Source organism: Streptomyces sp. JW3 (genome assembly GCF_052216785.1).
In the GTDB taxonomy this organism is placed as follows: Bacteria; Actinomycetota; Actinomycetes; order Streptomycetales; family Streptomycetaceae; genus Streptomyces.
Genome location: NZ_JBQOUX010000056.1, coordinates 1 through 49,180 on the forward strand (window position 1 = coordinate 1; position 49,180 = coordinate 49,180).

44 protein-coding genes and 2 tRNA genes are annotated in these 49,180 nt (G+C 70.3%); 23 read left to right on the top strand and 23 right to left on the bottom strand.

Annotated features, from left to right (window positions below):
• The 6 genes from ACTT8P_RS22275 to pknB all read left to right on the top strand — a co-directional run.
• A partial coding sequence (locus tag ACTT8P_RS22275; RefSeq protein WP_442833463.1) for an FHA domain-containing protein occupies window positions 1-424 on the top strand: 424 nt, incomplete at its 5' end.
• Between the two features lie 10 nt (window positions 425-434).
• Window positions 435-950 carry an FHA domain-containing protein FhaB/FipA gene (locus ACTT8P_RS22280; RefSeq protein ID WP_442833464.1) on the top strand — a complete coding sequence of 172 codons (516 nt, stop codon included), beginning with the start codon at window positions 435-437 and terminating at the stop codon, window positions 948-950.
• Between the two features lie 141 nt (window positions 951-1,091).
• Entirely contained in the window at window positions 1,092-2,630 is a 1,539-nt protein-coding gene (locus ACTT8P_RS22285) for a Stp1/IreP family PP2C-type Ser/Thr phosphatase (protein WP_442833465.1), read from the top strand.
• Between the two features lie 27 nt (window positions 2,631-2,657).
• A complete protein-coding gene (locus ACTT8P_RS22290; protein ID WP_442833466.1) occupies window positions 2,658-4,091 on the top strand; it encodes an FtsW/RodA/SpoVE family cell cycle protein in 1,434 nt (477 codons plus the stop codon).
• Window positions 4,088-5,560: a peptidoglycan D,D-transpeptidase FtsI family protein gene (locus ACTT8P_RS22295; protein ID WP_442833467.1), complete on the top strand. Its 1,473-nt coding sequence runs from the start codon at window positions 4,088-4,090 to the stop codon at window positions 5,558-5,560. Before ACTT8P_RS22290 ends, ACTT8P_RS22295 begins: the two co-directional genes overlap by 4 nt.
• A 190-nt stretch (window positions 5,561-5,750) precedes the next feature.
• Window positions 5,751-7,754 (top strand): Stk1 family PASTA domain-containing Ser/Thr kinase, encoded by a 2,004-nt coding sequence (pknB, locus tag ACTT8P_RS22300; RefSeq protein ID WP_442833468.1) that lies wholly within the window; start codon window positions 5,751-5,753, stop codon window positions 7,752-7,754.
• A 77-nt stretch (window positions 7,755-7,831) separates the two neighbouring features.
• On the opposite strand, the gene ACTT8P_RS22305 is transcribed toward pknB, so the two are convergent.
• The 6 genes from ACTT8P_RS22305 to ACTT8P_RS22330 are packed head-to-tail and all read right to left on the bottom strand — an operon-like array spanning window position 7,832 to window position 11,961.
• Window positions 7,832-8,593, bottom strand: a complete 762-nt coding sequence (locus ACTT8P_RS22305) for a class E sortase (protein ID WP_442833469.1) — start codon at window positions 8,591-8,593, stop codon at window positions 7,832-7,834.
• A gap of 13 nt (window positions 8,594-8,606) precedes the next feature.
• The gene (locus ACTT8P_RS22310) at window positions 8,607-9,656 is read right to left on the bottom strand and encodes a class E sortase (RefSeq protein ID WP_442833470.1); all 1,050 of its coding nucleotides are present in this window, start codon (window positions 9,654-9,656) and stop codon (window positions 8,607-8,609) included.
• Window positions 9,653-10,291: an aminodeoxychorismate/anthranilate synthase component II gene (locus ACTT8P_RS22315; RefSeq protein ID WP_442833471.1), complete on the bottom strand. Its 639-nt coding sequence runs from the start codon at window positions 10,289-10,291 to the stop codon at window positions 9,653-9,655. Before ACTT8P_RS22315 ends, ACTT8P_RS22310 begins: the two co-directional genes overlap by 4 nt.
• On the bottom strand, window positions 10,288-10,485 hold the full coding sequence (locus ACTT8P_RS22320) for a hypothetical protein (protein WP_442833499.1): 198 nt from the start codon (window positions 10,483-10,485) through the stop codon (window positions 10,288-10,290). Before ACTT8P_RS22320 ends, ACTT8P_RS22315 begins: the two co-directional genes overlap by 4 nt.
• Window positions 10,486-10,501: 16 nt before the next feature.
• Complete coding sequence (locus tag ACTT8P_RS22325) at window positions 10,502-11,164, bottom strand: class E sortase (RefSeq protein ID WP_442833472.1); 663 nt, start codon at window positions 11,162-11,164, stop codon at window positions 10,502-10,504.
• A gap of 17 nt (window positions 11,165-11,181) precedes the next feature.
• The gene (locus ACTT8P_RS22330; RefSeq protein ID WP_442833473.1) at window positions 11,182-11,961 is read right to left on the bottom strand and encodes a DUF881 domain-containing protein; all 780 of its coding nucleotides are present in this window, start codon (window positions 11,959-11,961) and stop codon (window positions 11,182-11,184) included.
• Between the two features lie 101 nt (window positions 11,962-12,062).
• Between ACTT8P_RS22330 and crgA the strand changes: the two genes are divergently transcribed.
• Window positions 12,063-12,317: a cell division protein CrgA gene (gene crgA, locus ACTT8P_RS22335; RefSeq protein WP_442833474.1), complete on the top strand. Its 255-nt coding sequence runs from the start codon at window positions 12,063-12,065 to the stop codon at window positions 12,315-12,317.
• A gap of 256 nt (window positions 12,318-12,573) precedes the next feature.
• On the opposite strand, the gene ACTT8P_RS22340 is transcribed toward crgA, so the two are convergent.
• Window positions 12,574-13,464 carry a rhomboid family intramembrane serine protease gene (locus ACTT8P_RS22340; protein WP_442833475.1) on the bottom strand — a complete coding sequence of 297 codons (891 nt, stop codon included), beginning with the start codon at window positions 13,462-13,464 and terminating at the stop codon, window positions 12,574-12,576.
• A 169-nt stretch (window positions 13,465-13,633) separates the two neighbouring features.
• Window positions 13,634-14,167, bottom strand: a complete 534-nt coding sequence (locus tag ACTT8P_RS22345; protein WP_442833476.1) for a peptidylprolyl isomerase — start codon at window positions 14,165-14,167, stop codon at window positions 13,634-13,636.
• 321 nt (window positions 14,168-14,488) lie between these two features.
• Between ACTT8P_RS22345 and ACTT8P_RS22350 the strand changes: the two genes are divergently transcribed.
• Window positions 14,489-15,187, top strand: a complete 699-nt coding sequence (locus ACTT8P_RS22350) for a DUF5324 family protein (RefSeq protein WP_442833477.1) — start codon at window positions 14,489-14,491, stop codon at window positions 15,185-15,187.
• Window positions 15,188-15,289: 102 nt separating this feature from the next.
• Here the strand turns inward: ACTT8P_RS22350 and ACTT8P_RS22355 are convergent, their stop codons facing one another.
• Together ACTT8P_RS22355 and ACTT8P_RS22360 are read right to left on the bottom strand one after the other, a co-directional pair.
• Entirely contained in the window at window positions 15,290-16,066 is a 777-nt protein-coding gene (locus ACTT8P_RS22355) for an isoprenyl transferase (RefSeq protein WP_361158747.1), read from the bottom strand.
• A 425-nt stretch (window positions 16,067-16,491) separates the two neighbouring features.
• A tRNA-Ala gene (locus ACTT8P_RS22360) sits at window positions 16,492-16,564 on the bottom strand.
• A gap of 183 nt (window positions 16,565-16,747) precedes the next feature.
• On the opposite strand from ACTT8P_RS22360, the gene ACTT8P_RS22365 reads away from it, so the two are divergent.
• Together ACTT8P_RS22365 and ACTT8P_RS22370 are read left to right on the top strand one after the other, a co-directional pair.
• Window positions 16,748-17,296: a helix-turn-helix domain-containing protein gene (locus tag ACTT8P_RS22365; protein ID WP_215170393.1), complete on the top strand. Its 549-nt coding sequence runs from the start codon at window positions 16,748-16,750 to the stop codon at window positions 17,294-17,296.
• Window positions 17,297-17,411: 115 nt separating this feature from the next.
• Entirely contained in the window at window positions 17,412-18,815 is a 1,404-nt protein-coding gene (locus ACTT8P_RS22370; RefSeq protein ID WP_442833478.1) for a serine/threonine-protein kinase, read from the top strand.
• 22 nt (window positions 18,816-18,837) lie between these two features.
• Here ACTT8P_RS22370 and ACTT8P_RS22375 read toward each other — a convergent pair whose 3' ends face one another.
• Both ACTT8P_RS22375 and ACTT8P_RS22380 read right to left on the bottom strand, forming a co-directional pair.
• A complete protein-coding gene (locus ACTT8P_RS22375) occupies window positions 18,838-20,184 on the bottom strand; it encodes a hypothetical protein (protein WP_442833497.1) in 1,347 nt (448 codons plus the stop codon).
• 324 nt (window positions 20,185-20,508) lie between these two features.
• On the bottom strand, window positions 20,509-20,637 hold the full coding sequence (locus ACTT8P_RS22380; RefSeq protein ID WP_003999697.1) for a DLW-39 family protein: 129 nt from the start codon (window positions 20,635-20,637) through the stop codon (window positions 20,509-20,511).
• A gap of 337 nt (window positions 20,638-20,974) precedes the next feature.
• On the opposite strand from ACTT8P_RS22380, the gene ACTT8P_RS22385 reads away from it, so the two are divergent.
• The gene (locus ACTT8P_RS22385; protein WP_442833479.1) at window positions 20,975-21,355 is read left to right on the top strand and encodes a DUF6344 domain-containing protein; all 381 of its coding nucleotides are present in this window, start codon (window positions 20,975-20,977) and stop codon (window positions 21,353-21,355) included.
• A gap of 124 nt (window positions 21,356-21,479) precedes the next feature.
• Here the strand turns inward: ACTT8P_RS22385 and ACTT8P_RS22390 are convergent, their stop codons facing one another.
• Window positions 21,480-21,674, bottom strand: coding sequence for a ferredoxin (locus ACTT8P_RS22390; RefSeq protein WP_442833480.1), 195 nt, complete (start codon window positions 21,672-21,674; stop codon window positions 21,480-21,482).
• Between the two features lie 134 nt (window positions 21,675-21,808).
• Here ACTT8P_RS22390 and ACTT8P_RS22395 point away from each other — a divergent pair, with 134 nt between their 5' ends.
• Window positions 21,809-22,564, top strand: a complete 756-nt coding sequence (locus ACTT8P_RS22395) for a glycosyltransferase family 2 protein (protein WP_442833481.1) — start codon at window positions 21,809-21,811, stop codon at window positions 22,562-22,564.
• Between the two features lie 98 nt (window positions 22,565-22,662).
• Here ACTT8P_RS22395 and ACTT8P_RS22400 read toward each other — a convergent pair whose 3' ends face one another.
• Window positions 22,663-23,538, bottom strand: a complete 876-nt coding sequence (locus tag ACTT8P_RS22400; RefSeq protein ID WP_442833498.1) for an FkbM family methyltransferase — start codon at window positions 23,536-23,538, stop codon at window positions 22,663-22,665.
• A 253-nt stretch (window positions 23,539-23,791) separates the two neighbouring features.
• Here ACTT8P_RS22400 and ACTT8P_RS22405 point away from each other — a divergent pair, with 253 nt between their 5' ends.
• Window positions 23,792-24,379 carry a hypothetical protein gene (locus ACTT8P_RS22405; RefSeq protein WP_442833482.1) on the top strand — a complete coding sequence of 196 codons (588 nt, stop codon included), beginning with the start codon at window positions 23,792-23,794 and terminating at the stop codon, window positions 24,377-24,379.
• Between the two features lie 246 nt (window positions 24,380-24,625).
• Window positions 24,626-28,573, top strand: a complete 3,948-nt coding sequence (locus ACTT8P_RS22410) for an nSTAND1 domain-containing NTPase (protein WP_442833483.1) — start codon at window positions 24,626-24,628, stop codon at window positions 28,571-28,573.
• A 51-nt stretch (window positions 28,574-28,624) separates the two neighbouring features.
• On the opposite strand, the gene ACTT8P_RS22415 is transcribed toward ACTT8P_RS22410, so the two are convergent.
• The 9 genes from ACTT8P_RS22415 to dnaA all read right to left on the bottom strand — a co-directional run bounded on the left by ACTT8P_RS22415 (window position 28,625) and on the right by dnaA (window position 41,625).
• Window positions 28,625-28,701 (bottom strand) — tRNA-Ile (locus ACTT8P_RS22415).
• Between the two features lie 89 nt (window positions 28,702-28,790).
• Window positions 28,791-29,549 carry a DUF3566 domain-containing protein gene (locus ACTT8P_RS22420; protein WP_442833484.1) on the bottom strand — a complete coding sequence of 253 codons (759 nt, stop codon included), beginning with the start codon at window positions 29,547-29,549 and terminating at the stop codon, window positions 28,791-28,793.
• An 18-nt stretch (window positions 29,550-29,567) separates the two neighbouring features.
• Window positions 29,568-32,162, bottom strand: coding sequence for a DNA gyrase subunit A (gene gyrA, locus ACTT8P_RS22425; protein ID WP_442833485.1), 2,595 nt, complete (start codon window positions 32,160-32,162; stop codon window positions 29,568-29,570).
• A gap of 42 nt (window positions 32,163-32,204) precedes the next feature.
• Window positions 32,205-34,265, bottom strand: coding sequence for a DNA topoisomerase (ATP-hydrolyzing) subunit B (gene gyrB / locus ACTT8P_RS22430; protein ID WP_442833486.1), 2,061 nt, complete (start codon window positions 34,263-34,265; stop codon window positions 32,205-32,207).
• 501 nt (window positions 34,266-34,766) lie between these two features.
• Entirely contained in the window at window positions 34,767-35,318 is a 552-nt protein-coding gene (locus ACTT8P_RS22435) for a DUF721 domain-containing protein (protein WP_442833487.1), read from the bottom strand.
• A complete protein-coding gene (gene recF / locus ACTT8P_RS22440) occupies window positions 35,315-36,436 on the bottom strand; it encodes a DNA replication/repair protein RecF (RefSeq protein WP_442833488.1) in 1,122 nt (373 codons plus the stop codon). The genes ACTT8P_RS22435 and recF overlap by 4 nt, the downstream gene beginning before the upstream one ends.
• A gap of 33 nt (window positions 36,437-36,469) precedes the next feature.
• Window positions 36,470-37,345, bottom strand: a complete 876-nt coding sequence (gene gnd / locus ACTT8P_RS22445) for a phosphogluconate dehydrogenase (NAD(+)-dependent, decarboxylating) (protein WP_442833489.1) — start codon at window positions 37,343-37,345, stop codon at window positions 36,470-36,472.
• A 201-nt stretch (window positions 37,346-37,546) separates the two neighbouring features.
• Window positions 37,547-38,677: a DNA polymerase III subunit beta gene (gene dnaN, locus ACTT8P_RS22450; RefSeq protein ID WP_361158795.1), complete on the bottom strand. Its 1,131-nt coding sequence runs from the start codon at window positions 38,675-38,677 to the stop codon at window positions 37,547-37,549.
• An 881-nt stretch (window positions 38,678-39,558) separates the two neighbouring features.
• Window positions 39,559-41,625 (bottom strand): chromosomal replication initiator protein DnaA, encoded by a 2,067-nt coding sequence (gene dnaA, locus ACTT8P_RS22455; protein WP_442833490.1) that lies wholly within the window; start codon window positions 41,623-41,625, stop codon window positions 39,559-39,561.
• Window positions 41,626-42,030: 405 nt separating this feature from the next.
• Between dnaA and rpmH the strand changes: the two genes are divergently transcribed.
• The 9 genes from rpmH to ACTT8P_RS22500 all read left to right on the top strand — a co-directional run bounded on the left by rpmH (window position 42,031) and on the right by ACTT8P_RS22500 (window position 49,047).
• Window positions 42,031-42,168 (top strand): 50S ribosomal protein L34, encoded by a 138-nt coding sequence (gene rpmH, locus ACTT8P_RS22460; RefSeq protein WP_003949374.1) that lies wholly within the window; start codon window positions 42,031-42,033, stop codon window positions 42,166-42,168.
• 21 nt (window positions 42,169-42,189) lie between these two features.
• Entirely contained in the window at window positions 42,190-42,561 is a 372-nt protein-coding gene (gene rnpA, locus ACTT8P_RS22465) for a ribonuclease P protein component (protein WP_215170428.1), read from the top strand.
• Window positions 42,558-42,932: a membrane protein insertion efficiency factor YidD gene (yidD, locus tag ACTT8P_RS22470; RefSeq protein ID WP_442833491.1), complete on the top strand. Its 375-nt coding sequence runs from the start codon at window positions 42,558-42,560 to the stop codon at window positions 42,930-42,932. Before rnpA ends, yidD begins: the two co-directional genes overlap by 4 nt.
• Window positions 42,933-42,935: 3 nt before the next feature.
• Complete coding sequence (gene yidC, locus ACTT8P_RS22475; protein ID WP_442833492.1) at window positions 42,936-44,273, top strand: membrane protein insertase YidC; 1,338 nt, start codon at window positions 42,936-42,938, stop codon at window positions 44,271-44,273.
• Window positions 44,274-44,288: 15 nt separating this feature from the next.
• Window positions 44,289-44,801, top strand: a complete 513-nt coding sequence (locus tag ACTT8P_RS22480; protein ID WP_442833493.1) for a Jag family protein — start codon at window positions 44,289-44,291, stop codon at window positions 44,799-44,801.
• Between the two features lie 128 nt (window positions 44,802-44,929).
• A complete protein-coding gene (gene rsmG / locus ACTT8P_RS22485) occupies window positions 44,930-45,649 on the top strand; it encodes a 16S rRNA (guanine(527)-N(7))-methyltransferase RsmG (protein ID WP_442833494.1) in 720 nt (239 codons plus the stop codon).
• Between the two features lie 257 nt (window positions 45,650-45,906).
• Window positions 45,907-46,980 carry a ParA family protein gene (locus tag ACTT8P_RS22490; RefSeq protein ID WP_361159092.1) on the top strand — a complete coding sequence of 358 codons (1,074 nt, stop codon included), beginning with the start codon at window positions 45,907-45,909 and terminating at the stop codon, window positions 46,978-46,980.
• Window positions 46,977-48,089, top strand: coding sequence for a ParB/RepB/Spo0J family partition protein (locus tag ACTT8P_RS22495; RefSeq protein ID WP_442833495.1), 1,113 nt, complete (start codon window positions 46,977-46,979; stop codon window positions 48,087-48,089). Before ACTT8P_RS22490 ends, ACTT8P_RS22495 begins: the two co-directional genes overlap by 4 nt.
• A gap of 340 nt (window positions 48,090-48,429) precedes the next feature.
• The gene (locus ACTT8P_RS22500) at window positions 48,430-49,047 is read left to right on the top strand and encodes a GNAT family N-acetyltransferase (RefSeq protein ID WP_442833496.1); all 618 of its coding nucleotides are present in this window, start codon (window positions 48,430-48,432) and stop codon (window positions 49,045-49,047) included.
• Window positions 49,048-49,180 lie beyond the last annotated feature (133 nt).

Consider the following 49,180-nt stretch of genomic DNA (forward strand, 5'->3'; position numbering starts at 1 on the left):
CGACGCGGCCCCCGCGGCCCCGCCGATGCCCGCCGCGCCGCCACCCGGCGCCCGCGGCGCCGGCGGTGCCTACGGCTACCCGCAGCCCGCGAGCGCCCCGCGGCCACCGGCCGCACCGGCGCCCGCCCCCGCACCCGGCGGACCCACCCGCCACTGGATCGAGATCAACGGTGCCCGCCACCAGATCTCCCGCGCGACGCTGGTGCTGGGCCGCAGCACCGAGGCCGACGTGCGGATCGACGACCCCGGCGTCAGCCGGCGGCACTGCGAGATCCGGACCGGAACGCCCTCGGTGATCCAGGATCTCGGCTCCACCAACGGCATCGTGGTGGACGGGCAGCACACCACCCGCGCTACGCTCCGCGACGGCTCGCGGATCACCGTGGGCAGTACCACCGTTATCTACAGGCAAGCCGAAGGGTGATCCGGGGGCAATGTCAGAGCTGACCCTCACGGTCATGCGGCTGGGTTTTCTCGCCGTACTGTGGCTGTTCGTGATCGTGGCCGTGCAGGTCATCCGCAGCGACCTGTTCGGTACGCGCGTCACCCAGCGCGGACAGCGCCGGGACGCCGGGCGAGCCCAGCAGCAGGCCGCACGTCAGGCGCCTGCCCAGCAGCAGCGCCAACAGCCGAGCGGCGGCCGCGGCCGTCGCAACGCTCCCACCAAACTGGTGGTGACCGAGGGCACCCTCACGGGCACCACCGTGGCCCTCCAGGGCCAGACCATCACGCTCGGCCGGGCACACGACTCGACGATCGTGCTGGACGACGACTACGCCTCCAGCCGCCATGCCAGGATCTACCCGGACCAGAACGGTCAGTGGATCGTCGAGGACCTCGGCTCCACCAACGGCACGTATCTGGACAGATCCCGGCTGACGACGCCCACGCCCATCGCACCGGGCGCGCCGATCCGCATCGGCAAGACCGTCATCGAGCTGCGGAAGTAGTGCTACACCAATGAATGAGCGCGAGCGGAGCGAGCACGCGGCGGCGGCCGGCACCCCGGGCCCCGGCGCGCTCCCGACCGGAGGGTGGGCAGTGTGGCTCGACACGACCGGCTGTACCCGGAGCCGACGGGCGAGGTGCGCATGAGTCTGTCACTGCGCTTCGCCGCCGGATCGCACAAGGGCATGATCCGGGAGGGCAACGAGGACTCCGGTTACGCCGGTCCGCGCCTGCTCGCCATCGCCGACGGCATGGGCGGCCAGGCGGCCGGCGAGGTCGCCTCCTCCGAGGTGATCTCCACCATCGTCGCCCTCGACGACGACGTGCCCGGCTCCGACATCCTCACCTCGCTGGGCACCGCCGTGCAGCGCGCCAACGACCAGCTGCGGCAGATGGTCGAGGAGGACCCCAGCCTCGAGGGCATGGGCACCACCCTCACCGCCCTGCTGTGGACCGGCCAGCGGCTCGGCATGGTGCACGTCGGCGACTCCCGCGCCTACCTGCTGCGGGACGGCGTACTCACCCAGATCACCCAGGACCACACCTGGGTGCAGCGCCTCGTCGACGAGGGCCGGATCACCGAGGAGGAGGCGGGCACCCACCCGCAGCGCTCTCTGCTGATGCGGGCGCTCGGCTCCGGCGACCATGTCGAACCCGACCTGTCGATCCGCGAGGTCCGGGCCGGCGACCGCTATCTGATCTGCTCCGACGGGCTCTCCGGCGTCGTCTCCCACCAGACCCTGGAGGAGACCCTCGCCAGCTACCAGGGCCCCCAGGAGACCGTCCAGGAGCTGATCCAGCTCGCCCTGCGCGGCGGCGGCCCGGACAACATCACCGTGATCATCGCCGACGTCCTCGACCTGGACACCGGCGACACCCTGGCCGGACAGCTCTCCGACACCCCGGTCGTGGTCGGCGCCGTCGCCGAGAACCAGGCCCAGTTCGGCGACAACGGCATCATGCAGACCCCGGCGGGCCGCGCCTCCGGACTCGGCCGGCAAGGCGGCGGCGGGGGCGGCGAGTTCGGCCCGCCCGGCAGCGGCGACACCACCGGCTACATCCCCGCCGACGGCCTCGACTACGGCGACGACGACTTCACCAAGCCGCGCAAGAACCGCCGCTGGCTGAAGAGATCCTTCTACTCCGTGCTCGCCCTCGCCGTCATCGGCGGCGGCCTGTACGGCGGCTGGCGCTGGACCCAGACCCAGTACTACGTCGGCACCAAGGACGACCACGTCGCCCTGTACCGCGGCATCAGCCAGGACCTGGCCTGGGTGTCGCTGTCGAAGGTCGAGAAGGACCACCCCGAGATCGAACTCAAGTACCTCCCGCCCTACCAGCGCAACTCGGTCGAGGAGACGATCGCCGAGGGCGACCTCAGCGACGCCCGCTCCAAGATCGACGAACTGGCCGTACAGGCCTCCGCCTGCGAGAAGCAGGCCGAACGGCGCACCACGCAGAACGAGAGCAACGCGAAGACGGGCGAGGGCGAGACCACGGGCACCGGAACCGACCCGGTCTCCCTCACGTCCAAAGCGTCCCCGACGCCCACCGCGTCGGGCACGCCCGGGACATCCGAGTCGCCCGATCCGTCCCCGTCCACGACCGCACCCACCCCCGACGCCGGCCCCACCCTCTCGGAGGAAGAGCAGAAGGTCGTCTCACGGTGCGGTGAGCAGTAGGCAAGCCGTGAGAGGCCCTGTCACACGATGAGCAGTACTCCCAACCCGCCGACGCACCACACGTCCACGATCGGCGCCATCGGAGCGCCGAGCCGGCGCAACACCGAGCTGGCGCTGCTGGTCTTCGCCGTCGCGATCCCGGTCTTCGCCTACGCCAACGTGGGCCTCGCCATCAACGACGAGGTCCCGGCCGGCCTGCTGAGCTACGGCCTGGGCCTCGGCCTGCTGGCCGCCGTCGGCCACCTCGTGGTGCGCAAGTTCGCCCCGTACGCGGACCCGCTGCTGCTGCCCCTGGCCACGCTCCTCAACGGCCTCGGACTCGTCGCCATCTGGCGCCTGGACCAGTCCGAACTGCTCCAGTCCATCGAGCAGGCCGGCACCGCCGCGCCCCGCCAGCTGATGTACACCGCGATGGGCATCGCCCTCTTCCTCGCGGTCCTGATCTTCCTCAAGGACCACCGGGTCCTCCAGCGCTACACCTACATCTCCATGGTCGGCGCGCTGATCCTGCTGCTGCTGCCGCTGGTCCCGGGGCTCGGCCAGAACATCTACGGCGCCAAGATCTGGATCAAGGTCGGCAGCTTCTCCATCCAGCCCGGCGAGTTCGCCAAGATCGTCCTCGCCATCTTCTTCGCCGGCTACCTGATGGTGAAGCGCGACGCGCTGGCCCTGGCCAGCCGCCGCATCATGGGCCTCTACCTGCCCCGCGGCCGCGACCTCGGCCCGATCCTGGTGGTCTGGATCGTCTCGATCCTCATCCTGGTCTTCGAGACCGACCTCGGCACCTCGCTGCTGTTCTTCGGCATGTTCGTGATCATGCTGTACGTGGCCACCGAGCGGACCAGCTGGATCGTCTTCGGTCTGCTGATGTCCGCGGTCGGCGCGGTCGGCGTGGCCAGCTTCGAGCCGCACATCCAGCAGCGCGTCGACGCCTGGCTCGACCCGATGCGCGAGTACTCGCTCTCCCAGAAGGGCGTCGTCGGCCACTCCGAGCAGGCCATGCAGGCCCTGTGGGCGTTCGGCTCCGGCGGCACGCTGGGCACCGGCTGGGGCCAGGGCCACTCCGACCTGATCCGGTTCGCCGCCAACTCCGACTTCATCCTCGCCACCTTCGGCGAGGAACTCGGCCTGGCCGGCCTGATGGCGCTGCTGCTCCTTTACGCGCTCATCGTGGAGCGCGGCGTGCGCACCGCCCTCGCCGCCCGCGACCCGTTCGGCAAGCTGCTCGCCATCGGCCTGTCCGGCGCCTTCGCGCTCCAGGTCTTCATCGTCGCCGGCGGTGTGATGGGCCTCATCCCGCTCACCGGTATGACCATGCCGTTCCTGGCCTACGGAGGCTCCTCCGTGATCGCCAACTGGGCGCTGATCGGCGTCCTGCTGAGAATCAGCGACACCGCGCGCCGCCCGGCCCCCGCCCCCGCCAACCCCGACGCCGAGATGACCCAGGTGGTCCGACCGTGAACAAACCCCTGCGCCGCATCGCGCTCTTCTGCGGCCTCCTGGTCCTCACCCTCCTGCTGCGGGACAACTGGCTCCAGTACGTCAAGGCCGACGAGCTGAAGACCGACGACGCCAACCGCCGGGTGCTCATCGAGCGGTACGCCTCCCCGCGCGGCGACATCATCGTCGATGGCAAGGCGATCACCGGACACGCCACCACCGACGGCGACTTCAAGTACAAGCGCACCTACAAGGACGGCGCCATGTGGGCGCCGGTCACCGGCTTCGTCTCGCAGGCGTACGGCGCCACCCAGCTGGAGTCCATCGACGACGGCATCCTCACCGGCAACGACGACCGGCTCTTCTTCCGCAACACCCTCGACATGCTCACCGGCAAGAAGAAAGAGGGCGGCAACGTCGTCACCACCCTCAACGCCGACGCCCAGAAGGCCGCCTACGACGGTCTGAAGGCCCAGGGCGGCAAGGGCGCGGTGGTCGCCATCGAACCGTCCACCGGCAAGATCCTGTCGATGGCCTCCTACCCGTCGTACGACCCCTCCACGATCGCCGGCGGCAGCGACAGCGACGCCAAGGCGTGGAAGTCGCTGCTGAAGGAGAACAACGAGGACGACCCGACGCTGAACCGGGCGCTGCGCGAGGTCTACCCGCCGGGCTCCACCTTCAAGGTGCTCACGGCGGCGGCGGCCCTGGAGAACGGTCTGTACGACAGCGCCGACGAGAAGACCGACTCGCCGCTGCCCTGGACCATGCCGGGCACCACGCAGGAGCTGCCCAACGAGGGCGACCTGCCCTGCAAGAACGCCACCCTGCGCGAGGCGCTGCGGGTCTCCTGCAACACCGTCTTCGGCAAGATCGGCTCGGACCTCGGCAACGAGAAGATGCTGGCGGAGGCCAAGAAGTTCGGCTTCACCGAGGAGCAGTTCGTGCCGGTCCGCTCCAGCGCCTCGGTCTTCTCCGACGACATGGAGCCCTCGCAGGTCGCGCTCTCCTCCATCGGCCAGTTCAACACCGCCGCGACCCCGCTGCAGATGGCCATGGTCACCTCGGCGATCGCCAACAACGGCACCCTGATGCAGCCGTACATGGTCGACGAGCTCCAGGCCCCCAACCTGGACACCATCGAGAAGACCGACCCCGAGGAGATGAGCAAGCCGCTGTCCGCGGACAACGCCCAGATCCTCCAGTCGATGATGGAGACGGTCGTCAAGGACGGCACGGGAACCAACGCGCAGATCGACGGCGTCACCGTCGGTGGCAAGACCGGTACCGCCCAGCACGGTGTCGACAACAGTGAGAACCCGTACGCCTGGTTCATCTCCTACGCCAAGCAGAGCGACGGCAGCTCACCGGTGGCCGTCGCCGTGGTGGTCGAGGACGAGAACGCCAGCCGCGACGACATCTCCGGCGGCGGCCTCGCGGCGCCGATCGCGAAGAACGTCATGAAGGCCGTCATCGACAGCAAGAAGTGACCGGGAGCTGAACGGGACGTGACTCCTGTCACGTCCTCTTCACATCGGCGCACGTTGCGATACCGGTCGTGTATCGGGTACCGGGCTTGGCCAGGTCACACGGAGCGGGCCGGGTACGGTAGGCCGGACGGCAGCCTCCGACCGTACAAGCATGCCGGTCGGGACCGACGGAGAGGGCTGGTAGGTAGCTATGGAAGAGCCGCGTCGCCTAGGCGGCCGGTACGAGCTGGGCCCGGTGCTCGGCCGTGGTGGCATGGCGGAGGTATACCACGCGCATGACACCCGGCTCGGACGCCAGGTGGCGGTGAAGACGCTCCGCGCGGACATGGCGCGCGACCCGTCCTTCCAGGCCCGGTTCCGCCGGGAGGCCCAGTCGGCCGCCTCGCTCAACCATCCCGCGATCGTGGCGGTCTACGACACGGGCGAGGACTACATCGACGGGGTCTCGATCCCGTACATCGTCATGGAGTACGTCGACGGCTCCACCCTGCGTGAACTGCTGCACAGCGGCCGCAAGCTGCTGCCGGAGCGCACGCTGGAGATGACCATCGGTATCCTCCAGGCCCTGGAGTACTCGCACCGGGCCGGCATCGTGCACCGCGACATCAAGCCGGCCAACGTCATGCTGACCCGCAACGGCCAGGTCAAGGTCATGGACTTCGGCATCGCCCGCGCGATGGGCGACTCCGGCATGACCATGACGCAGACGTCGGCCGTCATCGGCACCGCCCAGTACCTCTCCCCGGAGCAGGCCAAGGGCGAGCAGGTCGACGCCCGCTCCGACCTGTACTCCACCGGCTGTCTGCTCTACGAGCTGCTGACCGTCCGGCCGCCGTTCGTCGGCGACTCCCCGGTCGCGGTCGCCTACCAGCACGTCCGGGAGGAGCCGCAGCCGCCCAGCGTCTTCGACCCCGAGATCACGCCCGAGATGGACGCCATCGTCCTGAAGGCGCTGACCAAGGACCCGGACTACCGCTACCAGTCGGCCGACGAGATGCGGCTGGACATCGAGGCGTGCCTCGACGGCCAGCCGGTCGCCGCGACCGCCGCGATGGGCGCCGTCGGCTACGGCGGCTACCCCGACGACCAGCCGACCACCGCCCTGCGCGCCGACTCCGGCGCCGGCGCCACCTCGATGCTGCCGCCGATGAACCCGGACGACGGCGGCTACGGCTACGACGAGCGCCCCGACCGGCGCCGCCAGCAGCCGCGCAAGTCGCACACCTCCACCATCGTGCTGGCGGTCGCGGGCGTCCTGGTCCTGATCGGCGCGATCCTCATCGGCCAGCAGCTGTTCAGCGGCGACTCGGGCGACGACGGCAAGATCAGCGCCCCGAACTTCGTCGGCCAGACCAAGGCGGAGGCCAAGCAGCAGGCCGTCAACGCGGACCTGAAGGTCGCCTTCACCGAGGACTCCTGCGAGGACGAGGCCAAGGGCAAGATCTGCTCCCAGGACCCGGGCAGCGGCGACACGATGGACAAGGACACGACCATCAACCTGGTCGTCTCCACCGGCGCCCCCAAGGTCGAGGTCCCCGACGTGGAGGGCAAGAGCTACTCCGACGCGGAGGCCGCGCTGAAGGAGGCGGGCTTCGAGGTCGAGCAGAAGACCGAGGAGTCCAGCGAGGAGCCGGACACGGTCCTCTCGCAGAACCCCGAGGCCGGCACCTCGAAGACGAAGGGCTCCACGGTCACCCTGACGGTGGCCAAGGAGACGTCCCAGGTGACGGTGCCCGACGTCACGGGCAAGACACCGGACGAGGCGAAGTCGCTCCTGGAGGCGCAGGGCCTGAGCCTCGGCTCCCAGAGCACCGAGGAGTCCTCCGCCCAGGACGAGGGCAAGATCTTCGAGCAGAGCCTGTCGCCGGGCAGCTCCGCCGACCGCGGCTCCACCGTCGACGTGAAGATCGCCAAGAAGCCGGCCGAGGAGACGAAGTTCGCGATGCCGAAGGTGACCGGCATGACGGTCGCCGACGCCAAGAACGTCCTGTCCCAGGCAGGTCTCGAACTCCAGGGGATCTCGGGCTCCCAGGAGGACAACGCCAACGTCGTCGCGAGCAACCCGACCGAGGGCACGGAGGTCAAGAAGGGCGACCAGGTCACCCTGATCGCCACGCCGGCCACCGACAACAACAACGGGAACGGCAACGGCAACGGCGACAACAGCAACTGGTGGGACAGCCTCGGCGGCTGACGCCCAGCACCGCATGACCTGGGCCCCGGCCTCTCCCGCGAACGCGAGAGGCCGGGGCCCAGGTCATGACCGCACGCTCAGCGCAGCTCCTCGGGCACCGTCCGCTCGCCGTCCACCTTCTCGGTGCGCACCAGCTCGCCCCAGACGACGTACCGGTACCGGCTGGTGAACACCGGCGTGCAGGTGGTCAGCGTGATGTAGTGCCCGGCCTGCTTCCGGCCGGACTCCTTCGGGATCTTCCCGAGGACGTCGACGTTGTACTTCGAGGTCTCCGGGAGGATGCCGTAGACCTTGTAGACGTACCAGGTGTCCTTCGTCTCGAAGACGATCGGATCACCCTTCTCGATCTTGTCGATGTTGTGGAACTTGGCGCCGTGCCCGTCCCGGTGCGCGGCCAGCGAGAAGTTGCCCTTGTCCCCGGACATCGGCAGCGTCGCCTTGACGGGATCGGTGTAGTAGCCCGCGACCCCGTCGTTGAGCACCTTCATCGAGGTGCCCTTCTCGACCAGGACCTCGCCGCTGCCCATCGCCGGCACGTGCAGGAAGCCGATGCCGGCCTTGGTGTCGAGTGCCCCCGGGCCGCTCGAACCCTCCGCGCCCTGCGCCCAGTTGTCGCGGACCTTGTCCCCCTGCTTGTCGGCCTCCCGGTCGGCCATGACGTTCGTCCACCACAGCGAGTAGACGACGAACAGGCCCATCACCAGGCCCGCCGTGATGAGGAGTTCACCGAAGACGCTGACCGCCAGCGCGATCCGGCCGCGACCGCGCGGGCGCGGAGCCGGCCCGGGAACGGGCGCGTCGGTGTGGTCTTCGTGATCGGTGTCGGTGGTCGCTGCCACTGGTCATCTGCCCTTAATTGACGAGCGCATCCGGCTTGCCCTTGCTGCGCGGCCGTTCCTCGACCATCTTGCCCCACACGATCATCCGGTACTTGCTGGTGAACTCGGGGGTGCAGGTGGTCAGCGTGATGTAGCGGCCGGGCTCCTTGAAGCCCGACTGTTGCGGGACCGGATCGAGCACGGTGGTGTTGCTCGGCGACGTCACCGGCAGGATCGACGCCATCTTGTAGACGAAGTACTCGTCCTGGGTCTCCACGACGATCGGGTCGCCCGGCTTCAGCTTGTTGATGTACCGGAACGGCTCGCCGTGCGTGTTGCGGTGCCCGGCGAGCCCGAAGTTGCCGGTCTTGGCGTCCGGCATCGCCGTCTTCAGCGCGCCCTCGCCGTAGTGCCCGACCATGCCCCGGTCCAGCACCTTGTCGTTGCTGACGCCCTCGGCGATCGGCACCACGACGTCCAGCTTGGGGATGTGCAGCAGCGCGAAGCCCTGGCCCGGCTCGAAGCTGCCCGGATTGCGCTTTCCGTCGGCCCAGTCGTCCTGGAGGCTGCTCGCCTCCTTGTCCGCCTGCGCGTGCGCCCGCACGTTCGTCCACCACAGCTGGTAGGAGACGAACAGCAGCATCAGCACGCCGGTGGTGATGAACAGCTCACCGATCACCCGGCTGGCGACCGTGGCCGGACTGGGCCGGCGGGCCCGGGCCAGCCGCCGGGCCTCCACCCGGGTGAGTGGCGCTCTCGGGCCCTCGTCGCCGTCCTGCGGCTCCGCCGCGCCCGACTGCGACTCGGCGGTGCCCGGCGCCCTGCGTGCGCCTCCACGGCCGCCCTGCCGCCGTTTGGCGGCCTTGCGCCGGGCCGCCCGGCCGCCGGTGGCCGGTCCGGAGACCGGTCCGGAAGCCGGGGTACTGCCTCGATCGCTTATTCGCGCCGCCGGGTCCACCACCCGCAGCGCCACCGTCTCGTCGTCGTGGGGGCCGCCCCCGAGCGCATCCGGATCCCCGTACGGCTCCTGCCCGTACGGGGTCCCAGCGGCGTCGGCGTCGCGCTCGGGGCGCAGCGCGGTCACGCCGTGGCCCTGCCCACCACCGGGGCGAGCCCCGCCGACCTCGCCACAGCCCCCTGGTCGCCGCACTCCGCCAGCCAGTTGGCCAGCATCAGGTGCCCGTGCTCGGTCAGCACCGACTCCGGATGGAACTGCACGCCCTCCACCGGCAGTTCCCGGTGCCGCAGGCCCATCACGATCCCGTCCGCCGTGCGCGCCGTCACCTCCAGCTCGGCCGGCACCGTGCCCGGCTCGGCCGCCAGCGAGTGGTACCGCGTCGCCGTGAACGGCGAGGGCAGCCCCGCGAAGACCCCCTTGCCGGTGTGCTCGACCGGCGAGGTCTTGCCGTGCAGCAGCTCCGGCGCCCGGTCCACCACACCGCCGTACGCCACCTGCATCGACTGCATGCCGAGACAGACCCCGAAGACCGGCACCCCGGTCGCCGCGCAGTGCCGCACCATGTCGATGCAGACCCCGGCCTGCTCGGGCGCGCCCGGCCCCGGCGACAGCAGCACGCCGTCGAACCCGTCCTGCGCGTGCGAGGTGGCCACCTCGTCGTTGCGCAGCACCTCGCACTCGGCGCCCAGCTGGTACAGGTACTGGACCAGGTTGAAGACGAAGCTGTCGTAGTTGTCGACGACGAGAATCCGCGCACTCACTGGTTGTCCACCGTCACATCGTTGAAGGGAAGCAGCGGCTCGGCCCACGGGAACACGTACTGGAACAGGACGTAGACCACGGCCACGACGAGCACGAGCGAGAGCAGCGCCTTCGCCCACACGTTTCCCGGCAGATGCCGCCAGATCCAGCCGTACATGCCGTCCCTTCCGTCGCACCACGGCACCAGACTCACGCCGTACGCCAACAGACTAACGGCGCAACGCCTCCGGTTTCCCGGCCTCCACGGGCCGCGTGGAGTCCAGCCGGGCCCAGACGATCAGCCGGTGGCTGTGCCCCCACTCGGGATCACAGGTCGTCAGCGTCAGATAACGCCCCGGCCGCGCGTACCCGGACGTCCGCGGGACAGGATCGACCACCGCCACGTCACTCGGCACGGTTTTGTACGGCCCTTTGTCGATCCGATACGTGAACCAGGTGGTCCCGTCGGTCAGCACCACCGCGTCCCCCCGCCGCAGCTCGGGAAAGTCCTTGAACGGATCGCCGTACGTACGCCGGTGCCCGGCCACCGCGAAGTTCCCCACCTGACCGAGCCGCCCGCTTCCCGGGTAGTGGCCCAGGCCCTTCTTCAGCGTGCCGGTGGCGGTGCCCTCCAGCACCGGTTTGTTCCACGTGAAACCGAGCCGGGGGACGTACATGATCGCGAAGGGCTTGCCGGGCGGGTACGGCGCCGGCTCGGCGGGCGGCGCGGGCGGCTGCTGCGTCCGCCATCGCTGGTGCAGGACGTCCACCTGGTGCTCCATGGCCTCGTCCGCCCGGACGCCGGTCCAGAACAGCGTGTAGACGGCGAACAGCACGAGGACGGTGCCGACCGTGAGGAAGACTTCGCTGACGGACCTGACGACGACGCGCACCGGCAGCTCCCCCAGGGCTACTCGACGGGCTCGGCGTAGTGCAGGTCCACTGTGCCCGAGTAACCGGGCAGCGTCACCGACCCGTCCTCCTCGACCTTCCAGCCGAGCCCGTAGACGTTGACGTACACCATGTAGTTCTGGATCGCCGAGGAGGCGGAGAGCGCCTTCTTCAGCTTCTCCGGGTCACCGACCGCCGTGATCTTGTACGGCGGTGAGTAGACCCGGCCCTGGAGGATCAGGGTGTTGCCGACGCAGCGCACGGCGCTGGTGGATATCAGCCGCTGGTCCATGACCTTGATGCCCTCGGCGCCGCCCTGCCACAGCGCGTTCACCACCGCCTGGAGGTCCTGCTGGTGGATCACCAGGTAGTCGGGTTCCGGCTCCGGATAGCCCGGCAGCTTGGCGGTGGCGTTCGGCGGGGCGTCGTCGAGGGTGACCGAGACCGCCGCGCCCTTCAGTTTCTGGGTGCCCGCGCGCCGCTCCAGCGCGGCGAGCTTGTCGTCCTCCGCCGCGGTGCTGCCGTCGTCGCGCTCGGCGAGGGACTCGATGTCCTGGCGCAGCGCGCCGTTGGTCTCGTCCAGCGCGCCGTTGTCCCGGCTGCGCTCCTGGATCAGGTCGGACAGCTTCAGCAGGGAGGTGTCCGTGCGGATGTTGGTGCCCTTGGCGGTGTTGAAACTGGTGAAGAAGATGAGCCCGGCGAGGGCGAAGACGGCCGCGGTCAGGACCCGTACCGGCCGCAGCCGGCGCCGGCGGACCGGCTGGTGACCGGCCTGGGGGGAGTCGGCAGAATTGCTCAACGTACCCTTATCTCCTTCGGCGCCACGGAAGCACTACGCTAACGGACGCCCGGACCCAGTATCCTGCGCGGCCACGCAGCGCATCGACAGGAGAGACCCTCGTGCCGAAGTCACGTATCCGCAAGAAGGCAGATTTCACGCCGCCGCCGGCCAAGCAGTCGACGGCCATCAAGCTGAACAGCCGTGCCTGGGTCGCCCCCGTCATGCTGGCCATGTTCCTCATCGGCCTCGCCTGGATCGTGGTGTTCTACGTCACCGACGGCTCGCTGCCCATCGAGGCGCTGGGCAACTGGAACATCGTGGTGGGCTTCGGTTTCATCGCCGCCGGATTCGGCGTCTCCACGCAGTGGAAGTAGCGCCGACCTGCTGGTGAACGCAGCTCTGCCCACGGTTGTTCACCGAGTTATCCACAGAGCTTGTCCACACGCTGGGGAAAAGAAAGACGATCTGTGGATAACTCACCGGCCGTTGACGCCGGTGTGACAGAATCACCGGCACCCGAAAATACGTTCGCCCCCGGCTGACCTGCGGAAACACGGGTCGGTGACAGGGGGCACACGTGTTCCCGCACGCTGTGCACAAGATCTGCCACCCGCTGTGGACAACAGCCGCTCAGGTGAGCTGGCCGGTCCTCAACAGGGTCAGGGCGAGGGAGACCATCAGCACCAGCGCACAGATCCCGTACTGGACGAGCGCCCGCCGCTCGCGCGGGGCGTGCACCATGCCGTACCCGATCACGACCCCGGCCACGAGCCCGCCGACGTGGGCCTGCCAGGCGATATTGGTCCCGGGGCTGAAGGTGAAGATCAGGTTGATCACCAGCAGGGCGATGACCGGCCGCATGTCCTGGTTGAGGCGGCGCATCAGCACGGCCGTCGCGCCGAACAGGCCGTAGACCGCCCCGGAGGCACCGAGGGTGGCGGTCGTGGGTGAGGCCAGCAGATAGGTGAGGGCGCTGCCCGCGAGGCCGGAGACGAGGTAGAGGGCCAGATAGCGGGCCCGGCCCAGGGCTGCCTCCAGCGGGCCGCCCAGCCACCAGAGGCTGAGCATGTTGAAGGCGATGTGCCAGATCTCCTCGTGGGTGAAGACACTGGTGACCATGCGGTACCACTCGCCCTGGGCGACGCCCTCGGTCGGGGCGAAGGGCGCCGGCGGCCAGCGGCCGATGAGCACCATGTCGTTCAGCAACGAGGGCCAGGCGTGGACCGCGATGAACACCGCCACGTTGATCCCGAGGAGGATCTTGGTGAGCAGTCGGGGATCGGCGACGACACTGCCGCCCGCGAGCGTGCGGGGGCGGTTGGCGGCCGGCGGGTGGCCCGTGCCGGAACCTCCGCGGACGCACTCGGGGCACTGGAATCCCACCGAGGCGTCGATCATGCAGTCCGGGCAGATGGGGCGTTCGCAGCGGGTGCAGCGGACGCCCGCGGCGCGGTCCGGGTGGCGGTAGCAGGTCGGCGGGGTCCCGGCGTCCTGTGGGCTGCCTCCCGCTGCCTGGTCCATGAGGTCCCCTGGATCGTCGTGGGCGATGAGTCGTCGTGGGCAATGCGTCGTCGTGGGCAATGCGTCGTCGTGGGCAATGCGCCCGCCCCGCCCATCCCTACGGATGAGCGGGGCGTTTGGTTCCCGAGATGATTCCCGAGGTGGTTCCCGACGTGGCTCCCGGCGGGGATCAGCCCTCGCGGGTCTCCACGACGACCGACTCGATGACGACGTCCTGGACCGGACGGTCGGTGCGCGGGTTGGTCTTCGTGCCGGCGATGACGTCCACGACCTTCTGGCTGGCCGCGTCGGTGACCTCGCCGAAGATGGTGTGCTTGCGGTTCAGCCACGTCGTCGGGGCGACGGTGATGAAGAACTGCGAGCCGTTGGTGCCCGGACCGGCGTTGGCCATGGCCAGCAGGTAGGGCTTGTCGAAGGAGAGGTCCGGGTGGAACTCGTCCTCGAACTGGTAGCCGGGACCGCCGGTGCCGTTGCCCAGCGGGTCACCGCCCTGGAGCATGAAACCACTGATCACCCGGTGGAAGACCGTCCCGTCATAGAGCTTGTCGGTGGACTTCTGGCCGGTGGCCGGATGGGTCCACTCGCGCTCGCCGGTGGCGAGCTCGACGAAGTTCTTGACCGTCTTGGGGGCGTGGTTCGGCAGGAGCCGGACGCTGATGTCGCCGTGGTTGGTCTTCAGGGTGGCGTAAAGCTGCTCAGCCACGATCTGCCTTCCGTTGTCTTCCTTGTGACTCCCTGATCCTCGCACGGTCCGCCGCGCACGTCGCCCAGCGGTCGATCGCCGTCCCTCTTCGGTGCCCCTTCGGCCCGTGCCGCTTGCGTAAATCCGGCCGAGTCCTTTCGGGACGGGGGCGCTGCCCGTCGATCCGTGGCATTGTCGACGACAAGCTCCCGTTGCCCTGGATTCACCCGCTATCGCATGACCCGGATGCCCGCTCTCACATGCCTGGCGGTGCGTCGGCAGGCATGATCCGTAAAAGGGTGGAAAGTCGAATTACCGTACGCCACCGAGGAGGAGGAACCCGTGACCCGCATCGACAGCGTGCGCGCCGCGACCGGTTCGGCGAAGGACAGCGTGCTGCACGCCGCGGAAGTGGTGGCGCCCTACGCCGACACGGCCAAGGACAGGGCCGCGCACTACGCACAGGAGGCGCGCGTACGGCTGGCGCCCAAGGTGTCCCTGGCCGCCGACCAGGCCCGGCAGCAGTACGGCGCGTATGTGGCGCCGCGTCTTGAGCAGGCCCGTTCGCATGTGCCACCGAAGGTGGACCTGGCCGCGCACGAGGCGGCCCTGCGGACCCGTATCGCCGCCCGGCAGGCGGCCGACTATTCGCGGCCCCGGCTGGAGCAGGCGATGGCCGCGGCCGGTCCGGTCCGTGACGAGGCGGCGCTGCGTGGTGCGGCCGCACTGGCGGCGCTGCGCGGTCAGGTGTCGGCCAAGGAGATCCAGAAGCTGGCGCGCAAGAACGAGCGGCGGGCGAAGGCCGGCCGGGTCGTCAAGGTGCTGGCGGTCCTGGGTGTCGTGGCGGGCGGCGCGTTCGCGGCGTGGAAGTGGTGGGACAAGCAGGCCAACCCGGACTGGCTGGTCGAGCCGCCGGAGGCGACGGAGGCCCCGGAGCCGGGCCGGCTGACGTCGGTGGACGGCAGCGGGGCCACGCTCGACCCGGAGGTGGAGGCCAAGCAGGCCGAGGACGAGGCCACCAAGGGCGACGACCAGCGCTGAGACACAGCACAGAACAGGCACAGCACAACGCCGCGGGGCGGGAGAGTACGGTTCTCCCGCCCCGCGGCGTTGTTTCACGTGAAACGGCGCGCTTCGGCGCGGTCACCGTCCGTAGCGGCGTTCCCGTAGCGAGTAGGAGCGCAGGGCGCGCAGGAAGTCGATCTCGCGGAAGTCCGGCCAGTAGGTCTCGCAGAAGTACATCTCGGCGTACGCGGACTGCCAGAGCAGGAATCCGGACAGCCGCTGTTCGCCGGAGGTGCGGATGATGAGGTCGGATTCGGAGCGGGCCTTGGAGTATAGGTGCTTGGAGATGTGCTCCATGGTGAAGGTCTCGATGAACTCGTCGATGTCCCCGCCCTGGGCGCTGTGCTCGGTGAGGGCGGAGCGGACGGCGTCGACGATCTCGCGGCGGCCGCCGTAGCCGACGGCGACATCGACCTTGGTGCCGCCCCGGCGGTCCTGGGTGGCCTCGGTGGCGGTCTTGAGGCGGGCGGCGGAGTCGGCGGGCAGCAGGTCCTGGGCTCCGACGACGGCGACCGGCCAGGGGTTGCCGGGGGCGGCCAGCCGTTCCACGACTTCGGCGATGATGTCGATGAGCGGGGTCAGCTCTTCTTCCGGCCGGTGCAGGTTGTCGTCGGAGAGCATGTAGAGGGTGACGTGCTCGATCTCGGCCGAGTCGCACCAGCGCAGGAAGTCCAGCACCTTCGCGCCGCCCGCGCGGTAGCCCTCGCGCGGGTCGTTTATGCCGGACATCTTGGCCCAGCGGCGGTTGCCGTCCAGCATGATGCCGATGTGCTGAGGGCGTGGACGTCCCTCCAGCTCCCTGACGAGTCGCTTCATGTAGAGCGCGTCGAGAGCGGCCCGTACCTTCGCCCGCATGGTCTGCCCCTTCCACCTCGCCGCCGGCGGCCGAGGGCCCACGGCGGCGATGAGTCACGTGGCACCGCCCCGCAGGGGTGGGGGTACTGGTGCCTTGTGGAGTGACGATATCAAGAGCGGACATGCCGGCTTCCGCTCGAACCGGGCCGCTTCCGGCACGGCTGAAGATCACCAATTACCGCGTCCGGCCGGGAAGTTGGCGCCTTCCTCGCGGCCGTACGCCGGACCGCAGCGCCCCGGGCCGCACGGCCCGGCCTCACCTGCGGCGACCGTATGACACCGGCGGGTCCGGCACCACCGCCGGGCAGGGGATCCCGGTGCCACCGCCGCCCAGGGGATGTGGACACCCGGTGGACACCGATCACCGGACTCCGCTCACGAGAACGCCCTCCGAGAGCGAGTCTCGGAGGGCGTCTGACCTGCGGTGGAGCCTAGGGGAGTCGAACCCCTGACATCTGCCATGCAAAGACAGCGCTCTACCAACTGAGCTAAGGCCCCGCAGCCGTGGCGTCCGGCCGGCCGGAACACCGTCCCGGCCAGCGCCGCTGCCAAGAGTACCGGGTGGTCCCCCGTATCTCCCAAACAGATTGGGGGTCCCGGTGAACGACCACTCTCCGTAAGATGCTCGGCGTGGTTCGCTGGAGCGAACTGCGGTTTTTGGGGAAGCGATGGGGAGACGCAATGGACGCCGCACAGCAGGAAGCCACCGCGAGAGCGCGGGAGCTTCAGCGGAACTGGTACGGGGAGCCACTGGGGGCGCTCTTCCGTAGGCTGATCGACGATCTCGGGCTCAACCAGGCGCGGCTCGCGGGCGTCCTGGGGCTGTCCGCGCCGATGCTGTCCCAGTTGATGAGCGGTCAGCGGGCGAAGATCGGCAATCCGGCGGTGGTGCAGCGGGTGCAGTTGCTCCAGGACCTGGCGGGGCAGGTCGCGGACGGCAGTGTCAGCGCGGCCGAGGCCACCGAGCGCATGGACGAGATCAAGAAGTCGCAGGGGGGCTCGGTGCTGAGCAACACGACGCAGACCACGAGCAGTTCGGGGGCGCCCACGGTCAAGCGGGTGGTCCGCGAGATCCAGTCCCTGCTGCGCTCGGTGGCGGCGGCCGGCGACATCATAGAAGCGGCGGACACTCTCGCCCCGACCCACCCGGAGCTGGCAGAGTTCCTCCGGGTCTACGGCGCCGGCCGCACCTCGGACGCGGTCGCGCACTACCAGTCCCACCAGAGCTGACCCCGCCCGGGCCCGACCGCCGGAGGGGGTACGGCGGCCGGGTCCGCGCGGGAGCCGGGCACGGAAGGACGCGGGAGCCGGGCACGGAAGGACAGGGGGAGGGGCGCGCAGGGCGATGGGTGAGGTCTTCGCCGGACGGTACGAACTGGTCGACCCGATCGGGCGCGGGGGAGTCGGCGCGGTATGGCGCGCCTGGGACCACCGGCGCGGCCGGTACGTGGCCGCCAAGGTGCTCCAGCAGCGCGACGCCCACTCCCTGCTGCGGTTCGTGCGGGAGCAGGCGCTGCGCATCGACCATCCCCATGTGCTGGCCCCCGCCAGCTGGGCGGCCGACGACGACAAGGTCCTGTTCACCATGGACCTGGTCACCGGCGGCTCGCTGGTCCACGTGGTCAACGACTACGGTCCGCTGCCGCCGCTCTACGTCTGCACCCTGCTCGACCAGCTGCTGTCCGGGCTGGCCGCGGTGCACGCCGAGGGCGTCGTCCACCGGGACGTCAAACCAGCCAACATCCTGCTCGAAGCCACCGGCACGGCCCGTCCCCGGCTGCGGCTGGGGGACTTCGGCATCGCCATGCGGCTGGGCGAACCGCGGCTGACGGAGGCCGACCTGGTGGTCGGGACGCCCGGTTACCTGGCGCCCGAGTCGATGATGGGCGCGGAGCCGGACTTCGCCGCCGACCTGTTCGCCGTAGGGCTGGTCGCGCTGTATCTGCTGGAGGGCGCCAAGCCGGACACCAAGGCGCTGGTGCAGTACTTCGCCGAGCACGGGACGCCGCCGGCGCCCGCGGGGATTCCGGAGCCGCTGTGGCAGGTCGTCTCGACGCTGCTGCAACCGGATCCGGTGGCCCGGTTCCGTACGGCGACGGGGGCGCGCAAGGCGCTGGCCGGGGCCATGGAACTGCTGCCGGAGCCCGGTCCGGACGACGAGCTGATCGAGATCTTCGACCAAGTGGGGCCGCTGCCGGCCGGGTTCGGGCCCGCGGGGCCGACCGCTGCGCCGTCCACGCCGTCCACGTCCTCCGCATCGTCGCGGACGCCGTCGTCGCGGACGCCGTCATCACCGTCGGCCCCGGCATCCGCACCGGAGCGGGGACCCGGCACCTCGCCCCCCGCCGCCGTCGAGACCACCGGCTCCGAGGAGCGTCCGCTCCGGCTGCCGGGCATGTCGGACACCGGCAGCTTCCACCTCCCGCCGCCGCACCCCACCGTCTCCACCGTCGCCCTGCTCGGTCAGCCGGGGACCCCTCACCCGCCCACGCCGCCGGCCCCCGCCGACACCCCGTCGTACCCCACACCGCTCCCGCCGCCCCCACCACGCGCCCCCAGCCCCACCCCCGGCCCCACCCCCACCGCCGCGTACACCGCGCAGAACCCTCAGCCCTCCCAGAGCCCCGTCGCCCAGCACCGCGCCCCCCGCCGCCGGCGCCCCGGTCCCCCGGCGGCGGTCGCGCTGCCGCTGCTGTTCCTGGCGCTGGCCTGCTACGCGGTCGGTTTCTGGGCCCTGACCCGGATCTGAGGTCCGGCGGCCGCACCCCTCGTTACGCGCTCCTGCGCCGCGCCACCACGGTCCACACGCCGAGTCCGGTCAGCAGCACGCTCCCGGTGCCGATCCCGCCGACCGCCACCGCCCGCATCGCCGGGTCCCCGCCCCCGGCCGGGTCGTCGGCCAGGTCCCCTTCCGGGCCCCCGGTCCCCGCCGCCCGGAAGGGTTCCGCGGCCTCGAGGACACCGCGCGGCACCGGCTCCCCCGCGTAGTCGGGTCCGTCCCCCGCCTGCCCCGTCAGCCGCACCCGCAGGACGACGTCGAACGGTCCGTCGCCGAAGCGGTCGGCGACCTGTTCCGCAAGGTGCACGACCAGGTAGTACGACCCGGCGAACCGCATCGCGTTCTGCTGTCCGGCGACGGCGTACCGGTTGCCGTACGCCACCGGCGGCACCGGTCCCAGGTCGACCGCGGCCGGCCGCCCGGTGTAGCCGGTGCCGGCGCTGTCGACCCGGCCGCGGACGGGGTTGTGCAGGGACAGCGACAGGGCGCCGGTGGCGTAGCCGGAGCGGCCTTCGGTGCTGCCGAGTTCCGCGGTGGCGTAGAGCTGCCGGCCCCAGTCGAGGGGCACCTTGTAGTAGAGGGTCTGGCCGGGCTCGATGCCGGCGCGCCAGGCGCCCTGGCCGAGGGATGCCGCCCCGGTGAAGCCGGCGCCGCCCGGACGGTTCGCGGGATCGCCGGTGGGCGGGGCGGGAGAGGCCGAGTCCCAGGCGTCCGGGGCGGTGGTGGCCGCCGTCCGCTTCAGGCCCGGCTCGGAGACGGTGGTCAGCTCCAGGTCCCAGGCGTCCGGCGGGGAGTCCTGCGGCCGGACCCGTTCGACGACCACGTAGTAGCGGCCCGCTTCCTGGCACCGGGTTCCGGTGCGGGTGATCTCGCGGGCCGCCGAGGCGGTGACCGGGTGCGGGCTGCGGGCGGCGCCGAAGGTGGCACTGTCCAGCGAGCAGGAACCGCCGTCGGCGTCCCGCACGGAGACCCGGACGCCGTCGACGGCGACGACCTCGCCGCCGGGGCGGGGTACGGCGGTGACGGAGACGTACGCGTCCGAGGCGGCGTCGAGTTCGAGGGCGTAGTAGACCTCGGCGTCGCGGGCCAGGGAGCTGCGGTAGGTGACGCCGGGCTCCAGACGCGCGGCGTCGGCCGCGCCGTCGGCGCCGTCGACGCGCCGGGCGTCCGGCGCGAAGGCGTAACCGCCGCCGTCGCCGTCCTCCTCGTCGGCGCGGTGGTCGCTCACCGCCGTGCCCGCCGTGCCCGCCGTACCGGCCGCGAGGGCCACGCCGCCCGGCACGGCGGCCGTCACACCGAGGACACCGAGGACACCGAGGACGCCGAGCACAGCGGCCACCACGCGCACGGCGGGCAGGGCAGCCGAGTACGGCACGGAGGCCGGCCGCCCGCCCCGGGCCCTCGGCCTCGACGTACGCCGCCACCTCATCGCCCGCCACCCCTCATACCGCCACCGCCACCGCCACCATCACCGCCACCGCCACCGCCACCGCCACCGAACCGAACCGGCCCGGCCGTGCCCCATCCTGCCCCGCCGCCCCGCCCGCCATCCGCCGGTTCCGTACGCGCGTCCGAAACATCCCGCCGGACCGGTCCCGGGCAACACAAAACCCCGACCGTGATACGGCCGGGGTCTGTTCTCAGGACCGGTTTCTGGTCGTCCTCACGAACCCGTGGGCACGGAGTCAGTCGCCTCCGTCCACAGATCCTGCTCGGCGCGATCCGCCTGGATCTGGCGGTACACGAGGAGCCCGCCGATGGCGGCCAGTGCGACCAGGAGAAGCTTCTTCACCGCGCGACCTCGTCTTTCCTTGACGTAGGGGACCTCTGCCGCCCGACTATACACACCGGCCGATATCGATCGGTGACCTGCGTCCGGCGTCAACTCAGCTCCGCCGGGACCCAGTAGAGGCGGGCCGGACCGTTCCGATCGGAGGGTGATCACACCCCCACGGACGGTGAGATTTGATCCCACTCCTCCCTGAACGCCACTTTTCTGCCCTCTTGCACCCATCCGTGTGGTGTTGATCTGAAGAACGCCGCGCCGCGGGCGTCGGTCCACCACTTCGCGGCGCTCATACACATCATGAGGAAAGTACGCAAATCGCCCAACCCGAAAGTGAGAGATCATGGCCCGGAACAAGGTCCTCAGCGTGTGGACCGCCTTCGTCACCGCCTTCCTGGCGCTGTGCACGGCGCTCGGCCTCATCACGACGACCGCCTCGGCGGCGGTACCGCCCACCGAGACCGCGCGCAACAGCGAGACCGGTGCCGGCGGCACCGAAGCGTCGGCTCCGGCGGCGTCCCCGAGGTCCTGGCCCCGGGCCGGTTCCCTGCCGCCCACCATGAAGCAGCGCATCCGGGCCGAGGCCCACGGCAAGTCCCCGAGCTGCCGGCACCGTCCCACCACCGACGCGGCCGCCGCGGCCCGGTCCGCCGCCCTGTGCGACACGGCCGAGCAGCCGGAGGCGGAACCCCTCGCCCCGGCCGACCCACCACTGCAACGCTGAGCGTTCCGGCGGGTCCAGCGGATCCCAGCGACTCCCGGCAAAGGCCCGGCGCTCCCCGAGCGCCGGGCCTTCCGCATGCCGCCCGCCCGTACCCCCTCCGCTCTCCTTGCTCCCCCTGCTGCCCCTACTCCCCGTCCGTGATGCTGATCGCCTGCGACGGGCACTGCTCGGCCGCCTCCCGTACCCGCGGGTCGTCGCCGGTGTCCTCGCGCCCCGGGATGACCGCGCCGAACCCGTCCACCGTGGTGAAGACGGACCCCACCCGGTGCACACAGTCCGCGGAGCCGTAGCAGAGGTTCTGATCGACGGAGACCCTCATAGGTGCGTTCATACGCGCGTCCCCCCGGCAGCGGTGCGGTCCAAGTCCTCCGGCCGACCAGGCTAGTGCGGCCCGTCGTATCTTGGGCGGGCACGACGAACCGGAACGGATGAGCCACGAAAGGTGGTGAGCGTATGAGCCGCCGCATCACCGTTGTCACGGCCATCCACGCACCGTCCGCCCCCTACCTCCAGGACGCCTACGCGTCCCTGCGGCAACAGGAGTTGCCGGCCGGCTGGGACTGGCGGTGGCTGGTCCAGGAGGACGGCTGGACGGACGACGTACGCCCCCATGTGCCGGCCGACCCCCGGGTGGTGTTCCGGCAGGGGCGGCCCGGCGGCCCCGGAGTGGCCCGCACCATCGCGCTCGCCCACGCCGAGGGCGAGTACGTGAAGATCCTCGACGCCGACGACCAGCTCCCCGCCGGCGCGCTGGCCCGCGACCTGGCGGCGCTGGAGGCCGACCCGACGATCGGCTGGACGACGTCGCGCGTACTGGACCTGCTGCCCGACGGTTCGACGGCCGGCTTCCCGGGCGACCCGGCGAACGGGCCGATCGAGCGGGGCGTCGTCCTCGACTTCTGGAAGGCCAACGGCTTCCGTGCCCCGGTCCACCCGGCCACCCTCTGCGTCCGCCGCGACCTGCTGCTCGCGCTCGGCGGCTGGATGGCCCTGCCCGCCTCGGAGGACACCGGACTGCTGCTCGCCCTGAACGCGGTCGCCCGCGGCTGGTTCTCCGAGCAGGTCGGCCTGCTCTACCGCAAGTGGGAGGGGCAGGCCACCGGGCAGGCGGCGCACGTGGACCCGGCGGAGCGGGACGCGCGCATGATGGTCGTCGAGGCCCGCGCCCGGGCCCTGGCCGGCCTCGGGTGGCGCTACCCCCTCGCGTGACACCCCGGGCCGTTACCGCAACGCCTCCCCCTCGCACAACACCCCGGGGAACACCCCGGTGAACACCCCGGTGAACACCCCGGTGACACCCCGGGCCGCTACGGCAACGCCGCCGCGTCCACCCGGGAGAACACCAGCTCCGTCTCCCCGACCAGCGGCTCCCGCCACCGCACCGGCGCGGCGGGCCCGTCGCGCAGCGCCCGCAGACAGTCGGCGGGCGCGTAGCCGCCCGCCATCCGGTAGGCGTGGAACCCGGCCGCGGCGAACGTGTCCAGCAGTTCGTCGGCCGAGTCGCCGAGCCGGGCCATGCGCTCCGGCGTCACCTCGACACAGACCTCGGCGTCCGGCCGCAACGCGCCGAGCAGCGGCGCCAGTCCACGCACCACGCTGCCCTCGGCGCCCTCCACGTCGATCTTGAGCACGCGCGCGGTGGCCACCTCGGCGGCGGTCAGCACCTCCGTCAGCGGCACGGCCTCGGTCTCGAAGACCGACTCGGCTGCTCCGTCGTACGGAACGATGCTGTTGGCGCCCATGTTGTGGGAGCTGGCCAGCACGAAGGTGAGCGTCTCGCGCCGGTCGGCGACCGCCGTGTTCACCGCGCGGACGTTGGCGCAGCCGTTGAGCCGGAGGTTGCGCAGCAGCCGCCCGTGGAAGGCGGGCGACGCCTCCACCGCCACCACCCGGCCCGCGGCGCCGACCAGCCGGGAGGCGAGCACGGTGAAGACGCCGATGTTGGCTCCGACGTCGACGAACGTGTCGCCCGGCCCGAGCCGGCGCCGCAGCCAGCCGGTCATGTGCGGTTCCCAGACCCCGAAGAGGTAGAGGTAGCGCTGGATCAGGTCGGTGGTGTCCACCGCGAACCGGCCTCCGCAGCGGTCCTCGACCACCCGCCGCCGGGGGTGGTCGCGCAGGTACGGGTTGAGGAGGCGGCCGGCCAGCGCGGTCTTGCCGAGGAAGCCCGGGGCGTGCCGCACGTACCGGCTGCCCAGGGTCGCCAGGGGCTCCGTGAGGCCGCTGCGCGTCGGCGCGGCCCGGCTCGCGTCGGGGGTCACACCGGACACGGTGCCACCTCGGCCCCGGGGACCGGAACGACGGCCCGGGACCGGCCGCGCAACCCGCGCGTTTCAGCCATCTTCTGCCACCACCACCCGCCGGAATCGCAGGCTCCGCCCGCCGAACTCGTAAGATCCGCCGGTCGACTTGAGAACATCCGGCGGGGGGGGCGGCATGGGAACCGGCGAACAGCTCGTGACCGTGGGAGGCGTGTTGCTCGGCGCGCTGACCACGCAGGTGGCCGCCTATCTGCTGGAGCGGTCCAGGAACCGCTACCAGCTGCTCACCCGGTGGGACGACAAGAAGATCGACGCCTACAGCGAGTACGTCGACGCGGTCAAGACGCGCATCGCCGCGTGCGTCCGGCTGTACGAGGTCCGGGAGGGCATCCGCGAGGACCACCGGCCGCTGGCCGAACTCCGTGAGGACGTGGCCGAGGCCGGCCGGCGGTGGGGCTCGGCCTTCGAACGCGTGATGCTGCTCGGCGGCGACGACGCCATCGAGGCCGGGCACGAACTCAACAGCACGGTCTCGGAGATCGTCTGGCAGGCCACCGGCCAGATCACCGGCACCCTCGGAGAATGGCGCGAACGGCACCGCACCGCGTTCCGGCAGATCAACCTGTTCCACGAGGCGGCCCGCGCGGACCTCGGCATCCAGGGCAACGTCACCGGCGAGAAGCACCCGGAGCGGGATCTGCTGCTGCCGCCGCCCCGGCAACCGCCCCGGCAACCGTCCCGGCGACCCTCCGGGGAGGGGTGAGCGCGCGCGCGGACCGGTCGGTCGCGTCGCGCCGTCCGGTACCGGTCCCTCCCCTCGTGCGGACCGGTACCGAACGGTGCGAACGGACTCGGCCCGTCCTCACTGCCGTTGTCGGCGATCCTGCCAGCGATCCCGTCCACCGAGGAGGGGCCGCGTCCGGATCGCCCCCTTCACCGCAGGTCAGACGTATAGAGTGAGTTTTCCGGTCCGGACGTGACGACGGCGGGGGAGGTAAGGGGTGGGACCTTGAGTTCCGACTCAGGGACACGTACAGCCTTCGCCGAGCGACTCGCCCTGCTGTACACGGAGGCCGGCAATCCGCCCCTCAAGCGGGTGGCCGAGGCGGTCGACCGGCTCCAGCGGGTCGACGAACGGGGCCGGCCGGTACGGGTGTCCGCGCAGCGGATCAGCGACTGGCGGCGGGCCCGGAACGTACCCGCGCAGTTCACCGCGCTCGCCGCGGTGCTGCACGTGCTGATCCCGGCGGCCCGGCGGGCCCGGCCCGTCCCGGTGTCCAAGGGCCTGTACGACCTGGCCCAGTGGCAGCGCCTGTGGGAACAGGCGCTGGCCGATCCGGCGGGCGACCGCGGCGAGGCACCGGACGAGACCGCCGACGGCCGCGGCGCCGACTCCCCGGGGGTGGCCGGCGTGTGCCCCTACCGGGGGCTGGCCGCCTACCGGCAGCAGGACGCCCGCTGGTTCTTCGGCCGGGAGCGCAGCCGGGACGACCTCATCGCCCAGGTCCGCGCCGCCGAGCGGACCGGCGGCCTGGTCGCGCTGGTCGGCGCGTCGGGCGCGGGCAAGTCCTCCCTGCTGAACGCGGGCCTGATGCCCGCCCTGCGGACCGGCCGCGAGGTGCGGTACCTGGTGCCCGGACCGGCCCCGCTCGCGGAGCTGGCCCGAGCGGTCCCGGACCTGGCACCGGTCCTCGCCGAACCCGGCGCGACCGCGGCCCCCGGTTTCACCGAGGCCGTTCGAGCGGCCGTCACCGCGTGGGCCGCGCGCCAGGCGCCGCCGGCCGGCCCGCCGCCGGTGCTGATCGTCGACCAGTTCGAGGAGACCTTCGCGCTCTGCCCCGACGACACGGTCCGGCGTACGTTCATCCAGACCCTGCACGCGATGTGCGCGCCCGCCGGCTCCGGCGGCCCGCCCCCCGTCTGCGTCCTCGTCGGGGTCCGCGCGGACTTCTACGAGCAGTGCCTGGGCCACCCCGAACTCGCCGACGCCCTCCAGCACCGGCACATGGTGCTCGGGCCGCTGACCACGGCCGAGCTGCGCGAGGCGGTGGCCGGCCCGGCCAAGGCGGTGGGCCTGGAGATCGAACCGGGCCTGGTGGAGCTGATCATGCGGGAGGTGAGCGCCGACGGCCCGCACGGGGTGCACGACGCCGGTGTGCTGCCGCTGCTGTCCCACGCGCTGCTCGCCACCTGGCAGCGGCGCAAGTCGGGCCGGCTGACGCTGGCCGGGTACCGGGCGGCCGGCGGCATCCAGACGGCGGTGGCGACGACGGCGGAGCACGCCTGGTCCGGCCTCGACCCGGCCGCCCGCGCCGCCGCCCGGCAACTGCTGCTCAGGCTGGTGCGGCTGAGCGAGGACACCCAGACCACCCGCCGGCGCGGCACCCGGCGCGGCCTGGCGGAGGAGTCCAAGGACCCCGGCAAGACCGAGGAGTCCCTCGAAGCACTGGTCCGGGCCCGGCTGGTGACGCTGGACGCGGAGACGGTGGAGATCACCCACGAGGCGCTGCTGCACGCCTGGCCGCGGCTGCGCGGCTGGATCGACGAGGACCGGAGCGGCCATCTGCTGCGCCAGCGGCTGGAGGAGGACGGCCGGGCCTGGGAGGACTCCGGCCGCGACGCGGCCCTGCTCTACCGGGGTTCGCGGCTGGAGCAGGCGCACGGCTGGACCAGGTCGGCCGGCACCGTGCTGACCCGCAGCGCGGCGGAGTTCCTGGCCGCCTCGGTCCGGCTGCGGCGCCGCACCGTGTGGCTCAGCCGGGGCGCGGTGGCGGCCGTGCTGGTGCTGGCGATCGTGGCGGCGGCGTCGGCGGTGACCGCGTTCCGACAGCGGGACGACGCGGTGTTCGCGCAGGTCTCCGCCGAGGCCGACCGCTTCCAGTACTCGGACCCGTCCCTCTCCGCCCAGCTCGACCTGGTGGCACACGACCTGCGCCCCGACGACGAGGGCACCCGCAACCGGCTCATATCCATCGTCAACGCCCCCTTGGCGACCCCCCTCAGCGGCCACACCGGCGCCGTCTACCTCACCTCCTTCAGCCCGGACGGCCGCCTGCTGGCCACCGCCTCCTACGACCGCACGGTCCGCCTGTGGAACGTCGCGGACCCGGCCCGCCCCAGACCCCTGGGCAAGCCCCTGACCGGCCACCGGAGCTGGGTGAGCACCGCGGTCTTCAGCCCGGACGGGCATACGCTGGCCAGCGCCTCGGACGACGGCACGATCCGCCTGTGGGACGTGACGGACCCGGCCCGCCCGCGCCCCCTCGGCGCCCCCCTGACCGGCCACCACGGCACCGTCTACCTGCTCGCCTTCCGACCCGACGGCCGCACCCTCGCCTCCGTCGGCAACGACCGCACCGTCCGGCTGTGGAACGTGGCCGACCCCGGCCACGCGACCGCGCTGACCACCCTGACCGGCCACACCGACGCCGTACGGTCACTGGCCTTCAGCCCGGACGGCCGCACCCTCGCGACCGGCGGCGACGACACCACGGTCCGGCTCTGGGACACGGCCGACCCGCGCCACCCGCACCGCACGGGCGAGCCGCTGACCGGCCACACCGGCACCGTGCACTCGGTGGCCTTCAGCCCGGACGGCCGCACCCTGGCCAGCGGCAGCTCCGACGACACCATCCGGCTGTGGAACGTGAGCGACACCGACCGCCCCCGCTCCCTCGGCACCCCGCTCACCGGCCACACCGGCCCGGTCTGGTCGGTGGCCTTCAACTCCGCCGGCACCATGCTCGCCGCGGGCAGCGCCGACTCCACGGCGACCCTGTGGAACGTCGGCAACCCGGCCTACCCGTCCCAGGTCGGCGAGCCGCTCGCGGGCAGCAGCGGCGAGATGTACGCGGTCGGCTTCAGCCCGGACGGCCGCACCCTGGCCACCGGCAGCGGCGACAGCACCGTTCGCCTGTGGTCGATCCCGACCTCGGACATGGTCGGCCGGATAGGGGCCTTCCGCCCGGACGGACGGGTACTGGCCACCGCGGCCCGGGACGGCAGGGTCCGGCTGTGGAACGTCACGGACACCGACCGCCCCCGCCCGCTGAGCGGCCCGTTCACCCCCGGCGAGGGCGACATCCGCTCCCTGGTCTTCTCCCCCGACGGCCGCACCCTGGCCGTCCTCACCGGCAGCCACGCCGTCCAGCTCTGGAACGTCGCCGACACCGCGCACCCCGCCGCCCACGCCCCGCCCGTCGAACTGCGGACCCGCTTCGCCGGCCCCCGCGCGCTGGCCTTCAGCCCGGACGGCCACACCCTGGCCACCGCCCAGAGCGACCGCACCGTCCAGCTGTGGGACGCGACCGACCCCGCCCGCCTGCGCCCCCTGGGCACCCCACTGACCGGCCCCACCGGCTACGTCAACGCCCTCGTCTTCTCCCCGGACGGCCGCACCGTCGCGGCCGGCAGCGCCGACGGCACCATCCGGCTGTGGCCCGTCGCCGCCGCCGCGCGCGCCGGACGCGTCCTCGGGGAGCACATCGGGCCGGTGAACGCCCTCGCGTTCAGCCCCGACGGCCGCACCCTGGCCAGCGGCAGCGACGACAACACGGTCCGGCTCTGGGACCCCGCCGGCGACGACCGGCAGCCGGTCGCCGAACTCACCGGCCACACCGAGGCGGTCGTCTCCCTGACCTTCAGCCCCAGCAGCCACACGCTGGCCAGCGGCGGCAACGACAACACGGTCCGCCTCTGGGACGTCACCGACCCGTCCGCCGCGTCACCCATCGGCCAGTCACTGAGCCCCAACGCCAAGACCGGCAACTTCCTGGCCTTCAACCCCCGCACCCGCATGCTCGGGGTCTCCAGCGGCGTCGACACCGTACGCCTGTGGAACCTGGACACCGACGCGGCGGTCCGCCGCATCTGCTCCGCCACCCGCAACGTCCTGACCCCGGCCCGCTGGCACGAATACCTGCCCCGCCTGCCCTATGACCCGCCGTGCGGCACCTGACACAAGACACGCGAAAGGCCCCCGACCGTGACCGGTCGGGGGCCTTTTCGCTGGTGGGGCTAACAGGATTTGAACCTGTGGCCTCATCCTTATCAGGGATGCGCTCTAACCAACTGAGCTATAGCCCCGCCGCGCTCTGCGGTGTATGTCCCGCGCGCTGACTCCTGAAGATTAGCGCACGAGGTGGGCAGGCCCAAAATCGGTTACTCGCGCCCGCTCACTCGTCCTCGGCGAGGGTCAGCTCCACGCCGCCGACGAAGCCGGCGGAGAGGTTGTAGATGAACGCGCCGAGTGTCGCCAGGGCGGTGGCCAGGACGACGTCGATGACCGCGATGATCGTCGTGAACAGCAGGACGTTGGGCAGCGACAGGAACGACTGGAGGTCGAAGCCGTTCGACTCGTTGGAGCCGGTGGCCTCGGAGATCGTGCCGCCGACCGTCGAGAAGACGCCCATCGCGTCCATGACCATCCACAGCACGGTGGCCGCGACGATCGTGCACACGCCCAGCGCGATGGAGAGCAGGAAGCTCACCTTCATCACCGACCACGGATCGGCCTTCGCCACCCGCAGCCGGGCCTTGCGGACCCGGGGCGTGGTGCGGCCCGCGCCGGTGCGCGGCCGGCGGACCGCACCGGCCGCACCGCCCGCGGTACCCGCCGGGGTCTGGTACGCCTGCGGCGGGTGGTAGGGCCCGCCGGGCTGTTGCTGCTGCCGCTCGCCCGGCAGCGGGGAGGCCCCCTGCTGGGGCGTGGGCTGGGCGCCGGATGCGGCCGGGCCCGCGCCAGCGGCGTACTGCTGGGTCTGCGGACCTCGGGTGTCCGTCACAGTTCCCCCCTGGGATCCATGAGTCTCGTACGAGGATGAGGACGCGTTCCCGTGCGGGTCCGTTCCCTGCGCGGCGGAGCCACGGCCGCCGCCGTCCGTTTCGGTACCCGTCGAGGTACCGGCCGATCCGGCGCCCGTGGCTCCGCTCACGATGACTCTCTCCTCGTGCTACTCGGCCGAGGGCGCCTCGCCCTCGTCCGTGCCGGCGGTCGCGGCATCCTCGGCGGTCTCCTCGTCGGCCACGTCGCCGTCGACTTCCTCCGCCTCGCGACCCGCCTCGGCGTTGCGTGCGATGCCGACCACGGCATCGCGCTTGCCAAGATTGATCAGTTGGACGCCCATGGTGTCACGGCCCGTCTCCCTGACCTCGCTGACGCGCGTGCGAATCACACCGCCGGAGAGGGTGATGGCGAGGATTTCGTCGGTCTCCTCGGTCACCAGCGCTCCGACGAGCTCTCCACGGTCCTCGACGATCTTGGCGGCCTTGATGCCGAGGCCGCCGCGACCCTGGACGCGGTACTCGTCGACGGAGGTGCGCTTCGCGTACCCGCCGTCGGTGGCAGTGAACACGAACGTACCGGTTCGAACAACATTCATCGAGAGCAGCTCGTCGCCGTCACGGAAACTCATGCCCTTGACGCCCGAGGTGGCCCGGCCCATCGGCCGCAGCGTGTCGTCCGAGGCGGTGAACCTGATCGACTGCGCCTTCTTGCTGATCAACAGCAGATCGTCATCGGCCGAGACGAGTTCGGCACCGATCAGTTCGTCGTCGGTTCCGTCCTCCATCTCCCGTAGGTTGATGGCGATGACACCGCCCGAGCGCGGGGAGTCGTAGTCCTTCAGCGAGGTCTTCTTGACCAGGCCGCCCTTGGTGGCCAGCACCAGGTAGGGCGCCGCCTCGTAGTCGCGGATGGCGAAGATCTCGGCGATCGACTCGTCCGGCTGGAAGGCCAGCAGGTTGGCCACGTGCTGGCCGCGCGCGTCCCGGCCGGCGTCGGGCAGCTCGTAGCCCTTGACCCGGTAGACCCGGCCCTTGTTGGTGAAGAACAGCAGCCAGTGGTGGGTGGTGGAGACGAAGAAGTGGTCGACGATGTCGTCTTCCTTCAGCTTCGTGCCCCGGACGCCCTTGCCGCCGCGCTTCTGCGCCCGGTAGTCGTCGGTCTTGGTGCGCTTGATGTAGCCGCCCCGGGTGACCGTGACGACGATGTCCTCCTCGGCGATCAGGTCCTCGATGGACATGTCGCCCTCGTAGGGGATCAGCTTCGTCTTGCGGTCGTCGCCGAACTTGTCGACGATCGCGGCCAGCTCCTCGCTGACGATCCCTCGCTGGCGGACCGGCGAGGCCAGGATCGCGTTGTACTCCGTGATCTTCGCCTGGAGCTCGTCGTGCTCCTGGACGATCTTCTGCCGCTCCAGCGCGGCCAGCCGGCGCAGCTGCATCTCCAGGATGGCGTTGGCCTGGATCTCGTCGATGTCGAGGAGGTCCATCAGGCCGCCGCGCGCGATCTCGACCGTCTGGCTGCCCCGGATCAGCGCGATGACCTCGTCGATCGCGTCCAGCGCCTTGAGCAGACCGCGCAGGATGTGGGCACGGTCCTCGGCCTTGCGCAGCCGGAACCTGGTCCGGCGGACGATGACCTCGATCTGGTGGTTCACCCAGTGCCGGATGAACGCGTCCAGCGAGAGGGTGCGCGGCACGCCGTCGACCAGGGCCAGCATGTTGGCGCCGAAGTTGTTCTGGAGATCGGTGTGCTTGTACAGGTTGTTCAGCACGACCTTGGCGACCGCGTCCCGCTTCAGCACGATCACCAGGCGCTGGCCGGTGCGGGAGGACGTCTCGTCGCGGACGTCGGCGATGCCGCCGATCTTGCCGTCCTTCACCAGGTCGGCGATCTTCTGCGCTAGGTTGTCCGGGTTGGTCTGGTACGGCAGCTCGGTGACCACCAGGCACTGGCGGTTCTGGATCTCCTCGACCGCGACGACCGCGCGCATGGTGATCGAGCCGCGCCCGGTGCGGTACGCCTCCTCGATGCCGTTGCGGCCGACCACCAGGGCGCCGGTCGGGAAGTCCGGGCCCTTGATGCGCTCGATGAGGGCGTCCAGCAGCTCCTCGTGGCTGGCCTCGTAGTTCTCCAGGTACCACTGGGCGCCGGCCGCGACCTCGCGCAGGTTGTGCGGCGGGATGTTGGTCGCCATGCCGACCGCGATGCCCGCCGAGCCGTTGATCAGCAGGTTCGGGAAGCGGGCGGGCAGGACGGTCGGCTCCTTGGAGCGGCCGTCGTAGTTGTCCGTGAAGTCGACGGTCTCCTCGTCGATGTCGCGGACCATCTCCATCGACAGCGGCGCCATCTTGCACTCGGTGTACCGCATGGCCGCCGCCGGGTCGTTGCCCGGCGAGCCGAAGTTGCCGTTGGAGTCGACCAGCGGCATCCGCATCGACCACGGCTGGGCGAGGCGGACCAGCGCGTCGTAGATGGAGGAGTCGCCGTGCGGGTGGTAGTTGCCCATGACGTCGCCGACGACGCGGGCGCACTTGTAGAAGCCTCGCTCGGGGCGGTATCCGCCGTCGTACATCGCGTACAGCACGCGGCGGTGGACGGGCTTGAGTCCGTCCCGCACGTCCGGCAGCGCGCGCGAGACGATGACGGACATCGCGTAGTCGAGGTAGGAGCGCTGCATCTCCGTCTCGAGCCCGACAGGCTCGACGCGCTGGGCGATGACGCCGCCCTCTTCGGAGGTGACGGGCGTGTTCTCGTCGGTCATTGCTGGTGAAGGTCCTTCCTGGTGCGGTCAGCGGCGACCGACTCAGATGTCGAGGAAGCGGACGTCCTTGGCGTTGCGCTGGATGAACTGGCGCCGGGCCTCGACGTCCTCGCCCATCAGCACCGAGAAGAGGTCGTCGGCCTGGGCGGCGTCGTCCAGGGTGACCTGGCCGAGCACCCGGTGCTCCTGGTCCATCGTGGTGATGCGCAGCTCCTCGGCGTTCATCTCGCCCAGACCCTTGAAGCGCTGCACCGAGTCCTCCCGGACCCGCTTGCCGGCCTGCCGGCCCAGCTCGATCAGCGCGTCGCGCTCGCGGTCGGAGTACGCGTACTCGAAGTCGTCCCGGCCCCACTTGATCTTGTAGAGCGGGGGGCGGGACAGGAAGACGTGCCCGGCCTCGACCAGCGGCCGCATGAAGCGGAACAGGAAGGTCAGCAGCAGGGTGTTGATGTGCTGGCCGTCGACGTCGGCGTCCGCCATCAGGATGATCTTGTGGTAGCGGAGCTTCTCGATGTCGAAGTCCTCGTGCACACCGGTACCGAACGCGGAGATCATCGCCTGGATCTCCTGGTTCTGGAGAATCCGGTCGATGCGCGCCTTCTCGACGTTGAGGATCTTGCCGCGGATCGGGAGGATCGCCTGGTACTGCGGGTTGCGGCCGGACTTGGCCGAACCGCCGGCCGAATCGCCCTCGACGATGAAGATCTCGCACTTGGTCGGGTCGTTGGACTGGCAGTCGGACAGCTTGCCCGGCAGCGACGCCGACTCCAGCAGCCCCTTGCGGCGGGTCAGGTCGCGCGCCTTGCGGGCCGCCACCCGCGCGGTGGCCGCCTGGATGCCCTTGCGGATGATGTCCGCGGCCTCGTTGGGGTTGCGGTCCAGCCAGTCGGCCAGGTGCTCGTAGACCACCTTCTGGACGAAGGTCTTCACCTCGGTGTTGCCCAGCTTGGTCTTGGTCTGGCCCTCGAACTGCGGCTCCGCCAGCTTCACCGAGATGATCGCGGTCAGACCCTCGCGGATGTCGTCGCCCGTGAGGTTGTCATCCTTGTCGCGCAGCAGCTTCTTGTCGCGCGCGTACTTGTTGATCAGCGAGGTCAGCGCGGCCCGGAAGCCCTCTTCGTGCGTACCGCCCTCATGGGTGTGGATGATGTTGGCGAACGAGTACACGCCCTCGGTGTAGCCGCCGTTCCACTGCATGGCGACCTCAAGGGACAGGAACTTGTCCTTGTCCTCGGCCTCCAGGTCGATCACCGTGGGGTGGACGACCTCTCCCTTGCGGGAGTTGAGGTACTTCACGAAGTCGACGATGCCGCCCTCGTAGTGGTACGAGACGCTCTTGACCTCTTGCTTCTCGTCCTCGCCCGCCTCGTCCGCGCCGGCGGTGGCCTTCGCCGACTCGCGCTCGTCGGTGAGGTTGATCTTCAGACCCTTGTTGAGGAACGCCATCTCCTGGAACCGCCGCGACAGCGTCTCGAAGGAGTAGTCGGTGGTCTCGAAGATGTCGCCGTCGGCCCAGAAGGTGACCGTCGTACCGGTCTCCTCGGTCGCCTCGTGCTTGGCCAGCGGGGCCGTCGGCACGCCCAGCTTGTAGTCCTGCGTCCAGCGGTGGCCGTCGGTGCGGACCTCGACGGCGACCTTCGACGACAGCGCGTTGACGACGGAGACACCCACGCCGTGCAGACCACCGGAGACCGCGTAGCCGCCGCCGCCGAACTTGCCGCCCGCGTGCAGCACGGTCAGCACGACCTCGACGGCGGGCTTGCCCTCCGAGGGGACGATGCCGACCGGGATGCCGCGACCGTTGTCCACGACGCGCACGCCGCCGTCGGCCAGGATCGTGACGTCGATGGTGTCCGCGTGACCGGCCAGCGCCTCGTCGACGGAGTTGTCGACGACCTCCTGCACCAGGTGGTGCAGTCCCCGCTCGCCGGTCGAACCGATGTACATACCGGGTCGCTTACGGACCGCGTCCAGGCCCTCGAGCACGGTGATGGCACTGGCGTCGTACGAGGCGGCGGCCGCCTCGTGCGAGGGGCTCGCCGCGTCGTTCACGCCGGTGTCGGTGGACGGGATGTTCTCGTTGGGGTTGCCGGAATCGGCCACGAAGCGCCCTTTCTGGCACAGCACGAGCCGGGCTCGGCGGCGTTTGCCGGAGCGGCTGCGGCATGTTGCGTTGGTAAGCCTTGATTCAGCGTTGCTCAGCTTTTCCCGGGCTCCCCACGACCGGGGCGGGATTGTCTTCCAGTCTACCGGTACCACTGACACTGATGGGGGTTTGCCGGTACCTGAGTCCGCATGTGCCGCCCTGAGACGTCCTCTCCCGACTCCCGATATACGGAAGGGGGCTCCAAGAGGCTCACGGAGGCACTCAGCGCTTCCGGCCGTCAACCCTTGGCTACTTCGGAGTCAGGTCGCGATTCGCATCCGTGTGCGGTGCTACGACAAGAGGGCCACCGGCGACCCGAACCGACGATTGACAAGCCCTTATGTGATGTCAGTCACTCTTGGGACGCCGGAGGCGAGACCGGCGCCGGACTGGGGCGAAACAGGCACAAACAGGGCGCACTCGCCCGTACGTCCCACCCCTGCGTCCGCCCGTGCGCCTCACCCGTACGTATCGCCCGGACCCGTGCTGCCGGGGGCCCGCAGCGGCCCGTAGCGGCGCGGCGAGCCACCCGGACCCTGCACCTTGATCATCCTTACCGAACCGTGCCCGAGGTCCTGATTGATGCGCGCGAGCAGTCCTGGGGCCTGGTACCTGATCTCGGTGGCCCACGTCGTCGAGTCGCAACGAACCGTCAGTTCCCTCGCGTCCTCGTCGAATCTCTCCGGCGTGCAGTGCAGGGCGATCTTCTCGCCGACGATCTGCGGCCAGCGGCCCATCACCCCGCCCACCGCGGCCGGCGTCTCCCAGCCGCGCTCGGTGATCAGCCGGTTGATCGCCGGCCCCAGCGCCATCGGGTCCCGCCCGTCGGCCCGCGCCCCCGAACGCAGCCCGCCGCGCCGGGCCTGCTTCTTCTGCTGCACCGCCTCGCCACGCGCGCGTGCCGCCTCCTTCGCCGCCCGCAGCGCCACCCGCGCGAGATCGACACCGGACGGCTCGGGGACCTTTTTCGGCACCGCGTCCTTGTGGGGACCGGGCTCGGACGCGCTCATACGCGGCCCACCGTCCCGTCCGCCACCGCGAACCGGGCCCCCGCAAGGACCTGCGGAACGTCGTCGTCCACCGCGGCGGTCACCAGCACCTGCTCGCCGGGCGCCACCAGCTCGGCCAGCCGCTCCCGGCGCCGCGCGTCCAGCTCGGCGAAGACGTCGTCCAGGACCAGCACCGGCTCATTGCCCTCCGCGCGGAGGAGATCGTAGGAGGCCAGCCGCAGCGCCAGCGCGTACGACCAGGACTCGCCGTGCGAGGCGTACCCCTTGGCGGGCAGCTCCCCGAGCTTGAGCAGCAGGTCGTCGCGGTGCGGCCCGACCAGCGTGACCCCCCGCTCGATCTCCTGCTTGCGCGCCTCGGCGAGCGCGGCGATCAGCTGCTCGAACAGGTCCTCGCGGGTGTGCCCCGCACCGGGCGCCGACGGCTTGTACTCCAACGCCACCGGACCGCCGCCCGGGGCCAGCTGCTCGTACGCCTTGTCGGCCAGCGGCTGGAGCGCGGCGATCAGATCCAGTCGCTGGGCGAGCAATTCCGCACCGGCGCGCGCCAGATGCTGGTCCCAGACGTCCAGCGTCGACAGGTCCAGCGTCCGGCCGCCGTGCCGCCGGGCCAGCGCCGCCGACTTCAGCAGGGTGTTGCGCTGCTTGAGCACCCGGTCGTAGTCGGAGCGCACCCCGGCCATCCGCGGCGACCGCGCGGTGATCAGCTCGTCCAGGAACCGCCGCCGCTCACCCGGATCGCCCTTGACCAGCGCGAGATCCTCGGGCGCGAACAGCACGGTCCGTACGATGCCCAGCACATCGCGGGGTCTGACCTGCGAGGACCGGTTGACGCGGGCGCGGTTGGCGCGGCCCGGGTTCAGCTCCAGCTCGATCAGCTGCTGCCGCTCGCCCTGCCGGACCTGGGCCCGGATCACCGCGCGGTCGGCGCCCATGCGGACCAGCGGGGCGTCGGAGGAGACGCGGTGGCTGCCGAGGGTGGCGAGATAGCCGACGGCCTCGACCAGGTTGGTCTTGCCCTGCCCGTTGGGGCCGACGAAGGCGGTGACGCCCGGGTCCAGCGGGACCTCGACCCGGGCGTAGGAGCGGAAGTCGGCCAGCGACAGATGCGTGACGTGCATGGTCGTGCGCCGACCTCCCTCGGAACCTGCTGCTTACTTCTTCTCGACCGCGTGGCCGCCGAACTGGTTGCGCAGCGCCGCGATCATCTTCATCTGCGGCGAGTCCTCCTGCCGCGAGGAGAACCGCGCGAACAGCGACGCGGTGATCGCCGGCAGCGGCACCGCGTTGTCGATCGCGGCCTCCACCGTCCAGCGTCCCTCACCGGAGTCCGCGGCGAAACCGCGGAGCTTGTCCAGGTGCTCGTCGCCGTCCAGGGCGTTCACCGCCAGGTCGAGCAGCCAGGACCGGATGACCGTGCCCTCCTGCCAGGAGCGGAACACCTCCCGGACGTCGGTCACGGAGTCGACCTTCTCCAGCAGCTCCCAGCCCTCGGCGTAGGCCTGCATCATCGCGTACTCGATGCCGTTGTGGACCATCTTCGCGAAGTGGCCCGCGCCGACCTTGCCCGCGTGCACCGAGCCGAAGTCGCCCTCGGGCTTGAGCGCGTCGAATATCGGCTGCACCTTGGCGACGTGGTCGGCGTCGCCGCCGTACATCAGCGCGTAGCCGTTCTCCAGGCCCCAGACGCCGCCGGAGACACCGCAGTCGACGAAGCCGATGCCCTTGGCCGCCAGCTCCTCGGCGTGCTTCTCGTCGTCCGTCCAGCGGCTGTTGCCGCCGTCCACGAGGACGTCGCCGGGCTCCAGCAGCTCGGCCAGCTCGTCGACGGTCGACTGGGTGGCCGAGCCGGCCGGGACCATCACCCACACCACTCGCGGGCCGCTGAGCTTGCCCACCAGCTCTTCCAGGCTGTGGACGTCGGCGAGGTCCGGGTTGCGGTCGTATCCGACGACGGTGTGGCCCGCGCGGCGGATCCGCTCGCGCATGTTGCCGCCCATCTTGCCGAGGCCGACGAGACCGAGCTCCATCAGTTGCGTTCCTTAGGGTCGCTGTGGCGTATGAGGCGCGTTCGCCGTGTGAGGCGCGTTCGCACCGGCGCCGAGCCTAGACCCGGCACCCCCGCGCACAGCTGTGGGCATACGCGCTCATTCGTATGCCCACCTGGGACTTCGTCCACCGGCCGTCCACTGGCCGTCCACCGGCTGTGGACAAGCGAGCCGCTCAGCCGCTCAGCCGCTCAGCCGCACCGGCATGATCAGGTACTTGTACGCCTCGTCCGCCTCGGCGTCCAGCGCCGGCCTGCCGCTGAGCAGGGCCGGCTTGGTGGACGTCGTGAAGGACAGCTGGGCCACCGGGGAGCCGATGGCGCTCAGGCCCTCCAGCAGGAAGGTCGGGTTGAAGGCGATCGAGATGTCGTCGCCGTCCAGCTGGGCGTCGACCCGCTCCACAGCCTGTGCGTCGTCGCTGGAGCCGGCCTCCAGGATCAGCACGCCCTGCTCGAAGCTGAGCCGCACCGGGGTGTTGCGCTCGGCGACCAGGGCGACGCGCTTGACGGCTTCCACGAAGGGGGCGGTCTCGATCACGGCGACGCTGTTGAACTCGGTCGGGAAGAGCGTCTTGTACTTCGGGAGGTCGCCCTCCAGGAGCCGCGTCGTGGTCCGGCGGCCGGCCCCCTCGAAACCGATCAGGCCCTCGCCCGCGCCGGAGCCGGACAGCGCCAGGATCACCTGGTCGCCGCTGGTGAGCGCCTTGGCGGTGTCCTGGAGCGTCTTGGCGGGCACCAGGGCGACCGCGGAGACCTCCGGGTTCTCCGGCTTCCACAGGAACTCGCGGACCGCGAAGCGGTAGCGGTCGGTGGAGGCCAGCGTCACCGTGTCGCCCTCGATCTCGATGCGCACACCGGTGAGGACGGGCAGCGTGTCGTCGCGGCCGGCCGCGATGGCGACCTGCTGCACGGCGGAGGCGAAGACCTCGCCGGGGACGGTGCCCGTCGCGTTCGGCATCTGCGGCAGCGCCGGGTACTCCTCCACCGGCAGGGTGTGGAGGGTGAACCGCGAGGAGCCGCAGACCACCGTCGCCCGTACACCGTCTGTGGAAATCTCCACCGGCCGGTTGGGCAGGGCGCGGGAGATGTCGGCGAGCAGGCGGCCGGAGACCAGCACCGTGCCCTCCTCCTCGACCTCCGCCTCGACCGACACCCGCGCGGAGACCTCGTAGTCGAAGCTGGACAGGCTCAGCTGCCCTTCCTCCGCTTTCAGCAGCAGGCCCGCGAGGACCGGCGCCGGCGGACGGGCCGGGAGGCTGCGGGCCGCCCAGGCCACTGCCTCCGCGAGTACGTCGCGTTCCACCCGGATCTTCACCGTTGCCGCCTCCTGCTGTTGCCGGCGCTTGTCGCCCTGCTTCGCCTCAGTCGTCTGTCTCGGTGTCGTCGCCCTTGGTCCGGGGCAGTACACCGGGGACCAGTCTGACGCACCGCACTGACACTAGGTGCCCATCGGGGTCAAGTCGTGACGAGGGACGGTCGGACACGACAGAGCGAGTTGTGCACAGGGCCCGCTTCGAAACGAGTTCCCAGCTCTCTCTAGTCGTCAGTAGTAGTAGGGCCTGTGGATACCGTGGATAACCTCGTTTGCCCAGGTCAGGCCAGGAATTTTGTCCACGGGGCCTGTGGGCGGGACCGGTGGACAACTCGGGTCCGCTGTGGAGAACGGAAAGTTCTGCACACCCCGTGCACAGGGAGAGGCGACTTCTCCCCAGCGGCGTCCCCAGGTTTACCCGTCTTTCCCACAGCCCACTCCGGCACCTTGATGTGACGCCTTTCACTCGCAGCGGTGACGGGCCGCGTCGGGTTGCCGAACAGTGGACAGCGGTGTGGAGAAGCCGGTGATCGCTGGGGACAACCGGCCGCAGCTTGTGGGTTGCCCGTGGACAACTTTGTGCACAGGGTGTGGACCGATCCGTTGTCCACAGCCTGTGGAGATCCTTCGTCCACGAATCCACAACCGACTGACCTGGCCTGATGATCTCTCACCACCCTGGCCTGTGGACGGCTTCGGGACAACTTGGCGATCCCCATGGTGTGGACGGAAAAAAGTGGCCGGATCTGTGGACGACGGCCGTAACCTGGCGCGGAATCGAACACCGGCCGCGTCCGACACGGGCCGGACATGCCGAAGGGCGCCCACCGGAACTCCTCCGGAGGGCGCCCAGAACGTCGTACAGGGGCGTACCGCGGCGTGTGTCAGCCGTTCTTGATGCGGTTGGTCAGCTCGGTCACCTGGTTGTAGATGGAGCGCCGCTCGGCCATCAGATTGCGGATCTTGCGGTCCGCGTGCATGACGGTGGTGTGGTCCCGGCCGCCGAACAGCGCGCCGATCTTCGGCAGGGAGAGGTCCGTCAGCTCCCGGCACAGATACATGGCGATCTGCCGGGCCGTCACCAGCGCCCGGCCGCGCGAGGTGCCGCACAGGTCCTCGACGGTGAGCCCGAAGTAGTCGGCGGTGGCGCTCATGATGGCCGTGGAGGTGATCTCGGGGGCCGAGTCCTCGCCGCCCGGGATCAGGTCCTTGAGGACGATCTCGGTCAGGCCCAGGTCCACCGGCTGCCGGTTGAGCGACGCGAACGCCGTCACCCGGATCAGCGCCCCCTCCAGCTCGCGGATGTTGCGCGAGATCCGGGAGGCGATGAACTCCAGCACCTCCGGCGGGGCGTTGAGCTGCTCCTGCACCGCCTTCTTGCGCAGGATCGCGATCCGGGTCTCCAGCTCGGGCGGCTGGACGTCGGTGATCAGGCCCCACTCGAACCGGTTGCGCAGCCGGTCCTCCAGCGTGACCAGCTGCTTGGGCGGCCGGTCGGAGGAGAGCACGATCTGCTTGTTGGCGTTGTGCAGCGTGTTGAAGGTGTGGAAGAACTCCTCCTGCGTCGACTCCTTGTCCGCCAGGAACTGGATGTCGTCGACGAGCAGGATGTCCATCTCGCGGTAGCGCTTGCGGAAGCTGTCGCCCTTGCCGTCGCGGATGGAGTTGATGAACTCGTTGGTGAACTCCTCCGAGCTCACGTACCGCACCCGCGTGCCCGGGTAGAGGCTGCGGGCGTAGTGCCCGATGGCGTGCAGCAGGTGGGTCTTGCCGAGCCCGGACTCCCCGTAGATGAAGAGCGGGTTGTACGCCTTGGCCGGCGCCTCGGCGACGGCGACCGCGGCGGCGTGCGCGAAGCGGTTGGAGGCGCCGATGACGAAGGTGTCGAAGAGGTACTTGGGGTTGAGGCGCGCGGTCGGCTCGCCGGGGCCGGTGGCCGGGGCCGGCTGCGCGGCCAGCGGGCCGGGGGCGCCGGTGGCGGGGCCGGGTCCGACCGGGCCGCCGCGGTGGACGTGCCCGGATCCGGCGGGCGGCTCGGGCGGCTCGCGCCGGCCGCCGCGCTGGTCGTAGTCGCCGCGCGACTGCTCGTAGTCGGGGCGCTGGGACTCGTACGGCGGGCGCTCGGAGTCGTAGGAGGGGCGCTCGGAGTCGTACCGGTCCGTGTCGTACGGCGCGCGGTCGGGCGCCTTCGGGCGGTAGTCCTGGGAGTAACCGTCCTGGTAGGGGTTCTTCTGGTACGAGTCCGGGCCGTGCTGGCCGTACGACGGCTCCGGCGGGGAGGCGTACGGGTCGCGGTCGGGGAAGCCGAGGCGCTGCTGCTGCCAGCCGTAGTCGTCCTGCTGGGAGGGGCGCGGCCAGGCGCCGGGTTCGGGGCGCTGGTACTCGGACGGGTAGGCGGGGCGGGCCGTGGGGAGCGGGTCGGCGCGGTGGCGGCCGTAGCTCTCGTAGTCGTCACGGGTGTCACGGGTGTCACGGGTGTCACGGAGGTCCCGGGCATCTCGTGTGTCCCGGGCGTCACGGGCATCTCGTGTGTCCCGTGAGTCCCTTGGGTCTCGACCGTCACGCGAGTCACGAGCGTCCCGGGAGTCACGGCCGTCCCGGGGCTCTCGGCCGTCGGGTTCGTCGTAGCGGTGCTGGGGGCGCGCGGGCGGGGCCGGAGGCGCGGAGGGCTCGCCGGCCGAGTCGTCGACGGTGATCGCGATGCGGATCGGGCGCCCGCACTCCCTGCTCAGCGTCTCGGAGACGACGGGCGCCAGCCGGCCCTCCAGGACACCCTTCGCGAACTCGTTCGGTACGGCGAGCAGGGCGGTGTCGGCGACCAGGGCGAGGGGCTGGCAGCGCCGGATCCAGTGCTCGTCCTTCGACTCGACACCCTGGACCCGGCCCTCCCCGAGGAGCTGCTCCAGTACGCGTGGCCACACTGCGGCAAGATCGGCAGGTACGTCAGCCACAGGGCACGCTCTCTCATGTGTCCCTCGAAGGTGTGATCCGAGGGAGGGACGGTCGGAACCGGGGGGCGGGTCGGAACGAATCAGATGGGCCGGGATGGGCCGGTGGGAAGGGAACGAATCGGAGTCCGGCCACGGTAGTCAGCGTGGCCGGTAGCATTCAAGTTGTTGTCCCCAGCCTGTGGACAAGTGTCTCCCGGCCGCCGCTGGTTTGACCGAATGGCGCAACCGCGCGTACCGTAACGAGGTCGAGTTGTCGATGGCTGCTGCCGCCTGCCTCCGATGGGCACAGATCGCTTCAGGTGATCGGAAAGCGGTGCACACGGGCGTGACGCGAGCTACTCGTGGGCGCACGGTGACAGCCAGGACGGCACCCCGCCACCACCGATTCTTTTCTGGAGCCCCCGAGTGAGCAAGCGCACCTTCCAGCCGAACAACCGTCGTCGCGCGAAGACCCACGGCTTCCGGCTGCGGATGCGCACCCGTGCCGGCCGCGCGATTCTCGCGTCCCGCCGTGGCAAGGGTCGCGCCCGTCTGTCCGCCTGATTCCGATCAGGTCATGACGTCGTGCTGCCCACCGAGAACCGGCTGAGGCGGCGCGAGGATTTCGCGACCGCGGTACGACGAGGTCGCCGGGCAGGTCGTCCGTCCCTCGTCGTCCATTTTCGTAGCGGTGCAACGGACCCGCACGCGCCTGGGGAGAGCGCTCCCCCGACGCGTGCGGGTTTCGTCGTCAGCAAAGCCGTCGGCGGTGCGGTCGTGCGCAACAAGGTGAAGCGCAGGCTTCGCCATCTGATGCGCGACCGAGTCGGTCTGTTTCCTCCCGGTAGCCTGGTAGTCGTACGAGCGCTACCCGGAGCGGGTGACGCCGACCATGCACAGCTGGCCCAAGACCTGGACGCCGCCCTTCAGCGGCTACTGGGAGGGGGCGCGCGATGAAGTACCCGCTGCTGGCTCTGATCAAGCTGTACCAGTGGACGATCAGTCCACTGCTGGGGCCGGTCTGCAAGTACTACCCGTCGTGCTCCCACTACGGCTTCACGGCCATCGACCGGCACGGCGCCGTCAAGGGCACGGCACTCACCGCCTGGCGAATCCTGCGGTGCAATCCGTGGTCGCTGGGCGGAGTGGACCACGTTCCGCCGCGTAAGCGTCCGCGGTGGCACGAGATGCTGCGGAACGCCTGGCGCGCACGCAAGGGCGGGCCCTCCGCCGCCGAACCGGCCACCGAAGGACAGGCTGCTCACCCGAGCCCGCCCGGTCCTTCGAGCCCGGCCGCAGAGACCCAGTCCCATGCCCAAGGAGCATGATTAGTGGACACGATTGCCAGCTTCTTCACCTTCATCACGACACCTGTCTCCTGGGTCATCGTCCAGTTCCACACCGTGTACGGCGCCATTTTCGGCCCTGACACCGGGTGGGCCTGGGGCCTGTCGATCGTGTCCCTGGTGATTCTGATCCGCATCTGCCTGATCCCGCTCTTCGTGAAGCAGATCAAGTCGACCCGCGCGATGCAGACGCTCCAGCCGGAGATGAAGAAGATCCAGGAGCGCTACAAGAACGACAAGCAGCGCCAGTCCGAAGAGATGATGAAGCTGTACAAGGAGGCGGGCACCAACCCGCTCTCCTCGTGCCTTCCCATCCTGGCGCAGTCACCGTTCTTCTTCGCCCTCTACCACGTGCTCAACGGCATCGCGACCGGCGACACCATCGGTGTCATCAACGAGCGGCTGCTGGAGAGTGCGCAGAAGGCCCACATCTTCGGTGCGCCGCTCGCGGCGAAGTTCACCGACGGTGCCTCGAAGGTGGACGCCCTCGGCTCCTCCATCACCGACGTGCGGGTCGTCACCGCCATCATGATCGTCCTGATGTCGGCGTCCCAGTTCTTCACCCAGCGCCAGCTGATGACGAAGAACGTCGACACCACGGTGAAGACGCCGTTCATGCAGCAGCAGAAGATGCTGATGTACGTCTTCCCGGTCATGTTCGCCGTCTTCGGCATCAACTTCCCGGTCGGTGTCCTCGTCTACTGGCTGACCACCAACGTGTGGACCATGGGCCAGCAGATGTACGTCATCCGCAACAACCCGACCCCGGGTTCCAAGGCCCAGTCGGCCTACCTCGAGCGTCTGTACAAGCACGTCTCGCACAACGGCAAGGTCAGCCGGCGCAGCGAGCGCGCCATCGTCAAGGCCATCGTCGCCAAGGGCCGGGACCGCAACGAGTTCGAGCGGAAGTTCATCAACGGCCTGACCAAGGCCGGCCTCGCCGCCCAGGCCGATGGCAACGTCGTGAAGAGTGACACCGCGGCCGCCGTCGAGTCCGAGGACGGTACGCCGACCACCGGTGCCCCCAAGCGGCAGCAGCCCAAGAGGCAGTCGAAGTCCCAGCGGCAGTCCGGTGCGACCAAGGGCGGCGGCGACGGCGGAGCGTCGGCCGAGGACGAGGACGAGTCCTCCTCGACCTCCTCGTCCTCGTCCTCGGCGTCCAAGTCGAAGCCGACGTCGCTGAGCAAGTCCGGCGAGCCCCAGGACGCCAAGCCCGCCGCTGCCAAGAAGGCCGCGCAGAAGCCCGGCTCCGGTACCCGCAGCAAGGCCCAGTCCGGACAGCGCAAGGGCCCGCAGCGGCCCAAGTCCCCGTCGAAGAAGTAAGAAGGAGTCCATCCCGTGACGGAAGGCACCATCGCCGCCGCTGCCGAGGGCGCAGACACCCTGACCCGCCTGGAGCAGGAGGGTGAGATCGCGGCGGACTACCTGGAGGGTCTGCTCGACATCGCCGACCTCGACGGCGACATCGACATGGACGTCGAGGCCGACCGTGCCGCTGTTTCGATCATCAGTGACACCGGCGGCCGCGATCTCCAGAAGCTGGTCGGCCGGGACGGTGAGGTCCTGGAAGCCCTTCAGGAGCTCACCCGGCTGGCCGTGCACCGGGAAACCGGCGACCGTAGCCGGCTGATGCTGGACATCGCCGGCTACCGGGCCCAGAAGCGCACCGAGCTGTCCGAGCTGGGCGCCAAGGCCGCCGCCGAGGCGAAGAGCAGCGGCGAACCGGTTCGCATGGACCCGATGACCCCGTTCGAGCGCAAGGTCGTGCACGACGCGGTCAAGGCCGCGGGACTGCGCAGCGAGTCCGAGGGCGAGGAGCCGCAGCGGTTCGTCGTCGTACTGCCCGCCTGATCGGTCCCCGCGTTCTCCCGGCCCCGTCTGTTGCGCAGACGGGGCCGAACTTTGTCAGCCCTGATAGTTCTGGTGGTTCTGATGTCGGCGCCTGAAGTGCCGACGCGGTACGGAAGGACGGTTCCCCCGTGACGGAGGCAGCGGAGCTTCCCCCCGCGCCCGAGCAGGCACGCGAGGTGTTCGGCGATCGCTACGCGGACGCGGTGCGCTATGCCGAGTTGCTGGCCGAGGCGGGTGTGCAGCGCGGCCTGATCGGTCCGCGCGAGGTGCCCCGGCTGTGGGAGCGGCACCTGCTGAACTGTGCGGTGCTGTCCGAGGTCGTGCCGGCGGGAGTGACGGTGTGCGATGTCGGCTCAGGCGCCGGCCTGCCCGGTATCCCGCTCGCACTGGTCCGGGACGACCTGAAGATCACCCTTCTCGAGCCTCTCCTGCGGCGCACCAACTTCCTGACCGAGGTGGTGGAGCTGCTGGGCCTGGACCATGTGACCGTCGTGCGGGGTCGGGCCGAGGAGGTCATGGGGACGCTTCCGCCCGTCCATGTGGTGACGGCCCGCGCCGTGGCTCCGCTGGACCGGCTGGCCACTTGGGGCGTGCCGTTGCTGCGGCCCTATGGGGAGATGCTGGCGCTCAAGGGCGACACGGCCGAGGAGGAGCTGAAGAGTGCCGCGACGGCGCTGAGCAAGCTCGGGGCCGTGGAGACGTCGATCCTGCATGTGGGGGAAGGCGTGGTGGACCCCCGGTCCACGGTGGTGCGGGTGGAGGTCGGGGAGAGTCCGGGCGGTGTGCGGTTCGCCGCCAAACGGGCCAAGGCGGCCCGCACGGGACGGGCCCGTCGGCGTCGCGGATAGCGTCGAGCCGGAGTGTCGCGGCAGTTCGGCTTCGGCCGCTGTGCATCGTGTTTCACGTGAAACGTCGCTCACTGCTGCACGGCATCATCAGTCGCGGCCGCGCTGCGGCCGAACCCCGCGACCGCAAGCCTCTCGGCTCATTGGGGGCAGGAGCCTCCGCTGAGGGCGCTCGGCCACTCGTGAGGGTCACGGAGTTGTCCACAGAGGGGGATTTCTCCACAGAACAGCAGGCCTCACTGGTTCGCGACCCCGAAGGCATGGGAGGCTCTGTTCATTGCGAGCCTGAAGTCGAGGAGAGTGAATCCTTGCGGTCCGACGCCAATATCGCGGGCCCGATGACCGATCCGGTCCCCGGTCCCCGTACCGAGTCGATGGGGGCGGATGTTTCACGTGAAACACCGCCTCCGATGGACGACACACCGATCGGTCGCGCGGCCCAACTAGCGGTAGAGGCTCTGGGGCGCGCCGGCGAGGGGCTGCCACGGCCTGAGCAGACCCGCGTCATGGTGGTCGCCAACCAGAAGGGCGGGGTGGGTAAGACGACGACGACCGTCAATCTCGCCGCCTCGCTGGCCCTGCACGGTGCCCGTGTCCTGGTGGTCGACCTCGACCCCCAGGGGAATGCCTCCACCGCTCTGGGTATCGACCACCACGCCGATGTCCCTTCGATCTACGACGTGTTGGTCGAGAGCAAGCCGCTGTCCGAGGTCGTTCAGCCTGTTCCCGATGTCGAGGGTCTGTTCTGTGCCCCGGCCACGATCGATCTCGCCGGCGCGGAGATCGAGCTGGTGTCCCTGGTGGCCCGTGAGAGCCGGCTCGAGCGAGCGATCCAGGCGTATGAACAGCCTCTGGACTACATCCTGATCGACTGCCCGCCCTCCCTCGGTCTGCTGACGGTGAATGCGCTCGTCGCGGGCCAGGAGGTGCTGATTCCGATCCAGTGCGAGTACTACGCGTTGGAGGGACTGGGGCAGCTGTTGCGCAACGTCGACCTGGTGCGGGGGCACCTCAACCCCGCACTCCATGTGTCGACCATCCTGCTCACGATGTACGACGGCCGGACGCGACTGGCGTCCCAGGTCGCCGACGAGGTGCGCAGCCACTTCGGTGAGGAGGTGCTGCGGACGAGCATTCCCCGCTCGGTCCGTATCTCCGAGGCGCCGAGCTATGGCCAGACGGTGCTGACCTACGATCCAGGATCGAGCGGTGCCCTGTCCTATCTTGAGGCGGCACGAGAGATCGCACTGAGGGGCGCGGGCGTCAGCTACGACGCGACGCACGCCCACATCGGTGCACAGAACGATCCGAGCACGGTGGAGGGGATCCAGTGAACGAGCGACGGAGGGGGTTGGGTCGAGGTCTGGCAGCGTTGATCCCGCCCGCCTCATCGGAGAAGTCGGTGGCATCAGCCGCCCTGGGCGGTGCGGTTCCGGCGGCTCCCACGGGTGTCCCCGGGCTAACGACCGACCGAGGTGTGGCAGCGGCGAAGGTCACCGCGCTGCCGCCTGTTTCACGTGAAACATCGCACGAGGCAGAGGAAGCGCCGGCTTCCGGTGCGATGGAGACACCCATGGCTCCCATGGGTGCTTACTTCGCCGAGATTCCGCTGGACTCCATCACGCCGAATCGGCGGCAGCCGCGTGAGATCTTCGACGAGGACGCGCTCGCCGAGCTGGTCACCTCCATCAAGGAGGTCGGTCTTCTTCAGCCGATCGTCGTCCGGCAGGTGGATGCCGGGCAGTACGAGCTCATCATGGGTGAGCGGCGCTGGCGGGCCTGCGGGGAAGCCGGGCTGGAGGCCATCCCGGCGATCGTGCGGGCCACGGAGGACGACAAGCTCCTCCTGGACGCGCTGCTGGAGAACCTGCACCGCGCTCAGCTGAATCCGCTGGAAGAGGCCGCCGCCTACGACCAGCTACTGAAGGACTTCAACTGCACGCACGACCAGTTGGCGGACCGGATCGGTCGTTCCCGGCCCCAGGTCTCCAACACCCTGCGGCTGCTGAAGCTCTCGTCGTCCGTGCAGAAGCGGGTCGCGGCCGGAGTCCTCTCCGCGGGGCACGCCCGCGCGCTGCTCTCGGTGGAGGACTCGGAGGAGCAGGACCGGCTGGCGCACCGGATCGTGGCCGAGGGGCTCTCGGTGCGGGCGGTCGAGGAGATCGTGACCCTGATGGGGTCCCGGCCGCAGAAGGCACCCCGGGCGAAGGGACCGCGAGCCGGTGCCCGTGTCTCCCCGGCACTGACCGGTCTCGCGACCCGGCTCTCGGACCGGTTCGAGACCCGGGTGAAGGTGGACCTGGGCCGGGAGAAGGGCAAGATCACCGTCGAGTTCGCCTCGATGGACGACCTGGGCCGCATCCTCGACACGCTGGCGCCCGGTGAGGGTCCTGTGCTTCAGAAGAGCCTCGTGGACGGCGAGACGGAAGAGGACGATTCCTGAGTCCCGACGGCACCCGACGGCGGAGTACCCGGTGAGGTGCTCCGCCCGGCGCCAGAGCGGGCCGTGTCCGGTGTGTGCCGGAACGCGGCCCGCTCTTTGCTTTACACCGGTATCGGGGCAATCGCATCGTGGATACGATGCGATCAGGTAGGGCGGAGTCACCTGGCAGTCACCTCTGGGAGTGAGGCAGCGCCATGCGAACGACGAGCCGCACCGGATGGATGAGCGCAGGGCTGGGACTGGGAGCGATCGGTGGGTTCATCGGCAGTCTGCTCAGGGAGCGGAGTGCTCTGACGGCCGCCCTGGACGCGAAGGGCGAAGGAAGCGAGGAAAAGCCTTCATGGGGCGTCGGCTCGTACCGCTCACGCTGGACAACCTTGAGGACCTTCCCCAGCGTTGCCGCTCGTGCGTCTTCTGGGAACTCGACCCCGTCAGTGGGGAGGCCGCGGTAAAGGCGGGCACGGCCGCTCTGGAGAAGGAAGCCTGGATCTCCGCCGTCCTGCTGGACTGGGGGTCCTGCGGCCGGGTCGTCTACGTGGACGACGTGCCGGTCGGCTTCGTGCTCTACGCTCCCCCCGCCTATGTCCCGCGCTCCGCGGCGTTCCCGACGAGTCCTGTCTCGCCGGACGCGGTACAGCTAATGACCGCGTTCATCGTGCCGGGGTATCAGGGACAGGGACTGGGCCGGGTGATGGTCCAGACGGTGGCCAAGGATCTTCTGCGGCGCGGGTTCAAGGCGATCGAGGCTTTCGGGGACGCCCGCTGGAAGCAGCCCTCGTGCGTGCTGCCGGCCGACCATCTGCTGGCCGTGGGCTTCAAGACGGTACGGCCCCATCCCAGCACTCCCCGGCTCCGGCTGGAGCTGCGCTCCACGTTGTCCTGGAAGGAGGACGTGGAGATGGCACTCGACCGGCTGCTCGGCGCCGTACAGAAGGAGCCGGCGCTCAGGCCGCTGTGACGGGCGGGCGAGAACGGGAGCCGAGCCCGAAGAACAACGGAGGGGCCCACCCGGCAGGACACTGTTGGTAAATGGTTCCTTGTTGCGTCCCGCTGCCGTCAGGCAGCGGGACGCAGTCGTTCGAACCGAGAGA

Coding starts and splice junctions, on each gene's coding strand:
- gnd (WP_442833489.1), bottom strand. CDS start 37,345: ATGGAGCTCGGTCTCGTCGGCCTCGGCAAGATGGGCGGCAACATGCGC.
- ACTT8P_RS22290 (WP_442833466.1), top strand. CDS start 2,658: ATGAGCAGTACTCCCAACCCGCCGACGCACCACACGTCCACGATCGGC.
- ACTT8P_RS22385 (WP_442833479.1), top strand. CDS start 20,975: ATGGCCCGGAACAAGGTCCTCAGCGTGTGGACCGCCTTCGTCACCGCC.
- pknB (WP_442833468.1), top strand. CDS start 5,751: ATGGAAGAGCCGCGTCGCCTAGGCGGCCGGTACGAGCTGGGCCCGGTG.
- ACTT8P_RS22365 (WP_215170393.1), top strand. CDS start 16,748: ATGGACGCCGCACAGCAGGAAGCCACCGCGAGAGCGCGGGAGCTTCAG.
- ACTT8P_RS22390 (WP_442833480.1), bottom strand. CDS start 21,674: ATGAGGGTCTCCGTCGATCAGAACCTCTGCTACGGCTCCGCGGACTGT.
- ACTT8P_RS22285 (WP_442833465.1), top strand. CDS start 1,092: ATGAGTCTGTCACTGCGCTTCGCCGCCGGATCGCACAAGGGCATGATC.
- ACTT8P_RS22370 (WP_442833478.1), top strand. CDS start 17,412: ATGGGTGAGGTCTTCGCCGGACGGTACGAACTGGTCGACCCGATCGGG.
- ACTT8P_RS22355 (WP_361158747.1), bottom strand. CDS start 16,066: ATGCGGGCGAAGGTACGGGCCGCTCTCGACGCGCTCTACATGAAGCGA.
- ACTT8P_RS22340 (WP_442833475.1), bottom strand. CDS start 13,464: ATGGACCAGGCAGCGGGAGGCAGCCCACAGGACGCCGGGACCCCGCCG.
- yidD (WP_442833491.1), top strand. CDS start 42,558: ATGAAGTACCCGCTGCTGGCTCTGATCAAGCTGTACCAGTGGACGATC.
- ACTT8P_RS22280 (WP_442833464.1), top strand. CDS start 435: ATGTCAGAGCTGACCCTCACGGTCATGCGGCTGGGTTTTCTCGCCGTA.
- ACTT8P_RS22395 (WP_442833481.1), top strand. CDS start 21,809: ATGAGCCGCCGCATCACCGTTGTCACGGCCATCCACGCACCGTCCGCC.
- ACTT8P_RS22500 (WP_442833496.1), top strand. CDS start 48,430: ATGGGGCGTCGGCTCGTACCGCTCACGCTGGACAACCTTGAGGACCTT.
- ACTT8P_RS22490 (WP_361159092.1), top strand. CDS start 45,907: ATGGGAGGCTCTGTTCATTGCGAGCCTGAAGTCGAGGAGAGTGAATCC.
- gyrA (WP_442833485.1), bottom strand. CDS start 32,162: ATGACCGACGAGAACACGCCCGTCACCTCCGAAGAGGGCGGCGTCATC.
- recF (WP_442833488.1), bottom strand. CDS start 36,436: ATGCACGTCACGCATCTGTCGCTGGCCGACTTCCGCTCCTACGCCCGG.
- ACTT8P_RS22435 (WP_442833487.1), bottom strand. CDS start 35,318: ATGAGCGCGTCCGAGCCCGGTCCCCACAAGGACGCGGTGCCGAAAAAG.
- ACTT8P_RS22405 (WP_442833482.1), top strand. CDS start 23,792: ATGGGAACCGGCGAACAGCTCGTGACCGTGGGAGGCGTGTTGCTCGGC.